The organism is Enterobacter cloacae complex sp. IR5403, assembly GCF_049238705.1.
Taxonomy (GTDB): domain Bacteria; phylum Pseudomonadota; class Gammaproteobacteria; order Enterobacterales; family Enterobacteriaceae; genus Enterobacter; species Enterobacter hormaechei_C.
In genome coordinates this window covers 56,468-114,138 of the sequence record NZ_JBMKHP010000011.1, presented here as the reverse complement: position 1 = coordinate 114,138, position 57,671 = coordinate 56,468, and the positions used below count along the sequence as shown (strand labels likewise).

53 protein-coding genes (2 of these 53 running past the window's edge) are annotated in these 57,671 nt (G+C 58.0%); 21 read left to right on the top strand and 32 right to left on the bottom strand.

The features are described from left to right. The 9 genes from rlmC to nfsA all read right to left on the bottom strand — a co-directional run. On the bottom strand, nt 1-139 hold the beginning of the coding sequence (gene rlmC, locus ACOTW6_RS15770) for a 23S rRNA (uracil(747)-C(5))-methyltransferase RlmC (RefSeq protein ID WP_062932122.1). It extends 992 nt beyond the left edge of the window; 139 of the gene's 1,131 nt are visible here — the first part of the coding sequence; the start codon lies at nt 137-139; its stop codon lies off the left edge, out of view. A gap of 40 nt (nt 140-179) precedes the next feature. Then, nucleotides 180-677, bottom strand: coding sequence for a YbjO family protein (locus ACOTW6_RS15765; RefSeq protein WP_086598616.1), 498 nt, complete (start codon nt 675-677; stop codon nt 180-182). 42 nt (nt 678-719) lie between these two features. After that, on the bottom strand, nt 720-1,565 hold the full coding sequence (gene potI, locus ACOTW6_RS15760) for a putrescine ABC transporter permease PotI (RefSeq protein ID WP_032668746.1): 846 nt from the start codon (nt 1,563-1,565) through the stop codon (nt 720-722). Continuing rightward, entirely contained in the window at nt 1,562-2,515 is a 954-nt protein-coding gene (gene potH, locus ACOTW6_RS15755; protein WP_017384875.1) for a putrescine ABC transporter permease PotH, read from the bottom strand. The genes potI and potH overlap by 4 nt, the downstream gene beginning before the upstream one ends. Nucleotides 2,516-2,524: 9 nt before the next feature. Beyond that, nucleotides 2,525-3,658 carry a putrescine ABC transporter ATP-binding subunit PotG gene (gene potG / locus ACOTW6_RS15750; protein WP_121479149.1) on the bottom strand — a complete coding sequence of 378 codons (1,134 nt, stop codon included), beginning with the start codon at nt 3,656-3,658 and terminating at the stop codon, nt 2,525-2,527. Nucleotides 3,659-3,801: 143 nt separating this feature from the next. Beyond that, on the bottom strand, nt 3,802-4,914 hold the full coding sequence (gene potF, locus ACOTW6_RS15745; protein WP_090279222.1) for a spermidine/putrescine ABC transporter substrate-binding protein PotF: 1,113 nt from the start codon (nt 4,912-4,914) through the stop codon (nt 3,802-3,804). A 350-nt stretch (nt 4,915-5,264) separates the two neighbouring features. Beyond that, nucleotides 5,265-5,741, bottom strand: coding sequence for a YbjN domain-containing protein (locus ACOTW6_RS15740; RefSeq protein WP_003858385.1), 477 nt, complete (start codon nt 5,739-5,741; stop codon nt 5,265-5,267). Nucleotides 5,742-5,804: 63 nt separating this feature from the next. Then, nucleotides 5,805-6,707, bottom strand: a complete 903-nt coding sequence (gene rimK / locus ACOTW6_RS15735) for a 30S ribosomal protein S6--L-glutamate ligase (RefSeq protein ID WP_163324168.1) — start codon at nt 6,705-6,707, stop codon at nt 5,805-5,807. A gap of 64 nt (nt 6,708-6,771) precedes the next feature. After that, nucleotides 6,772-7,494 (bottom strand): nitroreductase NfsA, encoded by a 723-nt coding sequence (gene nfsA, locus ACOTW6_RS15730; RefSeq protein WP_015571015.1) that lies wholly within the window; start codon nt 7,492-7,494, stop codon nt 6,772-6,774. A 185-nt stretch (nt 7,495-7,679) separates the two neighbouring features. Between nfsA and ACOTW6_RS15725 the strand changes: the two genes are divergently transcribed. Further along, the gene (locus ACOTW6_RS15725; RefSeq protein ID WP_006809455.1) at nt 7,680-7,949 is read left to right on the top strand and encodes a GrxA family glutaredoxin; all 270 of its coding nucleotides are present in this window, start codon (nt 7,680-7,682) and stop codon (nt 7,947-7,949) included. Nucleotides 7,950-7,979: 30 nt separating this feature from the next. Here the strand turns inward: ACOTW6_RS15725 and ACOTW6_RS15720 are convergent, their stop codons facing one another. Next, nucleotides 7,980-8,354 (bottom strand): inner membrane protein YbjM, encoded by a 375-nt coding sequence (locus tag ACOTW6_RS15720; protein ID WP_017384878.1) that lies wholly within the window; start codon nt 8,352-8,354, stop codon nt 7,980-7,982. 274 nt (nt 8,355-8,628) lie between these two features. Between ACOTW6_RS15720 and ACOTW6_RS15715 the strand changes: the two genes are divergently transcribed. From ACOTW6_RS15715 to arsC, 4 genes are all read left to right on the top strand, one after another. Next, nucleotides 8,629-10,314, top strand: a complete 1,686-nt coding sequence (locus tag ACOTW6_RS15715) for an aspartate:alanine antiporter (RefSeq protein ID WP_026080732.1) — start codon at nt 8,629-8,631, stop codon at nt 10,312-10,314. Nucleotides 10,315-10,568: 254 nt separating this feature from the next. After that, on the top strand, nt 10,569-10,889 hold the full coding sequence (locus ACOTW6_RS15710) for a metalloregulator ArsR/SmtB family transcription factor (RefSeq protein ID WP_047051776.1): 321 nt from the start codon (nt 10,569-10,571) through the stop codon (nt 10,887-10,889). Between the two features lie 40 nt (nt 10,890-10,929). After that, entirely contained in the window at nt 10,930-12,219 is a 1,290-nt protein-coding gene (locus ACOTW6_RS15705; RefSeq protein WP_062932124.1) for an arsenic transporter, read from the top strand. 12 nt (nt 12,220-12,231) lie between these two features. Further along, entirely contained in the window at nt 12,232-12,663 is a 432-nt protein-coding gene (gene arsC / locus ACOTW6_RS15700) for a glutaredoxin-dependent arsenate reductase (RefSeq protein ID WP_121479152.1), read from the top strand. A 21-nt stretch (nt 12,664-12,684) separates the two neighbouring features. Here arsC and ACOTW6_RS15695 read toward each other — a convergent pair whose 3' ends face one another. Beyond that, a complete protein-coding gene (locus ACOTW6_RS15695; RefSeq protein WP_121479153.1) occupies nt 12,685-13,236 on the bottom strand; it encodes a TetR/AcrR family transcriptional regulator in 552 nt (183 codons plus the stop codon). Between the two features lie 82 nt (nt 13,237-13,318). Between ACOTW6_RS15695 and ACOTW6_RS15690 the strand changes: the two genes are divergently transcribed. Both ACOTW6_RS15690 and ACOTW6_RS15685 read left to right on the top strand, forming a co-directional pair. Beyond that, complete coding sequence (locus ACOTW6_RS15690; RefSeq protein WP_090279301.1) at nt 13,319-14,533, top strand: MFS transporter; 1,215 nt, start codon at nt 13,319-13,321, stop codon at nt 14,531-14,533. Further along, entirely contained in the window at nt 14,523-15,335 is an 813-nt protein-coding gene (locus ACOTW6_RS15685) for a Cof-type HAD-IIB family hydrolase (protein ID WP_121479154.1), read from the top strand. Before ACOTW6_RS15690 ends, ACOTW6_RS15685 begins: the two co-directional genes overlap by 11 nt. 90 nt (nt 15,336-15,425) lie before the next feature. On the opposite strand, the gene ACOTW6_RS15680 is transcribed toward ACOTW6_RS15685, so the two are convergent. Further along, complete coding sequence (locus ACOTW6_RS15680; protein WP_032608925.1) at nt 15,426-16,658, bottom strand: MFS transporter; 1,233 nt, start codon at nt 16,656-16,658, stop codon at nt 15,426-15,428. A gap of 167 nt (nt 16,659-16,825) precedes the next feature. Here ACOTW6_RS15680 and ACOTW6_RS15675 point away from each other — a divergent pair, with 167 nt between their 5' ends. The 3 genes from ACOTW6_RS15675 to deoR all read left to right on the top strand — a co-directional run bounded on the left by ACOTW6_RS15675 (nt 16,826) and on the right by deoR (nt 18,996). After that, nucleotides 16,826-17,554: a phosphatase PAP2 family protein gene (locus ACOTW6_RS15675; protein ID WP_047737783.1), complete on the top strand. Its 729-nt coding sequence runs from the start codon at nt 16,826-16,828 to the stop codon at nt 17,552-17,554. 7 nt (nt 17,555-17,561) lie between these two features. After that, complete coding sequence (ybjG, locus tag ACOTW6_RS15670) at nt 17,562-18,170, top strand: undecaprenyl-diphosphate phosphatase (protein ID WP_023296185.1); 609 nt, start codon at nt 17,562-17,564, stop codon at nt 18,168-18,170. A 67-nt stretch (nt 18,171-18,237) separates the two neighbouring features. Beyond that, nucleotides 18,238-18,996 carry a DNA-binding transcriptional repressor DeoR gene (deoR, locus tag ACOTW6_RS15665; RefSeq protein WP_017384886.1) on the top strand — a complete coding sequence of 253 codons (759 nt, stop codon included), beginning with the start codon at nt 18,238-18,240 and terminating at the stop codon, nt 18,994-18,996. An 86-nt stretch (nt 18,997-19,082) separates the two neighbouring features. Here deoR and dacC read toward each other — a convergent pair whose 3' ends face one another. Next, complete coding sequence (gene dacC / locus ACOTW6_RS15660) at nt 19,083-20,288, bottom strand: serine-type D-Ala-D-Ala carboxypeptidase (RefSeq protein ID WP_213788849.1); 1,206 nt, start codon at nt 20,286-20,288, stop codon at nt 19,083-19,085. Nucleotides 20,289-20,531: 243 nt separating this feature from the next. Here dacC and ACOTW6_RS15655 point away from each other — a divergent pair, with 243 nt between their 5' ends. After that, on the top strand, nt 20,532-21,158 hold the full coding sequence (locus ACOTW6_RS15655) for a glutathione S-transferase family protein (RefSeq protein WP_213788850.1): 627 nt from the start codon (nt 20,532-20,534) through the stop codon (nt 21,156-21,158). On the opposite strand, the gene ACOTW6_RS15650 is transcribed toward ACOTW6_RS15655, so the two are convergent. Both ACOTW6_RS15650 and bssR read right to left on the bottom strand, forming a co-directional pair. Then, a complete protein-coding gene (locus tag ACOTW6_RS15650; RefSeq protein ID WP_213788851.1) occupies nt 21,159-22,277 on the bottom strand; it encodes a PQQ-dependent sugar dehydrogenase in 1,119 nt (372 codons plus the stop codon). It abuts the gene before it with no gap. Nucleotides 22,278-22,383: 106 nt separating this feature from the next. Continuing rightward, entirely contained in the window at nt 22,384-22,767 is a 384-nt protein-coding gene (gene bssR / locus ACOTW6_RS15645; RefSeq protein ID WP_032620009.1) for a biofilm formation regulator BssR, read from the bottom strand. Nucleotides 22,768-22,984: 217 nt separating this feature from the next. On the opposite strand from bssR, the gene rimO reads away from it, so the two are divergent. Continuing rightward, entirely contained in the window at nt 22,985-24,310 is a 1,326-nt protein-coding gene (rimO, locus tag ACOTW6_RS15640; protein WP_213788852.1) for a 30S ribosomal protein S12 methylthiotransferase RimO, read from the top strand. A 63-nt stretch (nt 24,311-24,373) separates the two neighbouring features. Here rimO and gsiD read toward each other — a convergent pair whose 3' ends face one another. From gsiD to iaaA, 5 genes are read right to left on the bottom strand one after another with little or no spacing between them, the layout of a single operon-like run. Then, nucleotides 24,374-25,285, bottom strand: a complete 912-nt coding sequence (gsiD, locus tag ACOTW6_RS15635) for a glutathione ABC transporter permease GsiD (RefSeq protein WP_015571027.1) — start codon at nt 25,283-25,285, stop codon at nt 24,374-24,376. Between the two features lies 1 nt (nt 25,286). Next, the gene (gene gsiC / locus ACOTW6_RS15630) at nt 25,287-26,207 is read right to left on the bottom strand and encodes a glutathione ABC transporter permease GsiC (RefSeq protein WP_006809475.1); all 921 of its coding nucleotides are present in this window, start codon (nt 26,205-26,207) and stop codon (nt 25,287-25,289) included. 5 nt (nt 26,208-26,212) lie between these two features. After that, nucleotides 26,213-27,751, bottom strand: coding sequence for a glutathione ABC transporter substrate-binding protein GsiB (gene gsiB / locus ACOTW6_RS15625; protein ID WP_213788853.1), 1,539 nt, complete (start codon nt 27,749-27,751; stop codon nt 26,213-26,215). A gap of 23 nt (nt 27,752-27,774) precedes the next feature. Continuing rightward, the gene (gene gsiA, locus ACOTW6_RS15620; RefSeq protein WP_213788854.1) at nt 27,775-29,646 is read right to left on the bottom strand and encodes a glutathione ABC transporter ATP-binding protein GsiA; all 1,872 of its coding nucleotides are present in this window, start codon (nt 29,644-29,646) and stop codon (nt 27,775-27,777) included. An 11-nt stretch (nt 29,647-29,657) separates the two neighbouring features. Further along, nucleotides 29,658-30,596, bottom strand: a complete 939-nt coding sequence (iaaA, locus tag ACOTW6_RS15615) for a beta-aspartyl-peptidase (protein WP_090279315.1) — start codon at nt 30,594-30,596, stop codon at nt 29,658-29,660. Between the two features lie 189 nt (nt 30,597-30,785). Between iaaA and moeA the strand changes: the two genes are divergently transcribed. Both moeA and moeB read left to right on the top strand, forming a co-directional pair. Then, nucleotides 30,786-32,018, top strand: coding sequence for a molybdopterin molybdotransferase MoeA (gene moeA / locus ACOTW6_RS15610; RefSeq protein ID WP_032653071.1), 1,233 nt, complete (start codon nt 30,786-30,788; stop codon nt 32,016-32,018). 1 nt (nt 32,019) lies between these two features. Next, the gene (moeB, locus tag ACOTW6_RS15605) at nt 32,020-32,772 is read left to right on the top strand and encodes a molybdopterin-synthase adenylyltransferase MoeB (protein ID WP_017384895.1); all 753 of its coding nucleotides are present in this window, start codon (nt 32,020-32,022) and stop codon (nt 32,770-32,772) included. Between the two features lie 160 nt (nt 32,773-32,932). Here moeB and fsa read toward each other — a convergent pair whose 3' ends face one another. Then, nucleotides 32,933-33,595 (bottom strand): fructose-6-phosphate aldolase, encoded by a 663-nt coding sequence (gene fsa, locus ACOTW6_RS15600; protein WP_213788855.1) that lies wholly within the window; start codon nt 33,593-33,595, stop codon nt 32,933-32,935. A 127-nt stretch (nt 33,596-33,722) separates the two neighbouring features. Here fsa and ACOTW6_RS15595 point away from each other — a divergent pair, with 127 nt between their 5' ends. The 4 genes from ACOTW6_RS15595 to ACOTW6_RS15580 all read left to right on the top strand — a co-directional run bounded on the left by ACOTW6_RS15595 (nt 33,723) and on the right by ACOTW6_RS15580 (nt 39,501). Further along, nucleotides 33,723-34,622, top strand: coding sequence for a glycyl-radical enzyme activating protein (locus ACOTW6_RS15595; protein WP_213788856.1), 900 nt, complete (start codon nt 33,723-33,725; stop codon nt 34,620-34,622). Between the two features lie 4 nt (nt 34,623-34,626). Beyond that, nucleotides 34,627-37,059 carry a formate C-acetyltransferase/glycerol dehydratase family glycyl radical enzyme gene (locus ACOTW6_RS15590; RefSeq protein ID WP_213788857.1) on the top strand — a complete coding sequence of 811 codons (2,433 nt, stop codon included), beginning with the start codon at nt 34,627-34,629 and terminating at the stop codon, nt 37,057-37,059. Between the two features lie 218 nt (nt 37,060-37,277). Further along, a complete protein-coding gene (locus ACOTW6_RS15585) occupies nt 37,278-38,093 on the top strand; it encodes a Cof-type HAD-IIB family hydrolase (protein ID WP_213788858.1) in 816 nt (271 codons plus the stop codon). A gap of 151 nt (nt 38,094-38,244) precedes the next feature. Beyond that, nucleotides 38,245-39,501, top strand: coding sequence for a DUF1479 domain-containing protein (locus ACOTW6_RS15580; protein WP_032102670.1), 1,257 nt, complete (start codon nt 38,245-38,247; stop codon nt 39,499-39,501). Here ACOTW6_RS15580 and ACOTW6_RS15575 read toward each other — a convergent pair. Next, nucleotides 39,498-40,571: a LacI family DNA-binding transcriptional regulator gene (locus tag ACOTW6_RS15575; RefSeq protein WP_213788859.1), complete on the bottom strand. Its 1,074-nt coding sequence runs from the start codon at nt 40,569-40,571 to the stop codon at nt 39,498-39,500. The genes ACOTW6_RS15580 and ACOTW6_RS15575 overlap by 4 nt on opposite strands. Nucleotides 40,572-40,857: 286 nt before the next feature. Between ACOTW6_RS15575 and ACOTW6_RS15570 the strand changes: the two genes are divergently transcribed. Next, complete coding sequence (locus ACOTW6_RS15570) at nt 40,858-42,159, top strand: MFS transporter (protein WP_213788860.1); 1,302 nt, start codon at nt 40,858-40,860, stop codon at nt 42,157-42,159. A 17-nt stretch (nt 42,160-42,176) separates the two neighbouring features. Beyond that, a complete protein-coding gene (locus tag ACOTW6_RS15565) occupies nt 42,177-44,540 on the top strand; it encodes a TIM-barrel domain-containing protein (protein WP_213788861.1) in 2,364 nt (787 codons plus the stop codon). 91 nt (nt 44,541-44,631) lie between these two features. Here ACOTW6_RS15565 and ACOTW6_RS15560 read toward each other — a convergent pair whose 3' ends face one another. Then, the gene (locus tag ACOTW6_RS15560) at nt 44,632-46,227 is read right to left on the bottom strand and encodes an ABC-F family ATPase (RefSeq protein WP_003858434.1); all 1,596 of its coding nucleotides are present in this window, start codon (nt 46,225-46,227) and stop codon (nt 44,632-44,634) included. 222 nt (nt 46,228-46,449) lie between these two features. Between ACOTW6_RS15560 and ldtB the strand changes: the two genes are divergently transcribed. Next, nucleotides 46,450-47,370 carry a L,D-transpeptidase gene (gene ldtB / locus ACOTW6_RS15555; RefSeq protein ID WP_003858435.1) on the top strand — a complete coding sequence of 307 codons (921 nt, stop codon included), beginning with the start codon at nt 46,450-46,452 and terminating at the stop codon, nt 47,368-47,370. A gap of 41 nt (nt 47,371-47,411) precedes the next feature. Here ldtB and ACOTW6_RS15550 read toward each other — a convergent pair whose 3' ends face one another. The 9 genes from ACOTW6_RS15550 to mntR all read right to left on the bottom strand — a co-directional run. Further along, nucleotides 47,412-48,128 carry a GntR family transcriptional regulator gene (locus ACOTW6_RS15550; protein ID WP_213788862.1) on the bottom strand — a complete coding sequence of 239 codons (717 nt, stop codon included), beginning with the start codon at nt 48,126-48,128 and terminating at the stop codon, nt 47,412-47,414. 15 nt (nt 48,129-48,143) lie between these two features. Beyond that, complete coding sequence (locus tag ACOTW6_RS15545; RefSeq protein WP_062932143.1) at nt 48,144-49,466, bottom strand: PTS sugar transporter subunit IIC; 1,323 nt, start codon at nt 49,464-49,466, stop codon at nt 48,144-48,146. 51 nt (nt 49,467-49,517) lie between these two features. Next, nucleotides 49,518-50,894: a glycoside hydrolase family 1 protein gene (locus ACOTW6_RS15540; protein WP_213788863.1), complete on the bottom strand. Its 1,377-nt coding sequence runs from the start codon at nt 50,892-50,894 to the stop codon at nt 49,518-49,520. 161 nt (nt 50,895-51,055) lie between these two features. Beyond that, on the bottom strand, nt 51,056-52,096 hold the full coding sequence (locus ACOTW6_RS15535) for an aldo/keto reductase (protein ID WP_032608906.1): 1,041 nt from the start codon (nt 52,094-52,096) through the stop codon (nt 51,056-51,058). A 102-nt stretch (nt 52,097-52,198) separates the two neighbouring features. Continuing rightward, nucleotides 52,199-53,722: an efflux transporter outer membrane subunit gene (locus ACOTW6_RS15530; RefSeq protein ID WP_213788864.1), complete on the bottom strand. Its 1,524-nt coding sequence runs from the start codon at nt 53,720-53,722 to the stop codon at nt 52,199-52,201. Further along, nucleotides 53,722-55,293, bottom strand: a complete 1,572-nt coding sequence (locus tag ACOTW6_RS15525; protein WP_015571056.1) for a DHA2 family efflux MFS transporter permease subunit — start codon at nt 55,291-55,293, stop codon at nt 53,722-53,724. Before ACOTW6_RS15525 ends, ACOTW6_RS15530 begins: the two co-directional genes overlap by 1 nt. Continuing rightward, a complete protein-coding gene (locus ACOTW6_RS15520; protein ID WP_015571057.1) occupies nt 55,290-56,384 on the bottom strand; it encodes an HlyD family secretion protein in 1,095 nt (364 codons plus the stop codon). The genes ACOTW6_RS15525 and ACOTW6_RS15520 overlap by 4 nt, the downstream gene beginning before the upstream one ends. A 101-nt stretch (nt 56,385-56,485) precedes the next feature. Beyond that, nucleotides 56,486-57,595, bottom strand: a complete 1,110-nt coding sequence (locus tag ACOTW6_RS15515; RefSeq protein WP_213788865.1) for an anion transporter — start codon at nt 57,593-57,595, stop codon at nt 56,486-56,488. Continuing rightward, nucleotides 57,592-57,671: the 3' portion of a manganese-binding transcriptional regulator MntR gene (gene mntR / locus ACOTW6_RS15510; protein WP_022650657.1), read on the bottom strand. Its footprint extends 394 nt past the window's final position; only the last 80 of its 474 coding nucleotides appear in the window; its start codon lies off the right edge, out of view — the gene reads right to left on this strand; its stop codon occupies nt 57,592-57,594. The genes ACOTW6_RS15515 and mntR overlap by 4 nt, the downstream gene beginning before the upstream one ends.

Sequence of the window (57,671 nt, the reverse complement as noted above, 5' to 3'; positions counted from 1 at the left end):
GTGCGCACCACTCGCCCACCGCGTGTGCTGCCAGCAGCTGTTGCAGGTCGACCATTTTGGCGGTGAGTTGTTGAGAGACCGGCTGTTCTATCCACTGACAGGAGCGGCAGCGTCCGGCGTCGTAGAGTGCGCACTGCATATGAAAACCTTAAGAAACACGAGGGCTGCGATTATACACATTATTGCAGGCGGAAGAACCGCCGACTGGAAGCCGGGAGATAAAGCAGGCAGAGCACCAGCATATCCGGCAGTTTTTGCATCACCAGTGAATGGAAAATCTCACGTCGCGACTCACCGGGTATGCTGAACAGCTCCGGATAGCCATAGCCCAGCGAGGCGGCCCACAGGTAGCTGGCGGCGGTGATCTGCGTCAGCAGATACACCCAGCGCGCCCAGTTACGTCCTTTCACCAGCGAGAACGCACAGTAGATCTCAATAAACACCAGCATCAGGCTGCTGAGAAACACCAGCGTCAGATTCCACGTCTGCGCGCTGCGGTGAATAAATTCCCCCATTCCGCGCGGACCCAGCGTGTTCATTATCATCAGCACATCCAGGCAGCGGATCATAATAATGGCGAGCGCCGCCACCTGCACCAGTGCAGGGACGTTCGGACGAGCGTGCGAATGACGTGTTTTTTGTAAGAATCCCAATGTTTTTACTTCCCTGAAAAACAGTGCCGCGTCATACGCGGCACATCACTGGAAATAGTAATTCCTTCAGCCGCGTCTTGCACGCTGGATATCGCGCACACGCTGTTTTTCCGCGCGCGCCATCAAATACCAGGCGATAAATCCGACAATTCCGACCACGCCAAGGATGATGGACGCCAGGGCGTTGATCTCCGGATTCACCCCCATCCGCACGCTGGAGAAGACCAGCATCGGCAGCGTCGTCGCGCCCGGCCCCGACACAAAGCTGGCGATAACCAGATCGTCGAGCGAGAGCGTGAACGCCAGCAGCCAGCCGGAGATCACCGCCGGCATAATCATCGGCAGCGTGATGATGAAAAAGACCTTCAGCGGCGTTGCGCCGAGATCCATCGCCGCCTCTTCAATGGAGCGATCCAGCTCGCGCAGCCGCGAGGAGATCACCACCGCCACATACGCCGTACAGAAGGTGACATGTGCCAGCCAGATGGTGAGCATCCCGCGATCCGCTGGCCAGCCGATGGCGTGCGCCAGCGCGACAAACAGCAGCAGTAGCGACAGGCCGGTGATGACGTCCGGCATAACCAGCGGGGCGGTGATCATAAACGCGAAACCATTCGCCCCGCGGAAACGGCCAAAGCGCACCATCACCAGCGCGGCAATCGTGCCCAGCACGCAGGCCATCGTCGCCGCCAGCGCCGCAATGGTCAGGCTCAGCCCCACCGCGCTCATCATCGCATCATCGTGGAACAGCTCGCTGTACCAGCGCGTGGACCAGCCCGCCCAGACGGTGACCAGCTTAGAGCTGTTGAACGAGTAGATCACCAGCATCAGCATTGGCGCATACAGGAAGGTAAAGCCGATCATCAGGATCGCAATTCGCCACGGGGAGCGTACTACCGGTAAGTTGTTCATCCGTGGTCTCCCATCTGTTTCTGCTGATGTTTGTGGAACCACATGATCGGCACGATCAGCAGCAGTAACATGACGATCGCCACCGCCGAGGCCACCGGCCAGTCGCGGTTATTGAAGAACTCCTGCCACAGCACGCGGCCAATCATGATACTGTCCGGGCCGCCGAGCAGTTCCGGGATCACAAACTCCCCGACCGCCGGGATAAATACCAGCATCGATCCGGCGATGATCCCGCCTTTGGTGAGCGGCACAATGACGCTGAAGAAAGTCTTCAACGGGCGTGCGCCGAGATCCAGCGAGGCTTCCACCAGCGAGTAATCGATTCGCGTCAGCGCCGTATAGATCGGCAGCACCATAAACGGCAGATAGGCATAGACAATCCCGATATAGACCGCAAGGTTGGTGTGCAGGATCGTCAGCGGCTGGTCGATGACCCCAAGCCACAGCAGGAAGTTATTCAGTATGCCGTTATTCTTCAGGATCCCCATCCACGCGTACACGCGGATCAGGAACGACGTCCACGACGGTAAAATGACCAACAGCAGTAAAATATTTCGCGTCGACGGCTTGCTGTGCGCCACTGCCCACGCCAGCGGGTAGCCCATCAACAAGCAGCAGATCGTAGAAATAGCCGCAACCTGTAACGACTGTAAATAGGCTTCGAAATAGAGCGGATCGTCGGTCAGTTGCAGGAAATTACCGAGGTTTACGGTCAGCGTCAGCTGTCCGTCGGCCCACTCCCACAGATCGGTATACGGTGGGATCGCCCGCGCCATCTCCGCCAGGCTGATCTTAAAGACGATCAGGAACGGCAGCAGAAACAGCAGGATCAGCCAGATATAGGGCATGGCGATGACCAGCTTGCGGCCATGCGCCATCTGCATGCGCGCCAGCCAGAGCGCGAAACCGCCCGGTTTTTTGACGCGGGCTGGAGGTTCAAGTGTGCTCATGACCGCTCCTTATACCGTCAGGACTACGCAACTGTCCGCATCCCAGCAGAGGCTCACTTCGTCGCCCCAGGTTGGCTGTCCCTTGCGATACCGGTGTTCGTTCTGTAACTGGGCGCTGAGCATCTGGCCGCTTTTCAGGCGCACATGGTAAATCGACAGATCGCCGAGATAGGCAATGTGCACCACTTCGCCCACGGCAAAGTTATAGCCATCGGCGGGCGGCTCATCGCAAAGCATGATTTTTTCCGGGCGCAGGGCAACGTAAACCGGCACGTTGTCGACCACGGAGTTATCAGAATCAACCTTCAGCGGGTGCACCAGCCCCGGCGATTCAATCACCAGACCGTCTTCCTGGCGTTCCTTCAGCAGCCCTTCGAAGACGTTCACCGAGCCGATGAATTCCGCGCTGTAGCGGGTTGTCGGGTGTTCGTAGATCTCTTCCGGCTCGCCGATCTGTACGAACTTACCGCGATTCATGATCGCAATACGCCCGGCCATGGTCATCGCCTCTTCCTGGTCGTGGGTCACCATCACGCACGTCACCCCCACGCGCTCAAGGATATCCACCACTTCCAGCTGCATCCGGTCGCGCAGCTTTTTGTCCAGCGCACCCATCGGCTCGTCGAGCAGTAATAATTTTGGACGCTTCGCCAGACTTCTTGCCAGCGCCACGCGCTGACGCTGGCCGCCGGAAAGCTGATGCGGCTTACGCTTCGCAAACTCCTGCATATGCACCAAGCTCAGCATCTCCGCCACGCGCGCGGTGATTTCGGCTTTCGGCAGCTTGTCCTGCTTCAGGCCAAAGGCGATATTCTGCTCAACGGTCATGTGCGGGAACAGGGCATAGGACTGGAACATCATGTTTATGGGCCGCTGGTACGGCGGCACGCTGGAGAGGTCTACCCCATCCAGCACGATCTGCCCGGCGGTAGGCTGTTCAAAGCCTGCCAGCATGCGCAGCAGGGTCGATTTGCCGCAGCCCGATGCGCCGAGCAAAGCAAAAATTTCACCTTTGTAGATCGTCAGGCTGACATCGTCCACGGCATGCTGGCCGTCGAAGGATTTGGTGAGGTTACGAATTTCAAGAAGCGGGGTCAGCGCTTTACGGACTTTCGCCTGCGGGCGGGGGATCGTGTCATTCACGGGGTGCTCTCCGGCATAGATCAACACTGGTGCAAACGCACCGTCAGGGTGCGCATCGCCGGGCGGCGCTAACGCTTGCCCGGCCTACGGGATCTGTCGGCCCGGTAAGCGACAGCGCCACCGGGCAACGATATCAAACGCCGTTACTTACCGCTTTTCACCTTCGTCCACGCGCGGGTACGCACACGGTCAATTTTTGGTTCCTGCACTTTCAGGGTGAACAGCTTGGCAAACACATCGGCTGGCGGATAGATCGCCGGATTATTGCGGATTTCTTCGCTCACCAGCGGCACGGAGGCCTTGTTACCGTTGGCGTAGTAGACATGGTCGCTGATGTGGGCAATCACGTCCGGACGCATCAGATAGTTGAGGAACTGATACGCTTCCTCTTTGTTTTTCGCATCAGCCGGCATCGCGAAGACGTCGAAGAACGCCAGCGCCCCCTCCTTCGGAATGAAGTAGGAAACATTCACGCCGTTTTTCGCCTCTTTCGCGCGGTTCGCCGCCTGCCAGACGTCGCCCGCCCAGCCGATGGCCACGCAGATATCCCCGTTAGCCAGGTCGTTGATGTACTGAGAAGAGTGGAAGTAGCGAATATTCGGACGCAGCTTCAGGAGCAGGTCGGTCGCCGGACCGGTGTAGTCGTCGGCCTTGCTGCTGTTTGGATCTTTGCCGAGATAGTTAAGCACGGTGGCAAAAATCTCTTCCGGCGCATCGAGGAAAGAGACGCCGCAGCTTTTCAGCTTCTCGAGGTTTTCCGGCTTCAGCACAACGTCCCAGCTGTCCAGCTTGACGTCCGGGCCCAGCGCCGCTTTGACTTTATCCACGTTATAGCCAATACCGGTGGTCGCCCACAGGTAAGGCATCGCGTATTTATTCTCCGGATCGTGCTTCGCCACCAGCTTCAGCACGTCCGGATCGAGGTTTTTCCAGTTCGGTAATTTGCTCTTGTCCAGCGGCTGGAAGACACCGGCGGTCAGCTGACGCTCCAGGAAGCTTGCCGACGGCACCACCAGGTCAAAGCCGGTGCTGCCCGCCATCAGTTTGCCTTCCAGCACTTCGTTGGAATCGAATACGTCGTAGACAACCTTAATGCCGGTCTCTTTTTCAAAATTCGCGACGGTGTCCGGCGCAATATAGTCAGACCAGTTATAGACGTGCAGCGTTTTTTGTTCCGCAGCGAGCGTGCCGGCAGAGACGGCCATCAGCGCACCCGCAACCAGACCCGATAACCATTTTTTATTCAAGGCGATCATATTGTTATTCCTTCTGAAAGCTCGTTAACAAACGAACCAAAACTGTGCAGCCTGAAGATATGCAATAATCATGCATAGTTTGTCGCTCTGCCCGAAATAAAATACCCCCCTCATTCCGGCAGGTTCCGCTCGCTTTTTTAAGCACCGCAAGAATAACTGTAGCCCGTGTCTCCGGCTATAGCCCAGACGAAAAAACGCCTTTTATCAATTTTTTATGCAGATTATGTCTACGTGATAAGCCGAAACGGCCGGAGAGGAGGTGAAAAACTCTTTAAAGAAAGGTTAAAAGCAGCAGAAAAAACGGTGTTATGCAGCCGCTCTGGCAGCGACTGCGTAAAAGTCAGACAGGCTTAGTGGAGAAAATTGGGAGATGCATCATTATTCTCGGCGTCATCTTCCGCGCTATACAGCAGGTGATGTGCGTTGGCTTCCATCATGACCATGGAAATTTGCTCTTCGCTCAGGCGCATAAACCAGGCGAACTGCTTGAAGGAGAGCCCCGCGCCGGAGAATAAAGACTGGCAAACCACCAGCTTTGGCAGATTATCATCCTGTATGTCGAGAAACGCTTTCACCGTCAAAGAACTGGCGTTGATCGCTGACAGATCAGACGCCAGCGCCAGCAGCGCGGACGGCTTAACTTCGGCCAGCGCCGAGAACAGGATCACGTCGTTAATCAGATCGATTTTGGCATCGAAAATGCCGTCGAAATTTTGCATATGAGGCAGATGCAGCGCCTGGCAGGAGTCGCATTCGAAAAAAGTAATACCGGCATCATCGAGCCATTGACGTAACGTATCCAGTGTAGGTACGACCTGTAAATCCATCGCTGTGCAGCCTCTTAAATAAAAACGTTGTCCAGATTACGCAAAAAGTGCGCGCCGATCCATTTAACCGCCCGTTTTCAGGCAAAATCCCGGCGTCGCATGGCGTTCAATCCATGCGATCATTTTACCTGCAATATCGACGCCTGTGGTTTTTTCCACCCCTTCCAGCCCCGGCGAGGCGTTGACTTCCATCACCAGCGGCCCGCGCCCGGCACGCAGCAGATCGACCCCCGCCACGTCCAGGCCCAGCGTCTGCGCCGCTTTCACCGCAATCTCGCGCTCGCGCTCGCTGATAAGGGCCACCCGCGCGATACCGCCGCGGTGCAGGTTAGAGCGGAAGTCGCCCTCTTTCGCCTGCCGCTCAATGGCGGCCACCACTTCATCGCCCACCACAAAGCAGCGGATGTCGCACCCGTTGGCCTCTTTAATATACTCCTGCACCAGAATATGGGCATTCAGACCGCGAAACGCGTCGATCACGCTTTCCGCCGCCTGACGCGTCTCCGCCAGTACCACCCCAATACCCTGCGTGCCTTCCACCAGCTTAATGACAAGCGGCGCACCGCCCACCATGTCGATTAAATCGCTGGTGTCGTCCGGGGAGTGGGCAATCCCGGTGACGGGCAGATCGATTCCCTGGCGCGCCAGCAGTTGCAGCGAGCGCAGCTTATCGCGGGCGCGGGAGATCGCCACGGACTCGTTGAGCGGATAGCTACCCAGCATTTCAAACTGGCGCAGCGCAGCCGTACCGTAATAGGTAATCTGGGAGCCAATGCGGGGAATTACCGCATCAAAATGCGGGAGTTTGCGGCCTTTGTAATGAATCGACGACGCCGCAGGGTCGATGTTCATATAGCAGGACATCGGATCGAGGATCTCAACCTGATGTCCGCGTTTCACCGCCGCTTCTCGCAGGCGTTTACATGAATAGAGCGTTCCATCCCGGGACAATATGGCAATTTTCACCCTGCACCTCTCTAAAGACATGGTAAAAGCCTGCCTATCATACACGAGGCGCAGAAGGAATGGACTATCGCGTTGCCCAGCCCTGTTTGTGCAGGTAGTCGAGAATGAACGGGCGGTTCTCCTTGATGATGGTGCGACGAATATGGTCGCTCCAGGTGTCGCGGCGGTTGTTGCTGTCGCGCGTCAGATAGTAGTTCGCCAGCTCTTCATCGTATTGATGCAGAACGTCCTGGTCGACCGGCTGGTAGTGGTTTTCATGCACCAGCATCGCAGCAGGAATGCGCGGCTTCAGATCCGGGTTATCCGCCGGCCAGCCGAGGCACAGACCAAACAGCGGCAGCACGTGTTTCGGCAGCTTCAGCAGTTCCGTCACGCTTTCGATGTTGTTACGCAGCCCGCCAATATAGACGCCGCCAAGCCCCAGCGATTCCGCCGCCGTGAACGCGTTTTGCGCCATCAGCGCCGTATCCACCACGCCCAGCAGCAGCTGTTCCGCCAGCCCCAGCTCGGCCTCGGGGCAGATTTGCAGGTGACGGTTAAAATCGGCGCAGAACACCCAGAACTCAGCCGCCTGGGCAACGTGCTTTTGTCCGCCCGTCAGCGTTACCAGCTGCTCACGCATCGCCGGATCGGTAATGCGGATAATGGAGCTGCACTGCAAAAAGCTGGAGCTGGAGGTGCCTCTTGCGCTGTCGATGATCGCCTCCCGCTGCGCCTGGGTAATCGGCTCATCGGTGAAATGGCGAATGGAACGGTGGGAACGAAGCAGGTCAATGGTTGGCGTCATTTTGTCTCTCTTTGTGTTGCGTAAAACGTATGGCAGCCAGTATAGGCAATGATCCACCTGATGTAATTGGCGAAACATAGCCTGACTGTATCAAAGTGACAGGTGAAACCTTCTTTCCATGACGGCAGGTTATCGTGCACTATAGGCGCTATTCGCCGTCAGGCTTGTTTTTTGAGGAGAGAGAAATGTTTGCAGTAATTTTTGGTCGTCCAGGATGCCCTTACTGTGTACGCGCGAAAGAGCTGGCAGAGAAACTGACTGAAGAACGTGATGATTTCAACTTCCGTTACGTGGATATCCACGCGGAAGGCATCACTAAAGCCGATCTGGAAAAAACCGTGGGTAAACCGGTTGAAACCGTGCCGCAGATCTTCCTCGATCAGAAACACATTGGCGGCTGCACCGATTTTGAAGCCTACGCCAAAGAACACCTGGGCCTGTTTGCGGCTCAGTAATGCGAAGACGCCCTCACCCTGAGGGCGTTTTTATTTACGGTGCTTCCGCTGTTGCAGCAGGCTGCGCGTAAATAAGAAACAGAGCGCGCCCAGCGCACACCAGAAAACGCCACTCAGTAGCCACGCCACTTCCTGCCAGACGCTTCTCGACGAGAGAAACAGCACGCGCATCAGAAGCAGACAGAGCGGGGCCGCAAGCATTGCCCCAATAAGCGGCATCACCACCTCGCCTTTACGCGAGAGAAAACCAGCGACTACCCCCGGCAGGATGAAGAACAACAGGCCCAGCTCGGGATGACCGGACGCTCTGAAGGCGCCTTTCACGTTAAAAGCGAGCGACATGCAAACGACCGTAAACAGCAAAAAACAGCTGATTACGCCAGCCCAGTTTCGTTTAAAGTTCAAACTATCCTCCTGACTTATCTCTATCAAATACAAAAATCGTCCGGTGGACGCCCAGTCAGATAAAGCAATGCGGCAATCCTTGCCAAAGCACGCACAAAAGTCGTGCGATAATAGGTGGCTGTCGGTAGCTATTACGATTAAACTAACCGACTGCTAGTGTTTAGGGTATTTATCAGGAAGCAGGGAGATGCAAAGTGATTCCCTGACTCTGAAAACAGTAGCCCAAATAGTCCTTTCATTCAACAACTTACTGGTAAACAAGAAGTTAGCCTCCGTGAATATAAACGTCGCAGACTTGTTAAATGGGAATTACATCCTGTTATTATTTGTGGTACTGGCGCTGGGCCTTTGTCTGGGTAAATTACGCCTGGGTTCAGTTCAACTTGGTAATTCCATTGGCGTTTTAGTCGTCTCCCTGTTATTAGGTCAACAACATTTCAGTATTAACACGGACGCGCTTAACTTAGGTTTCATGCTGTTTATTTTTTGCGTAGGCGTGGAAGCCGGTCCGAACTTTTTTTCCATTTTCTTCCGAGACGGCAAAAATTACCTGATGCTGGCGCTGGTGATGGTCGGCAGCGCCCTGCTGATTGCGTTAGGGCTGGGCAAATTGTTTGGCTGGGACATCGGCTTAACGGCCGGTATGCTGGCAGGCTCGATGACCTCCACGCCGGTGCTTGTCGGCGCGGGGGATACGCTTCGTCATTCTGGCATGGCAGGCACGCAGCTTTCCTCCGCGCTGGACAACCTGAGTCTGGGCTATGCCCTGACCTATCTGATTGGTCTGGTGAGCCTGATTGTTGGCGCGCGCTATCTGCCAAAACTTCAGCATCAGGATCTCCAGACCAGCGCCCAGACTATCGCCCGCGAGCGCGGCCTGGACACGGACTCCAAACGTAAAGTTTACCTGCCGGTGATCCGCGCCTATCGCGTCGGGCCAGAGCTGGTTGCCTGGACCGACGGGAAAAACCTGCGCGAGCTGGGGATCTACCGTCAGACCGGCTGCTACATCGAACGTATCCGTCGTAACGGCATTCTGGCAAACCCGGACGGTGACGCGGTGCTCCAGATGGGCGATGACATCGCCCTTGTTGGCTACCCGGACGCCCACGCGCGTCTCGATCCGAGCTTCCGCAACGGGAAAGAGGTGTTTGACCGCGACCTGCTGGACATGCGTATCGTCACCGAAGAGATTGTGGTGAAAAACCACAACGCCGTGGGCCGCCGTCTGGCACAGCTGAAGCTGACCGACCACGGTTGTTTCCTCAACCGCGTGATCCGCAGCCAGATTGAAATGCCTATCGACGATAACGTGGTGCTCAATAAAGGCGATGTGTTGCAGGTCAGCGGCGATGCCCGACGGGTTAAAACCGTTGCCGACCGTATCGGCTTTATCTCGATCCACAGCCAGGTGACGGACCTGTTAGCCTTCTGCGCCTTCTTCATTGTCGGCCTGATGATCGGGATGATCACCTTCCAGTTCAGCAACTTTAGCTTCGGCATTGGTAACGCAGCCGGTCTGCTGTTCGCCGGGATCATGCTGGGCTTCCTGCGAGCGAACCATCCCACCTTCGGCTATATCCCTCAGGGGGCGCTGAATATGGTGAAAGAGTTCGGTCTGATGGTCTTTATGGCGGGTGTCGGCTTAAGCGCCGGGAGCGGCATTGGCAACGGCCTGGGCGCGGTCGGCTGGCAAATGTTGGTTTCCGGACTTATCGTCAGCCTGGTACCGGTGGTGATCTGTTTCCTCTTCGGCGCCTACGTGCTGCGCATGAACCGCGCCCTGCTCTTCGGCGCGATGATGGGCGCGCGCACCTGCGCACCGGCGATGGAGATCATCAGCGACACCGCGCGCAGCAACATCCCGGCGCTGGGCTATGCAGGCACGTACGCGATCGCCAACGTGCTGCTGACGCTGGCAGGTACGCTGATCATCATTATCTGGCCAGGACTCGGATAAATCTCAAGTTTGCGTGTGACGCAAAAAATTTTCGTTACGCGCAGAACTTTTTACGCAGGGTGCAGTCATAACTAGTGCCACTGCTTTTCTTTGATGTCCCCAATTTGTGGAGCCCATCAACCCCGCCGTTTTGGTTCAAGGTTGATGGGTTTTTTGTTGCCTGAAACTTCCTCATTTTGCCATTTTCGCTTCCCCCTCCCCCTGCAAACATATATGATTAATCACATATGAATGAATGCACGCAGGATCACCCGATGCTACACCCCATCCAGCTCTTCAAAACCCTTTCCGACGAAACGCGGCTCTCCATCGTCATGCTTCTGCGTGAAGCGGGCGAGCTGTGCGTCTGCGATCTCTGCTCCGCTACCAACGAGCCGCAGCCTAAGGTCTCCCGTCACATGGCCTTGCTGCGCGAGGCCGGGCTGGTCATCGACCGTCGCGAGGGTAAGTGGATCTACTACCGTCTCTCTCCCAACATGCCAGCATGGGCGGCAACCGTTATCGACACCAGCTGGAACTGCCTGCGGGAAGAGACGCGTATGAAGCTGAAAAACCGACTTCCGGGCTCGTGCTGACCAAAACACATTCACAATAACAGATATAACGGAGTAAAAGATGTTTCTGGCAGGGGCTATTTTTCTGTTTACGCTGGTACTGGTTATCTGGCAGCCCAAAGGGCTCAGTATCGGCTGGAGCGCCACCATTGGCGCCGTGCTGGCGCTGATGAGCGGCGTGATTAACATTAACGATATCCCTGTGGTATGGAATATCGTCTGGAATGCGACGGCAACGTTCATCGCCGTCATCATTATCAGCCTGCTGCTGGATGAGTCCGGCTTTTTCGAGTGGGCCGCGCTGCACGTTGCCCGCTGGGGAAACGGTCGCGGGCGATTGCTGTTTACCTGGATCGTGCTGCTTGGCGCAGCCGTGGCGGCGCTGTTCGCCAATGACGGCGCGGCGCTGATCCTCACCCCTATCGTCATCGCTATGCTGCTGGCGCTGGGGTTCAGCAAGCAGGCTACGCTGGCGTTCGTGATGGCGGCGGGATTTATCGCCGATACCGCCAGCCTGCCGCTGATTGTCTCCAACCTGGTCAACATTGTGTCGGCGGACTTCTTTAAGCTGGGCTTCAGCGAATACGCCTCGGTGATGATCCCGGTCGATATCGCTGCGATTGCCGCAACGCTGGTAATGCTGCATCTGTTCTTCCGAAAAGAAATCCCCCCCGAATATGACCTGGCAAAACTCCGCGAGCCCGCACGGGCCATTCACGACCTGCCGACGTTCAGAACGGGCTGGATCGTGCTGCTGCTACTGCTCGTCGGTTTCTTTGTGCTTGAACCTCTCGGCATTCCCGTCAGTGCCATCGCGAGTGTGGGCGCGCTGATTTTGTTTGCCGTTGCTAAACGCGGGCACGCCATTAACACCGGGAAAGTGCTGCGCGGCGCGCCGTGGCAAATTGTTATCTTCTCGCTGGGGATGTATCTGGTGGTGTATGGCCTGCGCAACGCCGGGCTGACGGAGTCTCTTTCAGGCGTTCTTGATCACTTAGCCGGATACGGACTCTGGGTTACCACGCTGGGAACCGGATTTATCACCGCCTTCCTGTCATCCATAATGAACAATATGCCAACGGTGCTGATTGGCGCGCTCTCCATTGAGGGTAGTGCTGCAACAGGGTTAATCAAAGAGGCGATGATTTACGCTAACGTGATTGGCTGCGATTTGGGGCCGAAAATTACCCCCATAGGAAGTCTGGCTACCCTGCTCTGGCTCCATGTGCTGGCACAGAAAAACATGACTGTTACCTGGGGCTACTACTTCAGGACGGGCATCATAATGACCCTGCCGGTTCTCTTTGTGACGCTCGCCGCACTCGCGCTACGTCTCTCCTTCACACCATAATGAGTCACTGATATGAGCCACATCACCATTTATCACAACCCGGCCTGCGGCACGTCGCGCAATACGCTGGAGATGATCCGCAACAGCGGTACGGAACCCGAAATTATTCTCTATCTTGAGAACCCACCGTCGCGTGATGAACTGACCAGGCTGATTGCAGACATGGGGATTTCCGTGTGCGATCTGTTGCGCAAAAACGTCGAGCCTTATGAGCAACTGGGCCTTGCCGGGGGACATTTCACCGACGACCAGCTTATCGATTTCATGCTGCAATACCCTATTCTGATTAACCGTCCGATTGTGGTGACGCCGCTGGGCACCCGTCTGTGCCGCCCTTCTGAAGTCGTTCTCGACATCCTTCCGGACGCGCAAAAAGGGGCATTTACGAAGGAAGATGGCGAAGTCGTCGTTGACGCCAGCGGGAAAAAAATCTCCCGACAGTAGGCGTGGCCGGGGCGAGTGCTATCAGACGGTATCCTCGCCTGCAATCCGTCCCACCATCGCCCGGATCTCCTCCCGGGTTAACGGCGACCGATCGGTCACAAAATGCAGCGTCATCCCCTCGATAAACGCATCCAGCGCGCGGGCGGTGGCCGGATCAAACCACTGCTCCAGCGTAGCCTGGCTCATCTTCATCCAGTCCTGCATCACCGTTTTCAGCGCGGCGCTGCGGTGCATAAACGCGTACAGCTGATACATCAGCGCCATATTGTGTGGCGTGGTCACGGCTGAACTGTGGATCAGCGTGGTAATCGCCTCGCACGCCCTCTCCCGCCCGGTAACCCCCGCGAAGAAATCCCGGTACTGCTGAGACATCTGCTGCGTAAACCACGTGAATGCCTCCTCCAGAAGCGACTCCATCCCGTCGAAATAGTAGGTCATCGACCCCAGCGGCACGCCTGCGCAGGTAGCAATTTTGCGGTGCGTGACGGCATGAATACCGTGCTCAGCAATGGTGTCCAGCGTCGCCTGGAGTATCTTCTCGCGGCGGTTAGGGTCGTTCGGTGGTCTGCTCATAAAATCCTCATCCGGTTTGTGTACAAATGTACACAAAGTTGCTAGTGTTGTCGCTATTGTTGTACTTCTGGTGCTGATCCCAATGACGCTAACTTCTCCTCGCAAAGCCCTGCATCTGCGCATGTGGGCGCTGTTTATGTTCTTCTTCATCCCCGGGCTGCTGATGGCTTCCTGGGCAACGCGCACTCCGGCAATCCGCGATACGCTGTCCGTCTCGACGGCGGAGATGGGGATCGTGCTGTTTGGCCTGTCGATTGGCTCGATGAGCGGCATCCTCTGCTCGGCCTGGCTGGTGAAGCGCTTTGGCACGCGGGCGGTGATCCGCACCACCATGTGCTGCGCCGTGGTAGGTATGCTCGGTCTGAGCGTGGCGCTGTGGTTCGCCTCGCCGCTGATGTTTGCCCTTGGGCTGATGGTATTTGGCGGCAGCTTTGGTGCGGCGGAAGTGGCCATTAACGTCGAGGGGGCCGCCGTCGAACAGGCGATGAACAAAACGGTGCTGCCGATGATGCACGGCTTTTACAGCCTCGGCACGCTGGCAGGCGCGGGCGTAGGGATGGCGCTGACGGCGCTGGGCATTGCGGCCAATGTGCACATTTTACTCGCCGCGCTGGTCTGCATTATCCCGATCCTCACCGGCATCAGGGCTATTCCCGCTGGCACAGGACAAAACGCCTCGGACGAACAGAAGTCTGCGGCAAAAGGGTTGCCTTTCTATCGCGATTTCCAGCTGATGCTGATTGGCGTGGTGGTACTGGCGATGGCGTTTGCTGAAGGCTCCGCCAACGACTGGCTACCGTTGCTGATGGTGGACGGGCACGGATTTAGCCCCACCTCCGGCTCGCTGATTTACGCCGGGTTTACGCTCGGCATGACCGTCGGACGCTTTACCGGGGGCTGGTTTATCGACCGTTACAGCCGCGTGGCTGTCGTCCGTGCCAGCGCCCTGCTGGGTGGGCTGGGTATCGCGATGATTATCTTTGTGGATGTGGACTGGATTGCCGGCGTGTCGGTGATCCTGTGGGGACTGGGCGCCTCCCTTGGCTTCCCGCTGACCATTTCCGCTGCCAGCGATACCGGCCCCGACGCGCCGACGCGCGTGAGCGTCGTGGCGACCACGGGCTACCTCGCTTTCCTGGTGGGGCCGCCGCTGCTTGGATTCCTCGGTGAGCACTACGGGTTACGCAGCGCGATGCTGGTGGTATTAGGGTTAGTCATTATTGCCGCCCTGGTGGCGCGAGCGGTGGCAAAACCGGAAGCAGAACCAACGTCAATGGAGAAGGGATATGAGCGTTAAACTGATTGCAGTCGACATGGATGGCTCCTTCCTGAGCGATGCGAAAACCTATAACCGCGCGCGTTTTCTGGCGCAATACGCGCGCATGAAAGCGCAAGGCATCCGTTTTGTGGTCGCCAGCGGAAACCAGTACTACCAGCTGATCTCATTTTTCCCGGAGATCGCCCATGAAATCGCCTTCGTCGCCGAAAACGGCGGCTGGGTGGTGGATGCGGGCGAAGATGTGTTTAACGGCGAACTGTCGAAAGAGCATTTTATGACCGTCGCCACCCTGTTAAACGACGTGCCCGGCATAGAGATAATTGCCTGCGGAAAAAACAGCGCCTACACGCTGAAAACGTATAACGACCTCTTCAAAGAGATTGCTGCGAAATACTATCACCGCCTTGAAAGCGTCAGCAGCTTTGACAACCTCAACGATATTTTCTTCAAATTCGGGCTTAACGTCTCTGACGACGAAATTCCGCGCATTCAGGCGCTGCTGCATGAGAAGCTTGGCGACATCATGGTGCCGGTGACCACGGGACACGGCAGTATCGACCTGATTATCCCCGGCGTGCACAAAGCTAACGGCCTGCGGATCCTGCAAGCGCGCTGGGGCATTGAGGACAGTGAAGTGGTGGCCTTTGGCGACAGCGGTAACGACGTGGAGATGCTGCGACAGGCTGGGTTTGGCTTCGCGATGGCCAATGCCAGACCGCATATTAAAGCGGTGGCCCGCTATGAAGCGCCGAACAATAATGACGAAGGGGTGCTGGACGTAATTGATAGGGTGCTGGATGGGAGGGCGCCGTTTAATTGATTCCGTGCGCTCTGGTGCCCTCACCCTAACCCTCTCCCACAGGGAGAGGGGACTGTCCCGAGCTCGCCCACGGGGGAGAGGGAATAAGGATTACGGTTGCAGGGCGTTTCCGACGCGCTTGTCTTTCAGGAATACCACCATCAGGGCAATCCACAGCACGCCGTTGGCGAGGTTGAACAGGCTGAACAGCCCGTTACCGCCGAAAGCATAGGCATGCTTGCTCACCTCAATTCCGACGGTGAAGATCAGCATTTGCAGCATCCCCATCGCGGCAGACACCGTGCCTTTACTCATTTCACTGGCGAACAGCGTCAGGCGTACCAGACCGGCATTCGCCACGCCAATACCAAACGCATAAATGCTCAGCCCCGCCGTCATCCACAGGTACGCATGAGACGAGGCTACGGTCGCCACCGCCGCGATAATCAGCCCTGCCGCTATGGGCCAGCCGCCCATAATGATCAGCGAACGCACGGTACGGCGCGACGTCAGACGTGCCAGCACCAGGTTACCGATAATCAGCGCGCCAAAAATCGGCACCTGTAACAGGCCATACTCATAGCTGCTAAGCTGTTCGCCACTGATGATAATGACCGGCGACTGGGCAATCCACGCCAGCAGCGGCAGGCTGACAAAGCCCGTCGCCAGCGCGCCCGCGACAAAACGGCCGTTTTTCAGCACCGCCTTATAATCACGCCCCAGCTCCTTAAGCGAGAGCTTTTCGCCCAGGCGGGTGGCGGTCTCCGGCATCGCACGGTGCAGGCCAAAGAAAGAGATGGCCGCAAGCGCGGCAAAGAGGACGAACATCCCTTCCCACGGCGCGACGTGGACCCATGCGGCTCCCACCAGCGGCCCCAGAAGCGGCGCAATCAGCGCCACGTTCGCCATCAGCGCGGTTATTTTGATACATACCGCCTCCTCAAACGACTCCTGAATAGCGGCGTAGCCCACGGCGCCAATAAAGCACAGGCTCACGCCCTGAAGGAAACGCAGCAGCGTGAATTGCTCAATGTTCTGCGCCAGCAGCGTGGCGAGACAGGTGACGATAAACCACACCACGCCCGTCAGCATCACCGGACGGCGGCCAATACGATCCGACAGCGGCCCTAAAAGCCACTGTAAAAACATGCCGCCCGCGAGATAGGCGGTCATGGATGTAGGTACCCACTCAATACCTGCGTTGTACTGCTCAACCACAGCCAGCATGCCTGGCTGGATCATGTCGTTGCCGATGTAGGTAGAGAATTCGTAAAGCACCAGACACAGAGGAAAAAGTAACGCCTGACGACCCAGACGATTACCGGAAGAAGAACGGTTTATCATGCAATCTCTTTAGTATGAAAAAATCGCGATGAGTGTAATGAATTGCCGCTGTCTGAGATAGCACAATCACGTGAAAACTCAGAAATAAGGCACTTATCGTTGTCGTTTAAGGTTTCCTTAAGTTGCCCTCCCTATGATAGTGCTATTTCACGTTATTGACCGAAACTATGACACACGCCGTCAGCCCTTCAGAATTATCCAAGTTACCGACAAATAAGACAAAACGCCTTTACCGTTTGCCTGCCCGCTTTTATGGTTATCAGCTTTTCGTGCTGATCGTCCTTGCGCTGCTTTTTACCTGGCTTTCGCGCGATGAATCGCTTGACCGATGGATCACCGGCTTCTGGTATGACGCGGCGACGCATCATTTCCCGCTACAGCAAAATCCGCTGCTGGATTTGCTCAACCATCGGCTGGCGAAATATGTGGCCATTGCGCTGGCTGCCGCCTCGCTGATTTACGGTGCTTACAAACGCAATGCCCGGCTGGTGACGGCCGCGCTTCTGATGGGGCTGGGTGCGCTGGTAGTTGGAGTGCTGAAAAGCATAAGCCACCACAGCTGTCCGTGGGATCTGGTGGAGTATGGCGGCAAAGCCGTCTCGTATCCCCTGTTCAACGCGGTTCCGGCAGACAGCGGACCGGGACGCTGCTTTCCCGGCGGCCACGCCTCAAGCGGGTTTATGGTAATGGGGCTGTTTTTTGCCTTCTGGCGTGAACGTCCACGCCTGGCCTGGACCTGTGTCGCGTTAGGCGTTGTTATGGGGCTACTGATGGGATTCGGGCAGGTCATGCGCGGCGCGCATTTTTTCTCTCACAACCTGTGGGCCGGGTGGTGGGTCTGGTTTTCCCAGGTGCTGGTTTACGGGCTGGTTTCCGCCTGGTTTGCTAAAGAGTAACGAGATTATGTTAGAAAATCTGAACTACGAACTGTTTTACCTGCTCAACGCCACGCCAGCATCACCGGAATGGATGATCGATCTCGCCACCTTTATTGCGAAAGATGTGATCAGCATTGTACCGGCGCTGGCGGTGATCCTCTGGTTATGGGGACCTCGTACACAGGTCACCGCCCAGCGCCATCTGGTGATCAAAATGGCGATGGCGATCGGCGTCAGCGTGCTGGCAAGCTACGTGCTGGGCCACGCCTTCCCGCACGATCGGCCGTTTGTCGAGCACGTCGGCTATAACTTCCTGCACCATGCGCCGGATGACTCGTTCCCGAGCGATCACGGCACGGTGATCTTCACCTTTGCGCTGGCCTTCCTGTTCTGGCATCGCCTGTGGTCCGGCATGGTGCTGATGGGCGTGGCGGTCGCCATCGCCTGGTCCCGCGTCTACCTGGGCGTACACTGGCCGCTGGATATGGTCGGCGGTTTCCTGGTGGGACTGATGGGCTGCGTCAGCGCAGCCATCCTGTGGAGCCTCTTTGGTCCGGCACTTTATCGTGGATTATCACAGGCCTATCGCGTTCTGTTTGCCCTTCCGATCCGCAAGGGCTGGATACGTGACTAACCCCGGTCCGTCAGGTTACACTTGAGCCCCCGCCCTGCGGGGGCTCACTTTTTTAGCCCGAGGATCTATGGAAACACGTCGCGATGACCGCATTGCTCAGCTGCTTCAGGCGCTGAAGCGCAGCGATAAGCTGCATCTTAAGGAAGCCGCTACCCTGCTTGGCGTGTCTGAAATGACCATTCGTCGCGATCTGAACAGCGACAGCGCCCCCGTTGTGCTGCTTGGCGGGTATATTGTTCTGGAGCCGCGTAGCGCCAGCCATTATCTGCTAAGCGATCAAAAAACACGCCTGGTGGAAGAGAAGCGCAAAGCCGCGCGGCTCGCCGCCTCGCTGGTCCAGCCTCATCAAACGCTGTTTTTTGACTGCGGTACGACAACCCCGTGGATCATCGAGGCCATCGACAGCACCGTTCCGTTTACCGCCGTCTGTTATTCGCTAAACACCTTCCTGGCCTTGCAGGAGAAACCGGCGTGCCGGGTGATTTTGTGTGGCGGCGAGTTTCATGCCAGCAACGCCATCTTCAAACCGCTGAATATTCAGGACACGCTGAGCAATGTATGCCCGGATATCGCCTTTTACTCTGCGGCGGGCGTGAATGTGAAACAGGGGGCAACCTGTTTTAATCTTGAAGAGTTACCGGTGAAACAGTGGGCGCTCAACGCCGCACAGCAGCATGTGCTGGTGGTTGATCACAGTAAATTTGGCAAGGTTCGTCCGGCAAGGATGGGAGAACTGTCGCGCTTTGACGCCATCGTCAGTGATTGCCGCCCGGATGACGAGCTGGTGTCGTATGCAAAGGCGCAGCAGGTGAAGTTGATGTATTGAGGTTGTGCCGGGTGGCGGCTTCGCCTTACCCGGCCTACGACGGCTCGAACGAAGGCCGGGTAAGCGCAGCGCCACCCGGCAAAAACCTAGCTAAACCAGCTGCCAAACCAGCCGTGGAATTTCATTAACACAAAGTCCCATATCCGGCTGAAGAAGCCGCCCTCTTCCACCTCTTCCATCACCACCAGCGGACGCTGCTCAATGGATTTGCCGTTAAGCTGGAAATCTATCGTCCCGACCACCTGGCCTTTTTTCAACGGCGCGGTCAGCTGTGGCTCGGTCAGGGTATAGCTGGCTTTCAGGTTTTTCAGCTGACCGCGTGGAATGGTGACGGACCCCGCTTCACCTGCCCCCAGGTTCACTTCGCTTTTATCACCAAACCAGACGCGCTGGCTCACGAAGGTGGCGTCCGGCTTAATCGGCGTGACGGTTTCAAAGAAGCGGAAACCCCAGGTCAGCAGTTTTTCGGATTCGTTAAAACGAATGCGGTCGGTTTTCGTCCCCAGCACCACCGAAATCAGGCGCATGTCGCCCTGCGTCGCAGAAGCCACCAGGTTGTATCCGGCCCCGGCGGTCGTCCCCGTTTTCATGCCGTCCACGTTAACGTTACTGCTCCAGAGCAGACGGTTACGGTTAGGCTGGCGAATATTGTTGAAGGTGAACTCTTTCTCTTTATGGATGGCGTACTCATCCGGCACGTCATGGATCAGCGCTTTGCCCAGTAGCGCCATATCGCGTGCGGTGCTGAACTGACCCGGCGCATCCAGGCCGTGAACGGTTTTAAAGGTGGTGTTGGTCAGGCCCAGTTTTTTCGCGTAGCCATTCATCAGCCCAATAAATGAATCCTGACTGCCTGCGACGTAATCGGCCAGCGCAATACAGGCATCATTTCCCGACTGAATAATGACCCCTTTATTCAGATCGGAAACGGAGACCTGATCGCCGGGCTTCAGGAACATGACGGACGAGCCGCGCAGCGCCGGGTTACCGGTCGCCCAGGCATCTTTGCCGACGGTGACCATGTCATCCAGCTTGATCTTGCCCGCTTTCAACGCCTGACCGACCACATAGCTGGTCATAATTTTCGTCAGGCTCGCCGGGTCGAGTTTTTCGTCGGCGTTACCTTCCGCCAGCACTTTCCCGCTGGCGTAATCCATCAGGATCCAGGCGCGCGCATCGACAGGCGGCGCTTCGGGCGCCGTCTGTTCCGCCGCATGCAGCGTTGGGGCAAAAAGGAAAAGCAGCGCCGAGCCTGCCGCCAGGCTGCGCAGAGAAGAAGTTTTTTGCGTCATAAATGCCACCCGAGTGTCCATTCTAAAAATCACGTCACAATCACCGTGTCGCAAGAAGCGATGAGTAATAGCGCACTACAGCGTTCAAAGAAACCTGTTCCAGGTAAAGTTTTTAAAGTTTATGCAATAACATTCAGATACGCTTTGATTGCGTCGTTTTTTTTAGCATCTGTTGCGTAATTGTTAGGTTTATCTCACCATGGCGAAAAGCTGACTCGGATTCACATCTCATCGGGAGTAAATATGATTACGCTGTGGGGCAGGAACAATTCGACCAACGTGAAGAAAGTGCTCTGGACGCTGGAGGAGCTGGATTTACCGTTCAACCAAATCATGGCTGGCATGGCGTTCGGGGTGAATAAAGACGCCGACTATCTGGCGATGAACCCAAACGGACTGGTGCCGTTGCTGCGCGATGACGAGACAGACGCCACGCTGTGGGAGTCCAACACCATCGTGCGTTATCTCGCCGCGCAGTACGGCCAGGGTCGCCTGTGGGTTGAAAATCCAGCCCGCCGCGCGCAGGGCGAAAAATGGATGGACTGGGCAAACCAGACGCTTTCCCCCACGCACCGGGTGATCCTGATGGGGCTGATCCGCACGCCGGAAGCCGAACGTGATTATCCCGCCATTCATGCCGCCCAGGACGCCTGCGAATCCCTGTTCGCGATGATGGACGACGAACTGGCGAAGCACGCCTGGTTCTCCGGCGACACCTTCGGCGTGGGTGATATCGCCGTCGCCCCCTTCGTCTGGAACCTCACTAACATGGGTCTCAACTGGACTCCGCGCCCTCACCTGGAGCGCTGGATCCAGCAGCTTAGCGAGCGCCCGGCGTATCGCAACGTGGTGATGATCCCGGTGACCTGATTACGACCCGGACGGGCTGACTTTCAGCAGCTGCCCGTCCGTCTCGTCAGTCAGCACATACAGATAGCCATCCGGCCCGACGCGCACATCGCGAATACGCTGATCTTTATCGCTCAGAATGCGTCCGTCCTCCGTCACGCTATTGCCCTTCACGCTCAGCACGATGACGTCTTTCTCCTTCAACGCGCCGATAAAAAGCTTGTTTTTCCACTGCGGGAAGACGTCGCTGTTGTAGAACGCCATGCCGCTGACGGCGGGCGACACTTTCCAGACAAACAGCGGCTTTTCGGTGCCCTCAACGTGCTCGCCTTTCGCTTCCGGGATTTTCAGGCCGCTGTAATTGATCCCGTGCGTCGCCAGGGGCCAGCCGTAGTTTTTTCCCTTCTCAGGAATGTTGATCTCATCCCCACCGCGTGGTCCGTGTTCGTTGAGCCACAGGGTGTCACTCCACGGGTTCATCGCCATCCCCTGCGGGTTGCGAATGCCATAGGACCAGATTTCCGGGCGCGCGCCAGCGGTGTTCACAAACGGATTATCCGGCGGCACTTTTCCGTCCTCCGTCAGGCGCACCACCTTGCCCTGAAGCTTGTCCAGATCCTGCGCCGTCGGGCGCTGGTTGTTTTCACCCAGGCCAATAAAGAGATGGCCTTTGCCGTCGAACACCAGCCGTCCGCCAAAGTGGTTGCCGGTAGAGAGCTTCGGCATCTGTCGGAACACCACCTGGAAGCCCTCAATGCGCGACAGGTCATCGCTCAACCGCCCGTAGCCCACCGCGGTACCCGCTTTGCCATCATTACCTGCCTCGGCGAAGCTGAGCCAGACCCGCCGTGACTGTGCAAAATCCGGGGCCAGCGCGACGTCCAGCAGTCCGCCCTGGCCGCTCGCCCACACTTTCGGCACGCCGACAATCGGATCGGAGAGCCCTTTCCCTGCCTGCCAGTGCTTAAGCTGCCCGTCTTTGAGCGTGATGAGCAGCCCCTTGTTATCTGGCAGAAACGCCAGCGACCAGGGGTGATCCAGTTTTGTCTGTAACACGTCAACCTTAACCGTCTCAGGCGCTGCAAGCAGTGAAAGCGGGAATAACAAGACTGGAAGGAAAATCAGCGAGGATCGAGGCATAACGCACTCCTTTATCGACATATGGCTTAAAGATTAGCCACTGTTCCCGGGTGCGTTACCACTTTTACAAAAGCTTAATCAGAAAGGGGAGTTGCCTCCCCCGGGTTCAGTGCCGGGCAAGCGTTTCCGGCTTGTTCAGACACATGATGCAAAGCGCGAGCGTGGTCAGGCAGTTTTCAAGCTTCTCCGCGTTAACGGCAATAAAATTCGGGCAGTCGTGACGTCCGTTCATCAAACAGACCCCGGCGATGGAGAGCACCTCGGCGGCGCGGCGCAGCGCCACTAATTCGCTTTCAGCGCAGTGCGCTTTCAGGATGGGTGCTTTTTCACGCATGAAATTGCAAAGTTCAAAGAAGTTATCACGCAGATTTTCGCTTTCGCTGACTGACATATACCCTTTCGCCTTGCGGAGTTGCAGATATGCGGCCAGGTCGATTCGGGCGTTGATCAGCTTGTTAAGCAGATCGCGTTTCAGTCTGTCAACGGACATGCTATTTCCTCCCCTGTCAGCCTTGTTACCTTATTAAGGATAAGGTCATTTTTTGTACAATGTAATGCCTGAGATCAATAAACGATAACTGATTAACATTCTTTACAATGTTACAACGATTACCCGCCTCAACTGCGCCATCAAGAGTGTATAAATCCCCCGCGATACGCTGTAAAATCCCGCCCTGATAACTCCATAATTGATGAATTTTTAACCTATGAGCAATGTTACGCACCCGCCGAAAATCGGCTTTGTCTCCCTGGGCTGCCCGAAGAACCTGGTGGACTCCGAACGCATCCTGACTGAACTTCGCACTGAAGGCTATGACGTGGTGCCAAGCTACGACAACGCCGACATGGTGATCGTCAACACCTGCGGATTCATCGACAGCGCGGTCCAGGAGTCACTGGAAGCCATTGGTGAAGCCCTGACGGAAAACGGCAAAGTGATTGTCACCGGCTGCCTGGGCGCCAAGGTGGATCAGATCCGCGAAGTGCACCCGAAAGTGCTGGAGATCACCGGCCCGCATAGCTACGAGCAGGTGCTGGAACATGTTCATCACTACGTCCCCAAACCAAAGCACAACCCGTTCCTGAGCCTGGTGCCGGAACAGGGCGTGAAGCTGACGCCGCGCCACTACGCGTACCTGAAAATTTCCGAAGGCTGCAACCATCGCTGCACCTTCTGCATCATCCCGTCGATGCGTGGCGATCTGGTGAGCCGTCCGATTGGCGAGGTGCTGGCAGAAGCCAAACGCCTGGCCGACGCGGGCGTGAAGGAGCTGCTGGTTATCTCCCAGGACACCTCCGCCTACGGCGTGGACGTCAAACACCGTTCCGGTTTCCACAACGGCGAGCCGGTGAAAACCAGCATGGTCGGCCTGTGCGAGCAGCTGGCTAAGCTCGGGATCTGGACGCGTCTGCATTACGTCTACCCTTATCCGCACGTTGACGATGTGATTCCGCTGATGGCGGAAGGCAAAATCCTGCCGTATCTGGATATCCCGCTACAGCATGCCAGCCCGCGCATTCTGAAGCTGATGAAACGTCCTGGCTCTGTGGATCGCCAGCTGGCGCGCATCAAGCAGTGGCGTGAGATCTGCCCGGATCTGACCCTGCGCTCCACCTTTATTGTCGGCTTCCCGGGTGAAACCGAAGAAGATTTCCAGATGCTGCTCGACTTCCTGAAAGAGGCGCGTCTGGATCGTGTCGGCTGCTTCAAGTACAGCCCGGTTGAAGGCGCAACGGCCAACGAGCTGGCGGACCAGGTACCGGAAGAGGTAAAAGAGGAGCGCTGGAACCGCTTTATGCAGCTGCAACAGCAGATCTCTGCTGAACGCTTGCAGGGGAAAGTGGGCCGCGAAATTCTGGTGATTATCGACGAAGTGGACGAAGAAGGCGCAATTGGCCGCAGCATGGCGGATGCGCCTGAAATCGACGGCGCGGTGTACCTGAACGGCGAAACACAGGTTAAACCGGGTGATATTATTCGCGTGAAGGTTGAAAACGCCGACGAGTATGATTTGTGGGGTAGCCGGGTTTAATCTCCCCACGCCTCTGTTCCAGGCCGGGTAAGGCGTCGCCGCCACCCGGCACATTCCACAGCACTACCCCTTAATCCGCGGATCCAGCGCGTCGCGCAGCCCATCCCCCAGCAGGTTAAACGCCAGCACGGTCAGGAAAATCGCCAGGCTCGGGAAGATCGCCACGTGTGGCGCAATCACCATATCCGCCCGCGCCTCGTTCAGCATCGCCCCCCACTCCGGCGTCGGTGGCTGTGCCCCTAGCCCCAGAAACGACAGGCTGGCCGCCGAGATAATCGACACGCCTATGCGCATGGTGAAATAGACCACGATAGACGAGACCGTTCCCGGCAGAATATGGCTGAACAGGATGGTGGCATCGCTGGCTCCCATGCTGCGCGCCGACTCGATAAAGGTCTGCTGCTTCAGCACCAGCGTGTTGCCACGTACCAGGCGCGCGAAAGCGGGAATCGAGAATACCGCCACGGCGATAATAACGTTCGCCATGCCGCTGCCCATCACCGCCACCACGGCAATCGCCAGCAGAATACCGGGAAAGGCAAACAGCACGTCGCAGATGCGCATGATGATGCGGTCCCACCAGCCTTCGTAGTACCCGGCCACCAGCCCCAGCACGGTGCCAATTGCTGCGCCCATCAGCACCGCAAAGACCCCGGCCGCCAGCGAGATCTGCGCCCCTACCAGCACGCGGCTGAAAATATCGCGCCCGAGCGAGTCCACGCCAAACCAGTGCATCATCGACGGTCCATCGTTCAGCCGGTCGTAGTCGAAGTAGTTTTCCGCATCAAACGGGGCTATCCAGGGGGCGATAATCGCCACCAGGATCAGCAGTAACACAAACAACCCGGCGACCATAGCGACGGGCTGACGACGGAATCGACGCCAGAACTCAACCCACGGGGTGCGAATATGGTCCGGCCTGATCCCCGGCATAGCGTTTAAAATGGCCTGGCGACGCCAGTTCAGTAATCGCATCTTACTTATACCTGATGGCCGGGTTAATGGCGGCGTAAAGCACATCCACCACTAAGTTGATAAGAATAAACTCCAGCGAGAAAAGCAGGACTTCAGCCTGAATAACCGGATAGTCACGCATATCGACCGAGTCGACCAGCAGGCGCCCCAGCCCCGGCCAGTTAAAGACCTTCTCAACCACGATAGAGCCCCCCAGCAGGAAGCCGAACTGTAGCCCCATCATCGTGACCACCGGGATCATCGCATTACGAAAACCATGCTTCAGAATGACCCATTTCTCACTCACCCCTTTTGCCCGCGCGGTGCGAATGTAATCTTCGCTCAGCACGTCGACAAACGAGGCGCGGGTAAACCGGGCCATAACCGCCGCAACGGCCGCGCCAAGCGTCATAGAGGGCAGAATGTAGTGCTTCCAGGTGTCGGCCCCGACGGTCGGCAACCAGCCCAGCTCGACGGAGAAAATCTGCATCAGCAGCATGCCCAGCGCAAACGCCGGGAAAGAGATGCCGGTGACCGCCAGCGCCATACCGAGCTTATCCGGCCAGCGGTTGCGCCAGACGGCGGCGACAATCCCCGCGCCCAGGCCAAAGACAACCGCCCAGCTCATACTGGCAATCGTTAACCAGAAAGTGGGCATAAAGCGGCTGGCAATCTCCTCCGACACCGGACGACGCGACACCATTGAGATGCCGAAATCGCCCTGAAGGACATTGCCAATGTAACGCAGAAATTGCCTGTACAGCGGCTGGTCAAGACCGAGTTGTTTACGCACCAGTTCAATAACCGTCGCATCTGCTTCCGGCCCGGCAATCAAACGCGCCGGATCGCCGGGCAACATATGGACAAACAAAAACACCAGCACGGCCACAATCAGCAGCGTCGGGATAAGCCCCAGCAGGCGTTTACACACGTAATTCAGCATGAGTTTTATTTCAAATCCGCGTCATCAAAGCTAAATCCCGTATCCGGCATGATGTAAAAACCGGTCAGCGCTTTGTTGTGGGCTGAGACCAGTTTTTCCACCACCAGCGGCACCCACGGCGACTCTTTCCAGATAATGTCCTGCGCCTCTTTGTACAGGCGTGCTTTCTCTTCCGGTTTGGTGGTTTTAAGGGCATCGGCCAGATCCTTATCCACCTGCGGATTACTGTAGAACGCGGTATTGAACAGCGTTGGCGGCCAGTTCTGGGAAGCAAACAGCGGCGACAGGGACCAGTCCGCTTCACCGGTTGAAGCCGTCCAGCCGGTGTAGAACATCCGCACGCCGCTCTCTTTCTGTCCTTTGCCTTCCACTTCCGCCGCTCGCTGTCCGGCATCCATCGCCGTAACCCTTGCTTTAATGCCCACCTGCGCCAGCTGCTGCTGGGTAAATTGCAGCACCTTCTGCGCGGTACTGTGGTTATGCGACGACCACAGCGTGGTGCTAAAGCCGTTCGGATAGCCCGCCTCTTTCAGCAGTTCCCGCGCTTTCGCCGGATCGTACGGCCACGGCTGATAGCTTTGCGCGTACTCAATGGTTGGCGGCATCACGCCCGTCGCCGGGGTGGCGTAGCCGGCAAAGGCCACCTTCACCAGCGCCTGGCGGTTAATGGCGTAGTTGATGGCTTCACGCACCTTCGGGTTATCAAACGGTTTCTGCGTAACGTTCATGCTGATGTAGCGCTGCATGATCGACGGGCTGGCCACCAGTTCCAGCTTGCTGTTTTTCGCCAGCAGCGCAGCCTGTTCGTACGGGATCGGGAAGGCAAACTGCGCTTCGCCGGTTTGCAGCATTGCGGCGCGGGTATTATTGTCCACTACCGGCCGCCAGGTGATGGTATTCAGCTTCGGCAGCCCCTGCTGCCAGTATCCGGCGAATTTTTTTACCTTCACAAAATCGGTCTGGTTCCAGGTGAGCAGTTCGTACGGTCCGGTCCCCACCGGGTGGAAGCCAATCTCTTTGCCGTATTTTTTCAGGGCGGCGGGCGAAATCATCGCCGTCGCGGGGTGCGCCAGGATATTAATAAACGCCGAGAACGGCTCTTTGAGGGTGATCTTCACCGTCGCCGGGTCAACCACCTCGGTACGGGCGATATTTTTATACAGGTTGTAGCGCTTAAGACCGTTTTCCGGATTGCTGGCACGATCCAGGTTGACCTTAACCGCCTCGGCGTTGAAGTCGGTGCCATCCTGGAACTTCACGCCGGTACGGAGCTTAACGGTATAGACCAGCCCGTCGTCCGACACGGTATAGCCTTCCGCCAGCACGTTTTTCAGCTTCATTTCGCGGTCCAGGCCGAACAACCCTTGGTAGAAGGATTTTGCCACCGCCTGAGAAAGGGTGTCGTTAGCGTCATACGGATCCAGCGTCGTGAAGTTAGACCCCACAGCCACCACCACATCTTTCGCCGCGAACGCGGGGGCGGCGGCCAGCGCAGCCGTCACGCTCGCGGCCAGCAGCCATTTACGAGCAACAAAAGGAACCATTGTGTTCTCCTGCCTGTTGTAAGTTATAACCGCGAGAATGCATTGCCCTGACGCGGTGGTGCGACAAAATGACCGGGACCCACCTCACGCAGCGCCACGCGCTCCAGGGTTTCGCCCCGTTTACGAATATTGCTCGGCATTTCGTCCTGCAACAGCACGCGCTGGGCGTGACGATGCTCAGGATCGGCAACCGGTACGGCGGCCATCAGCTTGCGGGTGTACGGGTGCTGTGGGTTTTCAAACACCGCCCGACGGGGGCCGATTTCAACAATTTGCCCCATGTACATCACCGCCACGCGATGGCTGATCCGCTCCACCACCGCCATATCGTGGGAGATAAACAGAAACGCAATGCCCAAATCCCGCTGTAAATCGAGCAGGAGATTGATGATTTGCGCGCGGATAGAAACATCCAGCGCTGACACGGACTCATCCGCAATCACCACTTTCGGATTGAGGGCCAATGCCCGGGCTATGCAGATACGCTGACGCTGACCGCCAGAAAATTCGTGCGGATAGCGCCAGGCATGCTCCGGCTTCAGGCCCACGCGCTCCAGCAGCCACGCGACGCGGCGCTGCGCGGCTTCACCGTCGAGCAGGTTATGCACCCGCAGCGGCTCCATAATTGAGTACCCCACCGTATGGCGCGGATCGAGCGACGCATAAGGATCCTGGAATATAAACTGAATATCCCGGCGCACCGCCTGCAATTTACTGTTAGGGAGCGTGTCGATGCGCTCACCGTTGAAGGTGATGCTCCCCTCCTGCGACGCCACCAGCCTGAGCAGCGCCCGTCCGGTAGTGGATTTACCGCAGCCGGACTCCCCCACCAGCGCCAGCGTTTCGCCCGGCCAGAGATCAAAACTGACGTTTTCAACCGCATGCACTTCGCGCTTCACGCGATTGAGGATCCCGCTACGCAGCGGGAAACGGGTCACCAGGTCACGCACTTCGAGAATTGGCCTGCCGGGAACCACCGTATCCTGCTCGGTTTCGTCTTCCTGCTGGCCCTGTTCGGTCTGTGAGATCAGCGGAAAACGGCGCGGAAAATCACTGCCATTCATGGCCCCCAGACGCGGGACCGCCGCCAGCAGCGCTTTGGTATAAGAATGCACCGGCGCATGAAAGACCTGCTCCACCGTGCCGGTTTCCACGGCATTGCCCTGATGCATAACCAGCACCCGATCGGCAATATCCGCCACCACCCCCATATCGTGGGTGATGAAAATCACCCCCATCTCCATCTCCTGCTGCAACACCTTAATCAGTTGCAGGATCTGGGCCTGAATAGTGACATCCAGCGCCGTGGTGGGTTCGTCCGCAATGAGTACCGCGGGACGGCACGACAGCGCCATCGCAATCATCACCCGCTGGCGCATGCCGCCGGAAAGCTGATGCGGATAGCGGGACAAAATCGCGTGCGCCTCAGGGATACGCACCAGCTCCAGCATCCGTTTTGCTTCGTTGAGCGCCTCATCACCGCTCAGCCCCTGATGCAGGCGGATAGATTCGGCAATCTGCTCGCCCACCGGGAAGACCGGGTTCAGGGAGGTCATCGGCTCCTGAAAAATCATCGCAACATCTGCCCCGCGCACCCCCTGCATCTGGGACGCGCTCAGCTCGTTGAGATCGATAACCTGACGGTTGCGACGGCGCAACAGCATCCGCTCGCTGGTGACCTGCCCGCCCGTCTGCTCAAGCAGACGCATCAGCGCCAGCGCGGTAACGGATTTACCGGAACCGGACTCGCCAACAATCGCCAGCGTCTCGCCGCGCCTGAGCGAAAACGATAAATTCTGTACTGCGGGGATGAACTGCCGCTCTTCCTGAAACGCAATATTCAGTTGGTGGACAGCCAGCACTTCGCAGTTGTCCAGCTCTTCACGGTGCGGCACGCAATGCCCCCTTATTCACGATAAATGCCTGTGCTGGGCGCATCGCCGGCATACCCCCACGCCCGGTACATTCCTTCACTGTTGAACGGCAGAGCCACGTTTCCCTCCCGATCCACCGCAATTAAGCCGCCAACCCCGCCCAGCGCCGGCAGTTTCTCCATCACTACCCGCTCGCAGGCCTCACTCAGGCTTAATCCGCCGTAATCCATTAACGCGGTAATGTCGTAGGCCGCCAGCGCGCGGATAAACACTTCGCCGGTGCCGGTGCATGACACCGCCGCCGTGGCGTTATTGGCGTAACACCCGGCCCCCGGCAGCGGGCTGTCGCCAACGCGACCGGGAAGCTTGTTGGTCATGCCGCCTGTCGACGTCGCGGCGGCGAGATTACCGGCTTTATCCAGCGCCACCGCGCCTACCGTGCCCATTTTGCTGCGTTCATCGAGCGGTGCGGCATGGTCCAGCTGCGTCATCCCCGCAGTACGGGCCTCCAGCAGTTGCCGGTAACGCTCCTCGGTGGAAAAAAGATCGGGCGAGACCGTGTCCATCCCGTGCTCGACGGCAAATTTTTCCGCCCCCGCCCCGGTCAGCAGCACATGCGGGCTTTGTTCCATCACCAGACGCGCGGCCAGCACCGGATTACGCAGACGGCTGACGCCCGCTACCGCGCCCGCTTTCAGGGTGACGCCGTCCATCACGCAGGCATCCAGCTCGTGCGTTTCATCGCGCGTAAAGACCGAGCCAATACCGGCATTAAACAGTGGACACTCCTCCAGCAAACGTACCGCTTCGGTCACCACGTCCAGCGCGCTGTCGCCCGCTTCCAGCATCCGCTGGCCTGTTTCCACAATGGCGTTCAGCGCATCAATATAACGCTTCTCCTGCTCGGGACTGAGCTGTGCACGGGTGATTGCCCCGGCACCGCCATGAATTGCGATAACCGCTTTACTCATTTCGCATCACCCATCAGCCTGGCTGGCTGCTTTTTCTATAAATATCATTATCGTCGACGAATCTTCAGATGATTTTTGAATATAGAAAGACGCAACTGTGATGTAAAGCGTACACCCATCGGGTCATACAGTTAGCCGCACTTTTCTGCCATAATGAGCGCTTTCGTTGTTACTCCGCAGGAGCCCACCATGGATTTTACCGCCGGACTGATGCCGCTTGAGACGGCACTCTCGCAGATGCTTGACCGCATTACTCCACTGCACGACGTTGAGACGCTGCCGCTTGTGCGCTGTTTTGGCCGTATTGCCGCGCGCGATATCGTCTCGCCGCTGAACGTGCCGGGGTTCGACAACGCGGCGATGGACGGCTATGCCGTACGTCTGGCGGATCTGCAAACGGGTCAGCCGCTGCCGGTGGCAGGTAAAGCGTTTGCCGGGCAGCCGTTCAACGGTGAGTGGCCAGCGGGCACCTGCGTGCGCATTATGACCGGCGCACCGGTGCCAAAGGGCTGTGAAGCCGTGGTGATGCAGGAAGAGACCGAACAAACTGACGAAGGCGTGCGTTTTACCGCCAGCGTCAAAGCGGGACAGAATATCCGCCATATCGGGGAAGACATTACCCTGGGCGCAACGGTCTTTGCCGCCGGGCAAAAACTGACGGTCGCCGAACTGCCGGTGCTGGCATCACTTGGCATCGCGGAGATTGACGTGGTCCGCAAAGTGCGCGTGGCGGTGTTCTCCACGGGAGACGAGCTACAGCTTCCGGGTCAGCCGCTGAACGAGGGGCAGATTTACGACACCAACCGTCTGGCGGTACACCTGATGCTTGAGCAGCTGGGCTGCGAGGTGATTAACCTCGGTATCATTCCTGACGATCCGCAAAAACTGCGCGCGGCGTTTATCGACGCTGACGCCTCTGCCGACGTGGTGATCAGTTCCGGCGGCGTTTCGGTTGGCGAAGCGGATTACACCAAAACCCTGCTTGAAGAGCTGGGTGAAATCGCCTTCTGGAAGCTGGCGATTAAACCGGGCAAACCGTTCGCGTTTGGCAAACTTCCGCACAGCTGGTTCTGTGGCCTGCCGGGTAACCCGGTCTCTGCCGCGCTGACCTTCTACCAGCTGGTGATCCCGCTGCTGGCGAAGCTTTCAGGCAACAATGCCAGCCCGCTGCCGGAGCGTGTGCGCGTGCGGGCGGCAACGCGCCTCAAAAAATCACCGGGCCGTCTCGATTTCCAGCGCGGCATTCTGGCGCGCAACGCCGACGGCGAGCTGGAGGTGAGCACCACCGGGCATCAGGGTTCACACATCTTTAGCTCCTTCAGTCAGGGGAACTGCTTTATCGTGCTGGAGCGCGATCGCGGCCACGTTGAGGCGGGTGAATGGGTTGAAGTGGAACGCTTTAACCACCTGTTCGGAGGCTGACATGACGGTGGAACTGAGCGACCCGGAGATGATGCGCTACAACCGCCAGATCGTGCTGCGCGGGTTTGATTTTGAGGGTCAGGAGGCGCTCAAGGCGGCCAGCGTGCTGGTTGTTGGCCTGGGCGGGCTGGGCTGCGCGGCGGCGCAATACCTGGCTGCGGCGGGCGTCGGCAGCATGACGCTGCTGGATTTCGACACCGTGTCGGTGTCCAACCTGCAACGCCAGACGCTGCACAGCGACGCGACGGTCGGTCAGCCTAAAGTGGAATCAGCACGCACGGCGCTGGCGCGCATTAACCCCAACGTTCAGTTCACCCTGATTGACGCAATGCTGGATGACGACGCGCTGTTTGCCCAGATTGCACGGCATGACCTGGTGCTGGACTGCACCGATAACGTCGCCATTCGCAACCAGCTCAATGCGGGCTGCTTTGCCCGTAAAACGCCGCTGATTTCCGGCGCGGCCATACGCATGGAGGGGCAAATCACCGTCTTCACCTACGCTGAAGGAGAGCCCTGCTACCGCTGCCTGAGCCGTCTGTTTGGCGAGAATGCGCTGACCTGCGTCGAGGCGGGCGTAATGGCGCCGCTGGTTGGCGTGATTGGTTCCTTGCAGGCGATGGAGGCGATCAAAGTGCTGGCGCACTACGGCACGCCCGCAGCGGGTAAAATCGTGATGTATGACGCGATGACCTGCCAGTTCCGCGAGATGAAGCTGATGCGTAATCCCGGGTGTGAGGTGTGTAGCCAGTAAAAAAGTCGGGTGGCGGCTTCGCCTTACCCGACCTACAACGGCTCGAACGGCGCCACCCGGCAACAGCAATGCGAATGTAGGCCGGGTAAGCGTCAGCGCCACCCGGCAACAGCGATGCAAACACAGGCCGGGTAAGCGTTAGCGCCACCCGGCAACCGCATCAGACAGACGTCCGCCCAAACGCCCCCTGCCAGTCCTGCTCAAACTTCACAATTGCCGCATCCACCGCCGGAGAGGTAATAAACTGCTGCGCCACGTCCAGCGGCAGCGTGATGGACTCGCACCCTGCCAGCAGGCAGTCCAGCGCCTGGCGCGGAGTTTTAAAGCTCGCCGCCAGCACTTTTGACTGCGGGGCATGCAGGGTCAGCAACTGTTGCAGTTCGACCACCGTCTGGATCCCATCCCCGCCCTGCGCGTCCACGCGGTTCACGTAAGGAGCCACATACTCAGCCCCCGCCAGTGCGGAGAGCATCCCCTGCGCTGCGCCATACACCGCCGTACCCAGCGTCGGGATCCCTTCTGCTTTCAGCATTTTGATCGCCGCCAGCCCTTCAGCGGTCACGGGCACTTTCACCACCAGGTCATTGATTATCGCGCGCAGCTTACGTGCGTCTTCCACCATCCCTTCGGCGGTCTTCGCCATCACCTGGGCGAACAGCTGGCCCTTGCCGCCCAGCGCGTCGTGCAGCGCGGGCAGCAGCTCGTCCAGAGGCGTTTTACCCGCCGCCACAATGCTTGGGTTAGTGGTCACGCCCGCCAGCGGGAAGATACGCGCCAGCCTTTTGACTGCCGCAACGTCAGATGTGTCGAGATAAAGTTCCATGATGTCACCCTCAAAATTAGCCTGCACTTACCCTATCACAGCAAAACCTGCTCAGGAATTGACCCATATCAAGATAACTTTCATTCGAAAGTAATTTAATCTTCATATGTAATTCGAGGGCAAGAAAATGATCTTCAATATACAGCGTTACTCCACCCACGACGGTCCCGGTATTCGAACCGTGGTATTCCTGAAAGGCTGCTCGCTGGGCTGTCGCTGGTGTCAGAACCCGGAAAGCCGCTCCCGCACGCGGGACGTCCTGTTTGATGCCCGCCTGTGCCTGGACGGCTGTGACCTGTGTCAGCAGGCCGCGCCGGGGTGTGTTGAACGCGCGCTGAACGGGCTGGTCATTCATCGTGAGACGCTTAACGACGGGACGCTCACTGCCCTTACCGACTGCTGCCCAACGCAGGCGCTTACCGTCTGCGGTGAAGAGAAGCAGGTGGAGGAGATTATGGCCACCGTGCTGCGCGACAAGCCCTTCTACGACCGCAGCGGCGGCGGGATCACCCTCTCCGGCGGCGAGCCGTTCATGAACCCGGCGCTGGCACATGCCCTGTTTAAAGCCAGCCATGAACAAGGCATTCATACCGCTGTTGAAACCTGCCTTCACGTACCCTGGCATTATATCGAGCCGTCACTGCCGTATGTCGATCTGTTCCTGGCGGACCTGAAGCATGTGGACAGTGACGTATTTAAACAGTGGACCGATGGCTCAGCCAGACGGATCCTGGACAACCTGAAGCGCCTGGCCGCCGCCGGGAAAAAAATCACCATTCGCGTGCCGCTGATCCAGGGCTTTAACGCCGATGAAGCATCGGTTACCGCCATTACCAATTTCGCCGCCGACGAACTCGGCGTTCACGATATTCATTTTCTGCCGTATCACACGCTGGGCATGAACAAATACACCCTGCTCGGCCAACCCTACTTTGCCCCTGACAAACCGCTGGATAACCCTGCCCTGCTGGACTTCGCGCAGCAGTATGCCTGCCAGAAAGGGTTAACCGCGACCTTACGAGGATAAACTTATGACCACCCTGAATCTCAACACCCTCAGCGAGCGCATCAAGGCGCACAAAACGGCGCTGGTGCATATCGTTAAGCCGCCGGTCTGTACCGAGCGCGCGCAGCACTATACCGAAATGTACCAGCAGCACATGGACAAGCCGATCCCGGTCCGTCGCGCGCTGGCGCTGGCGCATCACCTGGCCGAGCGTACCATCTGGATCAAGCATGACGAGCTGATTATCGGTAACCAGGCCAGCGAAGTGCGCGCCGCGCCGATCTTCCCGGAATATACCGTCTCGTGGATTGAGAAAGAGATTGACGATCTGGCGGACCGTCCGGGTGCGGGCTTCGCGGTCAGCGAAGAGAACAAGCGCGTCCTGCATGCGATCTGCCCGTGGTGGCGCGGCCAGACGGTGCAGGATCGCTGCTACGGTATGTTTACCGACGAGCAGAAAGGCCTGCTGGAAACCGGCATCATCAAAGCCGAAGGCAACATGACCTCCGGCGACGCGCACCTGGCGGTGAATTTCCCGCTGGTGCTGGAGAAAGGGCTCGACGGCCTGCGCGCGAAAGTGGCCGAGCGCCGCTCGCGCATCAACCTGACGGTGCTGGACGATCTGCACGGCGATCAGTTCCTGAAAGCCATTGATATCGTGCTGGAAGCCGTAAGCCTGCACATCAAACGCTTTGCCGACCTGGCGCGTGAAATGGCCGCGACAGAAACCCGCGACAGCCGCCGCGACGAGCTGCTGGCCATGGCGGAAAACTGCGACATCATCGCCCACCAACCGCCAAAAACCTTCTGGCAGGCGCTACAGCTGTGCTACTTCATTCAGCTGATCCTGCAAATTGAGTCCAACGGTCACTCCGTCTCCTTTGCCCGTATGGACCAGTACCTTTACCCGTACTACCGCCGCGACGTGGAGCTGGACCAGAGTCTGGATCGCGAGCACGCCATTGAGCTGCTGCACAGCTGCTGGCTGAAGCTGCTGGAGGTGAACAAAATCCGCTCCGGCTCGCACTCCAAAGCCTCTGCGGGCAGCCCGCTGTATCAGAACGTCACCATCGGCGGCCAGAAGCTGGTCAACGGTGAGCCGATGGACGCGGTCAACCCGCTCTCCTACGCGATTCTGGAGTCCTGCGGTCGCCTGCGCTCCACCCAGCCGAACCTGAGCGTGCGCTACCACGCGGGCATGAGCAACGACTTCCTCGACGCCTGCGTGCAGGTGATCCGCTGCGGCTTCGGGATGCCGGCGTTTAACAACGATGAAATCGTCATCCCGGAATTTATCAAGCTCGGCGTAGAACGCGACGATGCCTATGACTATGCGGCGATTGGCTGCATCGAAACCGCCGTCGGCGGCAAGTGGGGCTATCGCTGCACCGGCATGAGCTTTATCAACTTTGCCCGCGTGATGCTGGCGGCGCTGGAAGGCGGTCGCGACGCCACCAGCGGCCAGGTATTCCTGCCGCAGGAAAAAGCGCTTTCTGCCGGTAACTTCGGCAATTTCGACGAGGTCATGGCGGCGTGGGATAACCAGATCCGCTACTACACCCGCAAATCCATTGAGATCGAGTACGTGGTGGACACCATGCTGGAAGAGAACGTCCACGATATTCTCTGCTCGGCGTTGGTGGACGATTGCATTGAACGCGCGAAAAGCATTAAGCAGGGCGGCGCGAAGTATGACTGGGTTTCCGGCCTACAGGTGGGGATCGCCAACCTTGGCAACAGCCTGGCGGCGGTGAAGAAGCTGGTGTTTGACCAGGGCGTTATCGGTCAGCAACAGCTGGCGGCGGCGCTGGCGGATGACTTCGAGGGGCTGACCCACGAGCAGCTGCGCCAGCGCCTCATCAACGGCGCGCCGAAGTACGGTAACGACGACGACAGCGTGGACCTGCTGCTGACCCGTGCTTATCAGACCTACATTGAAGAGCTGAAGCAGTATCACAACCCACGCTACGGCCGCGGCCCGATTGGGGGTAACTACTATGCGGGCACGTCGTCTATCTCCGCAAACGTGCCGTTTGGCGCAGCAACCATGGCGACGCCGGACGGCCGTAAAGCCCACACCCCGCTGGCGGAAGGGGCAAGCCCGGCCTCCGGTACCGACCACCTCGGCCCGACGGCGGTGATTGGCTCCGTGGGCAAACTGCCAACGGAAGCGATCCTCGGCGGCGTGCTGCTGAACCAGAAGCTGAACCCGTCGACGCTGGAAAACGACAGCGATCGCCAGAAGCTGATGGTGCTGCTGCGCACCTTCTTCGAGGTGCATAAAGGCTGGCATATTCAGTACAACATCGTCTCCCGCGAAACGCTGCTGGAAGCGAAGAAACACCCGGATCAGTATCGTGACCTGGTGGTGCGCGTGGCGGGTTACTCGGCGTTCTTCACCGCCCTGTCGCCGGATGCGCAGGACGATATTATTGCCCGTACTGAGCATACGCTGTAACGGTTTATCCCCTCTCCCTTGAGGGAGAGGGTTAGGGTGAGGGGGAAATGCGCACGCTGATGCCCTCACCCCGGCCCTCTCCCACGGGGAGAGGGAGAAAACACTAAAAACGGCAACTTCGGTTGCCGTTTTGCTTTGACTTTCGAATGAAATTAAATTTGTGCTCCCCGTCACCTTGTTATTAGAATGTTTCAAACGCAGTGACCCAGGAGCACAGTATGACCGTAAAAGTTATCGTCACCGATATGGACGGAACTTTCCTTGATGATGCCAAGCAGTACGATCGTGACCGCTTCCAGGCACAGTTTGAGCAGCTTAAAGCCCGCAACATTGAATTTGTTGTCGCCAGCGGCAACCAGTATTACCAGCTCATCTCCTTCTTCCCGGAGCTGAAAGATCAGATCTCCTTCGTCGCGGAAAACGGCGCGCTGGTCTTCGATCACGGCGAACAGATTTTCCACGGCGAGCTGACGCGCCATGAGTCGCAGATCGTCATTGGCGAACTGCTGAAAGACAAAGGGCTGAACTTTGTGGCCTGCGGGCTGGAGAGCGCGTACGTCAGCGATAAGGCGCCAGAAGCGTTCGTGAAGCTGATGTCGAAACATTACCACCGCTTAAAACCCATCAGCGATTACCGCGACATTGACGACGTGCTGTTTAAATTCTCCCTGAACCTGCCGGACAGCGATATCCCGAATCTGGTTGATAAACTGCATGTCTCGCTGGACGGCATCATGAAGCCGGTCACCAGCGGCTTCGGTTTTGTCGATTTGATTATCCCCGGCCTGCACAAAGCCAACGGCATCAGCCGCCTGCTGAAACGCTGGAAAACCTCCCCGCAGGAGTGCGTCGGCATTGGCGACAGCGGCAACGATGCGGAAATGCTGAAACTGGTGAAATACTCCTTTGCCATGGGCAACGCGGCGGACAGCATTAAAGCGGTCAGCCGTTACGCTACCGACGATAACAACCATCAGGGCGCGCTGAACGTGATTCAGGCCGTGCTCGACGCGCACTCCCCGTTCGACGCCTGATCCCCCTACCTGCCGGAGCCTCGCTCCGGCCCCCTCACTCTTTTCCCATCCTGTGGCACCCGTCAAGGTTTTAAACTTGCATTAACTTTTTTTTAACTTAAAGTATCACTTGTAGACACTTTTACTTTCGAATGAAAGATGCGAGGCAGTTATGACCTTTACCAGCGAAACGTTGCCAGCGGACCATAAAGCGGCAATCCGTCAGATGAAACGTGAATTACGCGCGCAGATCGGCGATGTGCAGGCGGTGTTCGACCGGCTCAGCGATAAAATCGCCACCCGCGTGGCGGAAATCAACGCTCTCAAAAACAAAGGCGAAACCGTCTGGCCAGTGATCCCCTTTGCCGACGTGAAAAACGGCACGATCACCGCCGAACAGCGCGAAGCGGTTAAACGTCGCGGCTGCGCGGTGATCAAAGGCCATTTCCCGCGCGAGCAAGCGCTGGCGTGGGATCAGTCGATGCTCGACTACCTCGATCTGAATAAGTTTGACGAGGTGTACAAAGGACCCGGCGATAACTTCTTCGGCACCTTAACGGCCTCTCGTCCGGAGATTTACCCGATCTACTGGTCGCAGGCGCAAATGCAGGCGCGCCAGAGTGAAGAGATGGCGCAGGTACAGTCGTTCCTGAACCGTTTATGGACATTTGAGAGCAACGGCAAGCAGTGGTTCGACCCGGACGTGAGCGTGATTTACCCGGACCGCATCCGCCGTCGTCCACCGGGAACCACCTCGAAGGGACTTGGCGCACACACTGATTCTGGCGCGCTGGAGCGCTGGCTGCTGCCCGCTTATCAGCAGGTCTTTGCCCGCGTGTTTGACGGCAACGTTGAGAAATACGATCCGTGGAACGCTGCGCACCGTACCGAGGTGGAAGAGTACACCGTGGATAACACCACCAAATGCTCGGTGTTCCGCACCTTCCAGGGCTGGACGGCGCTGTCGGACATGATCCCCGGACAGGGCTTGCTGCACGTGGTGCCGATCCCGGAGGCAATGGCCTATATTCTGCTGCGTCCGCTGCTGGACGACGTGCCGGAAGACGAGCTGTGCGGCGTGGCGCCGGGGCGCGTGCTGCCGATTTCTGAGAAGTGGCACCCGCTGCTGATCGAAGCGTTAACCAGCATTCCGGCGCTGGAAGCCGGTGACTCCGTGTGGTGGCATTGCGATGTGATCCACTCCGTCGCGCCGGTAGAAAATCAGCAGGGCTGGGGCAACGTGATGTATATTCCTGCCGCGCCAATGTGCGAGAAGAATCTCGCCTATGCGAAAAAGGTCAAGGAAGCGCTGGAAACCGGCGCGTCACCGGGCGATTTCCCGCGCGAGGATTATGAGAAAAGCTGGCAGGGCCGCTTTACCGTGAACGATCTCAACATCCACGGCAGGCGCGCGCTGGGCATGGCTTAACCGTCATACAGCCCTTCCCGCTCCACGGCGGTGCGTCGTTTCCCCTGACGTATCCGCCGTACCGACTCCCGTACGGTCAGCGTGCCGTTTAGCAGCAACGTTCCCACCGGCGCATCCGGGCGCATCAGCCGCTGCTGGAGCATATGCACCGCTTCCGTTCCCAGCTCATCACGCGGAACATGTACCGCGGTTAAGGGCACATCCTGAATCGCCGCGAGATTAAAGCCGTCGATGCTCATCACCGAGACATCCTGCGGCACGCGCAGACCGTGTTTTTGCAGCGCGCTGATGGTCCCCGCCGCCATAAAATCGCCACCAACCAGGAACGCCGTTGGCAGGTCTTTCCCTTTCTGCTGGTAAAGCCACTCGCTTACCAGCTGCTCCGTCTCTCTGGCGCTGAAGCTGGACACCATAAGCAGGTCGCGCCTGTCGCTGAACCTGAGGTTATGGCCGTGCCACGCGTCGCGGATCCCGGACAGGCGCAGCTCCATGGTGTAGCGACGCAGGCACAGCACGTTCATCACCTCCCGGTGCCCCATCTCGAACAGGTACTCCGCCGCCCGCTCGCCAATCGCGCGATGATCCGGCGCGACGGCGGGCAGGCGCATGTGGCGGTCCCGGCAGTTAATCAGCATGCAGGGTTTGCCCACGTCTACCGCCAGATCGTGGATATGCGGATCGTCGATACCGAGGAGGATCGCCGCCTGGGTGTCCGCTTCGTTCATGCGGGCCAGAAACAGCTGGGCATCGCTATCGTTCTCCTCCAGCGCACAGTAGCGCAGACGCACCTCGTGCGAGGCCAGCCCTTTGCTCACGCTCTGGATGACGCGGTAGTAAAAGATGTCGGACCGCTCGTCAAACGCCCGCTGCGGGGCAAACACCACCAGGCTGTTAAGCAGCAGACGCCCCGCCGCCATGCCGTCCATTACCCCCAGCTCCCGCGCGCACGCCAGCACCTTTGACCGTGCTTTTTCGCTGGTGTTTGCCTTCCCCGCCAGCACGCGAGAAACGGTGCTGATAGAGAGCTGGGTCCGGGCGGCAATTTCGGTGATTTTAAGCCTTTTGTCCATTTTGTGATCTGGCTCCGGATGTGAAATGAAAAAATTTTCACAACATGTTTATCAGGTAATAACTTGCGAGAAGGCCATAATGCCGAAAATTAAACCTCGGTTATGAGAAAGTTTGCACAAAATCCACTATTCCCTGCTCAATTTCTCTCTTAAGGTGAACCTGTCACACAACTTCCATACTAGTTGTATAGCAGCTTAGCACTCTAAAACAGATAACTTTCAAACGCCTGACGCTGTGTGACACCTGAACCTTTGTCCCCTTACCGTCCGTCTTGTGGAGAAGAAAATGAGTCAGGACATCAATAACACCGTTGCGACAAGCAAAACACGTCGCGTCATCAGGAACCTGCGCTGGTACGTACTGGTGCTGTTTCTTCTCGGCGTGACCGTTAATTACATCACCCGTAACTCGTTAGGTATTCTCGCCCCTGAACTGAAAGAGAGCCTCGGGATCACCACCGAGCAGTACTCCTGGATCGTCGGCGCGTTCCAGATCGCCTACACCATTTTCCAGCCTCTGTGCGGCTGGCTGATTGACGTTATCGGCCTGAAGATTGGCTTTATGGTCTGCGCCGGGATCTGGGCGCTGATGTGTATCTTCCACGCGGGTGCCGGAAGCTGGCTGCACCTGGCGATTCTGCGCTTCTTTATGGGGGCGTCCGAAGCGGCCGCCACGCCAGCGAACGCCAAAACCATCGGTGAATGGTTCCCGAAATCAGAGCGCCCTGTTGCCGCAGGCTGGGCGGGGGTAGGCTTCTCCATTGGCGCGATGCTGGCCCCGCCTATCATCTACTTTGCCCACGCCTCGTTTGGCTGGCAGGGTGCGTTTATGTTTACCGGCGTGCTGGCGCTGCTGTGGGTGATCCTGTGGTGGGCGTTTTATCACAATCCGGAACAGCACCCGAACCTGAGCCGCGATGAGCTGGCGTTTATTAAGCAGGATAACGAACCCGCACCGGTCAAACTGCCCTTCCTGACCGCGCTGAAAACCGTCTCGAAGAACAAACGCTTCTACGGTATCGCCATCCCGGCCTTTATGGCGGAACCGGCCTGGGCCGTACTGAGCTTCTGGGTGCCGCTGTACCTCGCCAAAGAGCACGGCATGGACCTGAAGCAGATTGCGATGTTCGCCTGGCTGCCGTTCCTGGCCGCCGACCTCGGCAGCGTGGCGAGCGGCTACCTGACGCGTCTGTACACCCGTCTGTTCGGCTGCTCCCGCGTCAACTCGGTGGTAGCCAGCTCCGTCACCGGCGCGTTTCTGATGATTTCTCTGGCTGTCGTCGCCGTGAACCGCGACCCGTATATCACCATCGTGCTGATCTCCATCGGCGGCTTCGGGCACCAGATCATCTCCTGCATGCTGAGCGCCCTGGTCGTGGAGTCGTTCGACAAAGGCCAGATGGCGACGGTCAACGGCATGCGCGGCTCGGCGGCGTGGATCGCCAGCTTCCTGTTCTCCCTTTTGATTGGGGTGACCGCCGACAAAATCGGCTTCAACCCGCTCTTTATCGCCATGGGCTTCTTTGACCTGCTTGGCGCTGTTTTCCTGGTGGCATTTATTGCTGAACGTCGCGCCAAGCGCGCCTGATTGTGGATGTATTGCATATGAAAACCCTGAAAAACTGGACCGTCGATACGCAGTCGGCGAATCATCTGGAACTGCTGATCGATAACCAGCACCGCCTGTGTCTGTATGTGCTTGAAGAGAATCTGTTCCGCGTGCTGATCAAACGTAAAGGCGAGCTGGCGCTGAACCGCACCTGGAGCATCGCGCCGGAACAAGATGTGCCGTGGGAAGGCCGCCGTCGTGACGATGTCAGCGGCTTCACCTGCCCTGCCTGGACGCTGACGCAGCAGGACGACACGTTAACCGTAGCGACTGAACAGCTGCGCGTCACCGTCCACCAGCCGCTGTGGCTGGAGTGGCACTACCGCAATGAGGCGGGCGAGTGGCAGCCGCTGGTCAATGACCGCCCGACCAGCGCCTACCTGCTGAACGCCCACGGCGACGGCGTGGCGCACTATCTCAGCCGTCGTAAGGATGAACGTTTTTACGGTCTGGGTGAGAAAGCGGGTGATTTACAGCGCAACGGCAAACGCTATGAGATGCGTAACCTGGACGCAATGGGCTATAACGCGGCCAGCACCGATCCGCTTTACAAGCACATCCCGTTCACCCTCACCCGTCGCGATGACGTGAGCTACGGTCTGTTCTACGATAACCTGAGCAGTTGCTGGCTGGATCTGGGTAACGAGATCGACAACTATCACACCGCCTACCGCCGCTGGCAGGCGGAAGCGGGCGATATTGACTACTACCTCTTCACCGGCAAGCGCGTGCTGGACGTGACGAAAGCCTTCGTGCGCCTGACGGGGAAAACGCTGTTCGGACCGAAGTGGAGCCTGGGCTACAGCGGCTCGACCATGCACTACACCGACGCGCCGGACGCGCAAAACCAGCTGATGAACTTCATCCGCCTGTGCGATGAGCATGCCATTCCGTGCGACTCGTTCCAGCTCTCCTCCGGCTATACCTCGATTAACGGCAAGCGCTACGTCTTTAACTGGAACTACGACAAAGTGCCGCAGCCGAAGGTGATGAGCCAGGCGTTCCACGACGCGGGGCTGCGGCTTGCGGCCAACATCAAGCCGTGTCTGTTGCAGGATCATCCCCGCTACAGCGAAGTGGCGGAACGCGGCCTGTTCATTCGTGATTCAGAAACCGATGCGCCTGAACGTTCCAGCTTCTGGGATGACGAAGGATCGCATCTCGACTTCACTAACCCGCAGACGGTGCAGTGGTGGCAGAACGGCGTGACCACGCAGCTGCTGGAGATGGGCATCGACTCCACCTGGAACGACAACAACGAGTATGAAGTGTGGGACGGGGAAGCGCGCTGCTATGGCTTCGGTCAGGAGATCGCCATCAAGCACATTCGCCCGGTGATGCCGCTGCTGATGATGCGCGCCTCGCTGGAAGCGCAGCAGCGCTTTGCGCCGGAGAAACGTCCGTATCTGATCTCCCGCTCCGGCTGCGCCGGGATGCAGCGCTACGTTCAGACCTGGAGCGGCGACAACCGCACCAACTGGGACACCCTGCGCTACAACATCCGCATGGGGCTGGGCATGAGCCTGTCCGGACTGTTCAACGTCGGTCACGACGTCGGCGGTTTCTCCGGCGACAAGCCGGATGCCGAGCTGTTCGTGCGCTGGGTACAGAACGGCGTGATGCACCCGCGCTTTACCATCCACTCGTGGAACGATGACCACACCGTGAACGAGCCGTGGATGTACCCGGGCGTCACGCCTGCGATTCGCAGCGCCATTGAACTGCGCTACCGCCTGCTGCCGTACCTCTACACCCTGCTCTGGCAGGCGCACGCCGACGACGAGCCGATGCTGCGCCCGACCTTCCTCGATCATGAGCACGATGCGCAGACCTTTGAAGAGTGCGACGACTTCCTGCTGGGCCGTGACTTGCTGGTGGCCAGCGTCGTCGAAGCCGGGCAGCGCGAGCGCCGCGTCTGGCTGCCGGATAACGAAACCGGCTGGTACGATTTTTACACTCACGCGTGGTATGCGGGCGGGCAAGCGATCGTCCTTGATGCGCCACTGGAAAAGCTGCCGCTGCTGGTACGCGCCGGGGCCGGTTTGCCGCTCAGCGAACGCATCCGTCACGTGAGCGCCGATAAAGATGATACCCGTGAGCTGAAACTGTTCCCGGTGAAAGGCGTGGGCACTACCTCCGGGCTGCTGTTTGAGGATGACGGCGAAAGCTGGGGCTACCAGAACGGCAATGCGCTGTGGGTGGAATGGGAGATGGTGTGCGACGGCGCAAGTATCAACCTGAAGGTGAATGCGCGCGGCGACTATCGTCCGGCATGGAAGGCGCTGAAGGTGTCCTTACCGGCGGGGGAAAAACGTACGCTGCGGGTGAACGGGGCTGAAGGGGGCGAGTGGGTGGTGTAGTGCGGCCTGATGCCCTCACCCTAACCCTCTCCCACAGGGAGAGGGAATAGAACGTAGGCCGGGTAAGGCGAAGCCGCCACCCGGCTTTTTTTTAACTCTCGATACCTTTACTGCGCAGGTAATCTTCGTAGTTGCCGGTGAAGTCCACCACGCGCTCTGGCGTAATTTCGATCACGCGGGTCGCCAGCGAGCTGACGAACTCACGGTCGTGAGAGACGAAGATCAGGGTGCCCTGATACATCTCCAGCGCCATGTTCAGCGACTCAATAGATTCCATATCCAGGTGGTTAGTCGGTTCGTCCATCACCAGAATATTCGGTTTTTCCATCATCAGCTTGCCGAACAGCATACGACCCTTTTCACCACCGGAGAGCACTTTGGCGGGCTTTTTGATGTCGTCCTGGCTGAACAGCAGACGCCCCAGAATGCTGCGTACCGCCTGCTCGTCGTCGCCTTCCTGCTTCCACTGGCTCATCCAGTCGAAGACGGTCAGATCGTTTTCGAACTCATATTCATGGTCCTGCGCGTAGTAACCAATCTGCGCGTTTTCAGACCATTTCACGGTACCGTTGTCCGGTTGCAGTTCACCCACCAGGGTTTTCAGCATAGTGGATTTACCCACGCCGTTGGCGCCGAGGATGGCAATCTTCTCGCCCACTTCCAGCAGCAGGTTGAAGTTTTTGAACAGCGGGCCTTCATCGAAGCCTTTGGTGAGGGCTTCCACTTCCAGCGCGTTACGGAACAGCTTCTTGTCCTGCTCGAAGCGGATGAACGGGTTCTGACGGCTGGAGGCTTTAACCTCTTCCAGCTTGATTTTATCGATCTGACGGGCACGCGACGTTGCCTGGCGCGATTTAGAGGCGTTGGCGCTGAAGCGGCTGACGAAGGATTGCAGGTCCGCAATCTGCGCTTTCTTCTTGGCGTTATCCGCCAGCAGACGTTCACGCGCCTGGGTTGCCGCCGTCATGTACTCATCGTAGTTGCCCGGATAAACGCGCAGCTCGCCGTAGTCCAGATCCGCCATGTGGGTACACACCATGTTCAGGAAGTGACGGTCGTGCGAGATGATGATCATGGTGCTGTCGCGATCGTTCAGCGTCTGCTCCAGCCAGCGGATGGTGTCGATGTCCAGGTTGTTCGTCGGTTCGTCGAGCAGCAGGATGTCCGGGTTAGAGAACAGCGCCTGCGCCAGCAGCACACGCAGCTTCCAGCCTGGCGCGACTTCGCTCATCGGGCCGTAGTGCTGTTCAACCGGAATACCGACGCCCAGCAGCAGTTCGCCCGCACGCGCTTCCGCAGAGTAGCCGTCCATTTCGCCGTATTGCGTTTCCAGGTCGGCCACTTTGTAACCGTCTTCTTCGCTCATCTCAGCGAGACCGTAGATACGATCGCGCTCCTGCTTCACTTCCCACAGCTCCGCGTGCCCCATGATCACGGTGTCGAGCACGGTGAACTCTTCAAAGGCGAACTGATCCTGACGCAGCTTACCGATGCGCTCGTTAGGGTCGAGCGACACGTTACCGAGCGTTGGCTCCAGGTCACCGCCGAGGATCTTCATAAAGGTGGATTTTCCGCTACCGTTGGCACCAATCAGGCCGTAACGGTTGCCGCCGCCAAATTTGACGGAAATGTTTTCGAACAGCGGCTTACTGCCAAACTGCATAGTGACGTTGCTGGTAACTAACACGGAGAGATTCCTGCGAAAAGTGTGATAAACGCGGCATTATGCCACAATTCCGAATTGAGATCCCGTGTTGCGGTAATCCACTAAACTTTAACAAAATCGAAAAAAATGTGATTTCGTACACATCTGAATTCCCAGTTAATGGGAATGCACATATAATGCGCTCCCATTACCGATTCAGACTTATCAACTCATCGCCAGAATGGCTTAGATACCTCGCATAACATGAACATGAAATTAACAACGCTTTTTGCGGCGGCGTTAGCCGTAGTAGGTTTTTGTAAGACCGCGTCTGCGGTGACGTATCCCCTGCCGACAGACGGAAGCCGTCTGGTGGGTGAAAACCAGGTGGTGACGGTGCCGGAAGGTAACACGCAGCCGCTGGAATACTTCGCGGCGCAGTATCAGCTCGGCCTGTCTAACATGCTGGAAGCGAACCCGGGCGTTGACCCGTATCTGCCGAAAGCGGGTACCGTACTCAACATTCCACAGCAGCTGATCCTGCCGGATACCGTGCACGAAGGTATCGTGATTAACAGCGCCGAAATGCGTTTGTATTACTACCCTAAAGGCACCAACACCGTGATCGTGCTGCCTATCGGTATCGGTCAGCTGGGTAAAGACACCCCGCTGAACTGGACCACCAAAGTGGAGCGTAAGAAAGCGGGCCCAACCTGGACGCCGACCGCCAAAATGCACGCTGAGTACATTGCTGCCGGCGAACCGCTGCCGGCCGTTGTGCCTGCTGGCCCGGATAACCCGATGGGTCTGTACGCGCTGTACATTGGTCGTCTGTATGCCATCCACGGTACAAACGCCAACTTCGGTATCGGCCTGCGCGTAAGCCACGGCTGCGTGCGTCTGCGTAATGAAGACATCAAATTCCTGTTCGATAACGTGCCGGTCGGTACGCGCGTGCAGTTCATTAACGAACCGGTGAAAGCGACGTCAGAGCCGGACGGCAGCCGTTACATTGAAGTGCATAACCCGCTGTCCACCAGCGAAGATCAGATCAACAACAACGAAATCGTACCGATTAAGCTGACCAGCGCGGTGCAGTCCGTTACCTCTCAGGCGGATGTTGACACGACCATCGTTGACCAGGCGATTCAGAACCGTTCCGGTATGCCGGTGCGTCTGAACTAATCGTGAGTATTAAAAAAGCGGGCCGCGAGGCCCGCTTTTTTTTATCCGTTATTCACGATAACGATGCCGCCATGGTCATAGCGATAGTGACAATGGGCGTACTCCAGCGGCGTACCATCTTCCAGATAGATCACCTGCTCTACCTCCAGCACCGGGTCGGTTGGCTCGCAGACAAGGTGCTGCATATCCAGCGCACTGGGCTTCAGCGCCCGCACCACCCGATACGATCCCATGATCTTCAGCCCCAGCGTCTCCTGCACATAGCGAAATACCGAACTTTCAAGATGGGTTTTGTTCAGGCCGGGGACCAGATTGAGCGGCATTACCGTGGCGTCCAGAGACATCGGCTCACCGTTCAGTAAACGCAGACGGATAAAGTCATAGATCGGCGTATCCGGATTTATCATCAGCGATGCCTGCTCTTTCTCGTTCGGGAAGCGCAGTTCGAAGTGCACCACCTGGCTCGTCACCGTGCCTAAATGTTCCCAGGTTTTGGTCGCCCCGAAGTAGTCGCTGCCGGAGAGATCCCACTGGGAAAGCTGGAGGAAATTTTTGCGGATGAACGTGCCCTGCCCCTGTCGGGTGTAGACCAGCCCTTCTACGATCAGCTGACGTATTGCCTGCTGGATGGTCATCCGGCTGGTGCTAAACTCCGCCGCCAGCGCGAACTGGTCCGGCAGAGGTTCATTGGCGGCGTACTGCTGGGTAATAATACGTTTCTTGATTTCCCGCGCTATGGTGATGTACTTCGCCGCCATCGTCCTTCCTTACCGTTAGTTTTCTATCCCGCTGTTTTTCAACGCCACTCGCTCGGCAATCTTGAGGAAAGGCAGGTAGAAGAATACACCAAATACGATGATTGCCAACTGCACCACCACCGCCCGCCAGTCCCCCGCCGTCGCCAGCCAGGCGCTGAGGATCGGCGGGGTCGTCCACGGGATCATCACCACGCAGCGCGACATTAACCCCAGCGTGGTACAGAGCCACGCAAAGTAAATCCCGATAGCGGGCAGCAGCACGAACGGGATCATCAGCGGCAGGTTAAAGACTATCGGCAGGCCGAAAATCACCGGCTCGTTGATGTTAAACAGACCCGGCGCCAGCGACAGACGCGCCACCTGCTTCGCTGATTTCTGTCTTGAGAAGATGAAGATAGCGATCAGCAATGAGATAGTGCTGCCCGTCCCGCCCACCATGCCAAAGGTCGGCACAAAGATGTTGTTGATGATGTGCGGGATCGGCTGGCCGTTGGCGAAGGCCAGCATATTCTCATTGGTATTGATCAGCAGGAACGGCTCCAGCACCACGCTGTTGACCACCGACTGATGAATACCGAGCGTGAACAGGAAGTTACCGAAGCTGTAGATGAAGATCGTCCCGGGCAGGCTGGTGTTGATCAGCCGCAGCGGCTGCTGAATAAAGGTGGTAATAAGATGGATCAGATCCGTGTGCAGCACGTTCGCCAGTATAGCCGCCAGTACCGCAAACAGGGAGAGCGTGAGGATCGTCGGGATCAGCGCGGTAAAGGATTTGCTCACCGCTGGCGGTACGTTCTCCCCCAGCGAAATGTGCAGCGCCTTCAGCCGTGAAATGGCGATAAACAGCTCGGTTGAGAGCAGCCCAATCAGCACCCCGGCGAAAATCCCTGTGGAGCCAATATTGGCGAACGTCAGCACCTGGGTAACGTTTACCGTGGCGTCGCTGCCGACGGGGGTAATCTGTAAGCGCATCGGCATCATGATGATGAAACTGCTGACGGCGATAACCACTGCCGAGACCGGATTGTCGAAATCTTTGTTGCGCGCCAGCGACCAGGCAATCATCGGTGCCAGCAGCAGCGCGGCGATGTTCAGCGTGCCGTTGATGATCGCCTCGCCCCATACCTTAAACTGCGTGAGCGTGTCGCCCGCAAAAATCCACGGAAACACCACGTTATTCACCAGCACCGCCAGACCGGCAAGGATGAAAATCGGCATTACCGTGGCGAAGGCATCGCGCAGGGATCGCAGGTGCACCTGGTTTGCCAGGCGCGCCGAGAACTCTACAAATTTATCGACAAAAGACTGCATGTGCGGTGTTATTTTTGTTTCAGACATAGCGGAGTGTTCCCATCAATCAGTCACAAAAACGGCCCGGCAGCGTACGGCTTACATCTCGCGTCCGTTGGTATGGATAACCTGTTTTAACCACGCGTAGCTCTTCTTCGGCACGCGCTTCAGGTCTTTCAGGTCGTGATTTTCACGGTTGACGTAGACCACGCCGTAGCGCTTACGCATGTCGCCCTGGGAGCTGAGAATGTCAATCAACCCCCAGCCGAGGTAGCCAATGACCTCAGCCCCGTCCTCGAACATCGCCTCTTTCATGGCCTCGATATGCGCCCGGTGGTAGTCGATGCGGTAGGTGTCCTCAATCGGATTCACGCCATCCCAGGACTCAATCACCCCAATACCGTTTTCAATCGGGAATACCGGCATCCGCCAGTCGTTGGCGTAGCGGGTGATGATGGTGCGAAAGCCCAGCGGGTCGATCTGCCAGTTCCACTCGGTGGCCTTCAGGTACGGATTGTTTTTCTCGCCGTGCAGCAGGTAATAGTTCACCGGCGTGCCTTCCGGGATGGCATCGCTGTCCAGCGTTTTGCTGGCGTAGTAGCTGAAGGCCATAAAGTCGTTCTTCGTGCGCGCAAACAGCGCGAGATCGTCTGCGCGGTAGATATCACCGAAGCCTTCCTGCTCCACCACCGCCATCACCGCCGGGCTATAGCCCTGGCCCGCGAAGACGCGCAGCAGGTTCTGGTTGAGGAATTCGTCGTACTGCTGGGCGCAGAAGATATCGCGCGGTTTGCAGGTGGCCGGATAAATCAGCTGGTGCGCCAGCATGCCGCCCATCAGCTTGCCCGGCTTAGTCTGGTGCAGGTATTCGGTCAGTGTCATGTGCGCCACCATCGCATGGTGCTGAAGCTCATACAGCTCGCGCAGGGTTTGTTCACCTTTCATGTAACCGGAAATGCGGAACGCTTCCGGCATATGGAAAATGTTCTGCTCGTTGAAGGTCAGCCAGTACTTCACCCGGTCACCGAAGCAGTCGATCATCTTTTTGCCGTAGCGGATAAAGGCCTCCACCACGCGACGATCGTTAAATCCGTTGTACTCCTGCGCCAGCGCCAGCGGCATATCGAAGTGGTAGAGACAGACCATCGGCTCGATACCGCGGGCGAGCAGATCGTCAATAAAGCGGTCGTAAAACGCGATGCCTTCGTCGTTGAACTCGCCGTCACCCTGCGGGCAGACGCGGCTCCAGGAGATCTGGAAGCGGTAGCAGTTCATGCCCAGATCCTGCATCAGATCGAAATCTTCCCGGTAGCGGTGGTAGGAGTCGGTCGCCACTTTCCAGTCAGAGATGTTCTCCCCGGCTTCCCGAATGTCGTACACCGACATCCCCTTCCCGCCCTCATTCCATGCCCCTTCCGTCTGCATGCTGGATACCGAGTTGCCCCATAAAAAGTTGGCTGGCAGTGATTTGTTCATGGTCGCTCCCTATATGACTAGTCATTTAAATTTCATGACTAGTCATATAGGCGAAGATAAAATTTCGATCAAAGGTGTGGATCGTTTTTTGTGAGGTGGGTTGAAATAAAGACCAGAGTTAGTAGCCCCGGTAAGCGAAGCGCCACCGGGGAAAAGGAAGGTTACTGCTGCGCGAGCTGGCTACGACGGTATTCTCCCTGCCGCTCAAGCATCCAGCCCGGATATTCACGCGGCAGCGCGCTGACGGTATCCAGCTGTTTAAGCTCGTCTTCGCTTAAGCGGATCCCGGTGGCGGCAATATTATCGTCCAGCTGATCGACGCGTTTCGCACCAATAATGACACTGGTCACCGCTTTCTGGTGCAGCAGCCACGCCAGCGCGATTTGCGCCACGGAAACGCCTTTACTTTCGGCGATGATACGCATCACGTCCACGCAGTCGAAGGCGCGATCTTTATTCACCGGCGGGAAGTCGAACGCCAGGCGACGACTACCGGCCGCGCTCTGCCCGTCGCGATCGTATTTTCCGCTCAGCAGACCACCCGCCAGCGGGCTCCATACCATCAATCCAACGCCTTCGCTCTGCATCATCGGCACCAGTTCGCGCTCAAGATCGCGCCCGGCGATGGTGTAGTACGCCTGCAATGAGGCAAAACGCGCCAGCCCCAGACGCTCAGAGATGCCGAGCGCTTTGGCAATCTGCCATGCCGCCCAGTTCGAGACGCCGATATAGCGCACGTGACCGTGCTGCACAAGATTATCCAGCGCGTAAAGCGTCTCCTCGATGGGGGTAGCGGGGTCGAAACCGTGCAGCTGATAGAGATCGATATGATCCAGCTGCAAGCGACGCAGGCTCTCCTTCACGCCGCTGATGATGTGATAGCGCGAGCTACCGCGCGAGTTCACCCCCGCAGTGCCGGTTTCACCGAACACCTTGGTGGCAACGACCACATTTTCGCGCGGAATTTTCAGGTTCTTCAGCGCCTGCCCGGTGATCTCCTCCGAACGCCCTTCCGAGTAAACGTCGGCGGTGTCGATAAAGTTGATCCCGGCATCCAGCGCGCGGCCCACCAGCTGCTCGGCCTCGTTTTGCTGAAGCTGACCAATTTTGCCCCACATGCCGCCTTCACCGCCGAAGGTCATGGTGCCGAGGCAGAGTTCAGAAACAAACAGTCCGGTATTGCCCAGTTTTTGATAACGCATAACGCTTTCCTCGCATGTCGATTGGGTGTCTGTTAGTTATACCCGCCCCCCAGCCATCGCGAATGTGGCGTTCCTGTCCGTTTCTTGCCCAATCCTCTGAATCTATCCGCGCGGGGCGTCGCCAAAGACGCTGTAGTCTGGCAGCCGCACCTGCTGATACGGCTCCCAACCGCCGCCGAGGGCTTTGTAGAGCGCCACCAGGTCAAGCGCGCTCTGCACCTGCGCCTGCGCCCGCTGCTGTTCGGCCTGAGCGAGCTGGCGCTGGGCGTCCAGCACGTCAATAAAGCTGGCGATCCCCTGCCGATAGCTGTCGCTGGCGAGATCAAAAGCGTTTTGCAGCGCGTCGATAGTTTTCGCCAGGCCCGCTTCACGCTGCTGGTCGGTGCGATAGCTCACCAGCGCGTTTTCAACGTCGCCGAGCGCCGTCAGCACCGTCTGACGATAGTCCAGCACTGCCGCCCCCTGCTGCGCACGCGCCACCTTGACGCTGGAGACCAGCCGACCGCCCTGGAAAATCGGTATGGAAACCTGCGGGCCAAAGCTGTAGAAGTGGCTGCTCCAGTCGGTCAGCCAGTTAGATTCGCTGTTGCGCAGGCCAAACTGTCCGGAGAGGGTAAAGCTCGGGAACAGCTCTGCCACCGAGACGCCAATCTGCGCCGTGGCGGCGTGGAGATTCGCCTCCGCTTCGCGCACGTCCGGGCGACGGCGTGCGAGGGTGGACGGAATACCGGTCTGCACAATATCCGGCAGGGCAGGCATCGGCTGCACGGATTGCAGTTCGGCATCCAGCGCGCCCGGCGGCTTACCAAGGAGGATCGCCAGTCCGTTCATCGCCTGGCGTTCCTGCGCCTGATACTGCGGCAGCTGGGCTTCAAGATTGCCCAGCTGCGCCCGGGCATTTTCCACGTCTATCTGCGGCGACAGCCCGCCCCGCTGGCGGCTTTCGGTCAGATCCAGCGTCTGCTGCGCGCTTTCAATTTGCGTATTAAGCGTGGCAATGATGCTCTGCGCCCCACGCAGCTGTAGCCACGCCCGCGCCACTTCGGCTTCCAGCGAGACCAGCGCATCGTTACGCTGCTCGATCGCCGCCCGCTGCTGCGCCTCGGCCGCTTCTACCTGACGGCGCACCTTGCCCCACAGGTCGATTTCCCACTGGGCGTCGAAGCTGCCCTGATACAGGTTAATCGGCTGCGTCAGCGGGCCTAACGCGCCCCGCAGTTCAGGATCGACATTATTCAACTGGTCGTACACGCCGTGGGATTTCAGCTCCCCTTCCAGCCCAAGCTGCTGGCGCGTCGCCTGCACATTGCCATTCACCGACGGGAAAAACGCCCCGCCGGCCTGGTTAATCTGTTCGCGCGCGCCGGCGATGCGTAATACCGTTTGCTGTAGCGTCAGATTCCCGGCGATGGCGCGTTCAATCAGGCTGTCGAGCTGCGGCGAGCCGAAGGTTTTCCACCAGCGCGGGTTAGTGGCCGCGGAGGAAGTTTGCGATTTCACCGCGCTGTCGCCCTTATCGTTCCAGTGCGTGGTAGCGGGCGGTGCTGGCTGTTGGTAGTCCGGCCCGACGGCGCAGCCCACCAGCAGCATCATTATCATCAGAGGGTGTAAACGTCTGTGTATCATCAGTGTGCTCCTGCACTCCCCTCGCTCTTAACCGGCGAGAGCAACAAACAAAACGGAATCAGTAATAGGGCCACCGCGCTCAGAATGGTGAAGACGTCGATGTAGGCCAGAAAGCGCGACTGCTCGATCATCGTCTGGTACATCCGTCCGGTGGCAATGCCGGTCGGATCGCCCACCTGAGTGGTGAAGTTCTGGATCGCCTGGGCGCTTTCGCGAATCGCCAGCTGGAACTGCTCGTTAAACGGCGAAGCGTGGTAAGCCAGATGCGCGCTGTGCGCCTGCGAGCGCTCGGTGATCGCCGCCGTCGAGAGCGAAATCCCAATCGAGCCGGCCACGTTGCGGAACATGGTAAACAGCGCCGCCGCGTCGGCGTTAAGCCGCCTCGGGATCGAGATAAAGGCGATGGTGGTCAGCGGCACAAACAGGAACCCCAGCCCTATAGACTGGGCGCTGCGGAACAGCACCAGCGTTTCGAAATCGATATCCGGCGTCAGCGTGCGGGACCAGAAGAACGACACCGCCAGGCAGGTAAAGCCGAAGGCGATGATCCAGCGCGTCTGCACCACCGGCATCAGCTTCAGCACCAGCGGAATGGTCAGCACAATCAGCACCGCGCCGGGCGAGAGCACCAGCCCGGACCAGGTGGCGGTATAGCCCAAATCCTGCTGCGCCAGCTGCGGAATAACCACCGAACTGCCGTACAGGATCATCGCCATCCCCGCCATCAGCAGGCTGGAGATAGCAAAGTTGCGGTCCTTCATACAGTGCAGATCCACCACCGGCTTTCTGGCATACATCAGCCAGTAGATCGCGCCGATAATGCCGACCAGCGTCAGTACTGCGAAGGTGCGGATAAAGTTCGAATAGAACCAGTCATCATCTTCGCCCCGGTCGAGCATCACCTGCAAACAGCCAAGGCCGAGGGCGATCAGGCCGATCCCCGTCCAGTCGACGGTGAGCTTCTCTTCCGACTTTTTCTCCCACGGCGGATCTTCCAGCAGCTGATAGATAGCCAGCACCGTCACAATCCCTACCGGGATATTGATAAAGAACACCCAGCGCCAGGAGTAGTTATCGGTGATCCAGCCCCCCAGCGTAGGGCCGAGTACTGGCGCGACGATAATGGCAATGGATGAAAGGCCAAAGGCTTTACCCCTGTCCTCCGGCTTGAAGTAGTCAAGTAGCACCGACTGCTGGGTGGGCTGCAACCCGCCGCCAAAGAAGCCCTGCATCACGCGGAACAGGATGATTTGCCATAGCTCGGTGGCGATGCCGCACAGGAACGAGCAGATGGTGAACATCACAATGCAGATCAGGAAGAACTGCTTGCGGCCAAACAGACGGCTCAGAAAGGCCGAGATCGGCAGCACGATGCCGTTCGCCACCAGGTAGCTGGTGAGCACCCAGGTGGATTCGTCATAGCTGGCCGAGAGCGACCCCGCGACGTGGGGCAGCGCCACGTTGACGATAGTGGTGTCCAGAATTTCCATAAACACCGCCAGGGTGACCACAATCGCCACCGCCCACGGGTTACTGGCGGGCTTCCAGTTATCGTGGCTGTGATCCGTCATTCCACGGTGACCTTCGGTTCAACCGACAGCCCCAGCGGCAGCGGCTTGTTCGGATCCAGCCCTTTATCAATGACGATTTTCACCGGCACGCGCTGAACGATTTTCACAAAGTTACCGGTGGCGTTTTCCGACGGGAAGGCGGAGAAGCGCGAGCCGCTGCCCTGCTGGATGCTGTCGATATGGCCTTCCAGCTCCATATCCGGCCAGGCATCGACGGACACGGTCACTTTGTCGCCCGGCTTCATGCGCTCAAGCTGCGACTCCTTGAAGTTCGCCACCACCCACACGTTCGGGGAGACCAGCGAGAACAGCGCCGTGCCTGCCTGCACCAGCGTACCGGGCTGGACGTTGCGTTTGGTGACAAAACCGTCGAACGGGGCGCGGACTTCGGTATAAGAGAGGTTCAGGTTGGCGGTTTCCAGCTGCGCTCTGGCCTGATCGACCTGGCGTTCGCGCGCTTCGACGTTGGTCTCCTGCTGGCGAATTTGCAGCTGTACCTGCTCCGCCACTTCCAGCTGCGCCTGGGCGCTGGCAAGGCCAGCCTGGGCACTGCGCAGTTGGGCGTTCGCGGCATCGATACTTTGTTGCGTGGTCGCGCGCGGGTCAACGCCGCGCTGACGGCGGTACTCCGCCTGCGCGTTGGCCATATCCGCCTGGGCTTTAAGCACCTGCGCTTTGGCTTCATCGCGCTGGGCGGGATATTGCACCTTCGAGAGCGCCAGCTGCGCCTGCGCCTGATGCAGCTGCGCAACCGCCAGCCCAAGCTGGGCCTGAGCCTGATCGCGCTGGGCGGTGGTATCACGCGGATCGATCACCACCAGCACATCCCCTTTCTTCACGCGCTGGTTATCCCGCACGCGAAGTTCGGTAACGTAGCCTGCCGTTTTTGGGGCAATGGTTACTACGTCGCCGTCGGTGAAGGCGTCGTCGGTGGTCTCTTCGTTACGGGTTAAAAACCACCAGACCAGCGCCACGATCACCATCACGATGACCACAATGCCAAGGATAATTAACGGTTTTTTGCCCGGGCGCTTGCGCTCGTTATTGTTTTGATCCTGCTCGTCAGCAGGTGGGTTTTGATCTTCTGCCATAGTTCAGCAACGGTCCTGTCAGTGAGCGGCATCACACTATGCCGTTCACTAAAGCTAGGACGTTGCTATACATTTGCCAGGAAAAACTGACAAATTGCGCACTATATGAGAAGGAATAGTCCGAAACCGACCGCCGCTGACCAAAGCAGCATCGGGATTGACCATACATGGAAGCGCCACCAGATGCGGCGATCGTTGGCCATCCGCAGGGCGATGAGGTTAGCCAGCGAGCCGGGCAGCAGCCCAAAGCCGCCGACGTTGACCGCCCACGCCAGCAGTACCGTAGGGGGAACATAGTTAAGCAGCAAAATGGTGGACGGCACGTTACTGATCACCTGCGAGAGACCAATCGCCGTCAGCCATAATCCCGGCTGCGACAGACCGCTGACGCTATGGAGAACGTTCTGCAATACCGGGAGCTGGATCAGCAGATGGACGTCAATAAACATCGCCATAAACACCAGCAGCAGCGTCCAGTCAACGCTCACCAGCACCCGCTGGGCGAGGAACAGGAAGCCACACGCCACCAGCAGCGCGCCCGCCAGCGCCTGGTTTAACTCCAGCGCGATAAGAAAAACGATATACAGCCCCAGACAGCTCCAGACGAGACGCGGCTGCCACTGGGGGCCGGTGGTACCGCTGTGGTACTGCAACGTTTTATTCGGGAAAGCAAACCAGCCCACCGCCAGCAGCGTCGCCACGATCGCCAGCGCCAGCGGCGCCATCTGCCCGGTAAACGCGGTAAACGACAGGCCGGAGCGTCCCCACAGCAGAATGTTCTGCGGGTTACCGATCGGCGTGAGCAGCGAGCCCGCATTGACGGCCAGCGCTTCAAAGATAATCAGACGGGTAACCGGTATTTCGCACAGCTTACGCAGCGTGAGCGTAAGCGGCACCACGATAAAAAGCGCCACGTCATTAGTGAGAAACGTCGACAACAGCGCCGCCGAAAAGACCATGAACAGGGCCAGCTTGCGCTCGGTGGCGAAGCGGCGCACCATTTTGCGCCCCAGCACGTCAAAATAGCCGCTCAGCTCCACGCCTTTGGTGAGCATCATCAAACCGCTCAGGGTAATAATGGTGCGCCAGTCTATGGCCGCCGGCCAGGTGTGCGGCGTGAAGGGCACAAAGACGCTGAGCCCAACGCCAGTAATAAGTAAAAGATGGAAAAAGCGATCGCGTTTCAGGGCCTGCAAGCCGGGGATGTTCATTCAGCGGAGGGACCGTATTTGAGCGTAAATTCGCGGAACTTCACCAGCGTCTCTTCGCTGACGTGGTGTTCCATAC

Bases quoted from the DNA above. Each gene is read 5' to 3' on its own strand.
- potI (WP_032668746.1), bottom strand. From the start codon at position 1,565: ATGAACAACTTACCGGTAGTACGCTCCCCGTGGCGAATTGCGATCCTG.
- potH (WP_017384875.1), bottom strand. From the start codon at position 2,515: ATGAGCACACTTGAACCTCCAGCCCGCGTCAAAAAACCGGGCGGTTTC.
- potF (WP_090279222.1), bottom strand. From the start codon at position 4,914: ATGATCGCCTTGAATAAAAAATGGTTATCGGGTCTGGTTGCGGGTGCG.
- ACOTW6_RS15740 (WP_003858385.1), bottom strand. From the start codon at position 5,741: ATGGATTTACAGGTCGTACCTACACTGGATACGTTACGTCAATGGCTC.
- nfsA (WP_015571015.1), bottom strand. From the start codon at position 7,494: ATGACGCCAACCATTGACCTGCTTCGTTCCCACCGTTCCATTCGCCAT.
- ACOTW6_RS15725 (WP_006809455.1), top strand. From the start codon at position 7,680: ATGTTTGCAGTAATTTTTGGTCGTCCAGGATGCCCTTACTGTGTACGC.
- ACOTW6_RS15710 (WP_047051776.1), top strand. From the start codon at position 10,569: ATGCTACACCCCATCCAGCTCTTCAAAACCCTTTCCGACGAAACGCGG.
- ACOTW6_RS15705 (WP_062932124.1), top strand. From the start codon at position 10,930: ATGTTTCTGGCAGGGGCTATTTTTCTGTTTACGCTGGTACTGGTTATC.
- arsC (WP_121479152.1), top strand. From the start codon at position 12,232: ATGAGCCACATCACCATTTATCACAACCCGGCCTGCGGCACGTCGCGC.
- ACOTW6_RS15695 (WP_121479153.1), bottom strand. From the start codon at position 13,236: ATGAGCAGACCACCGAACGACCCTAACCGCCGCGAGAAGATACTCCAG.
- ACOTW6_RS15690 (WP_090279301.1), top strand. From the start codon at position 13,319: ATGACGCTAACTTCTCCTCGCAAAGCCCTGCATCTGCGCATGTGGGCG.
- ACOTW6_RS15685 (WP_121479154.1), top strand. From the start codon at position 14,523: ATGAGCGTTAAACTGATTGCAGTCGACATGGATGGCTCCTTCCTGAGC.
- ACOTW6_RS15680 (WP_032608925.1), bottom strand. From the start codon at position 16,658: ATGATAAACCGTTCTTCTTCCGGTAATCGTCTGGGTCGTCAGGCGTTA.
- ACOTW6_RS15675 (WP_047737783.1), top strand. From the start codon at position 16,826: ATGACACACGCCGTCAGCCCTTCAGAATTATCCAAGTTACCGACAAAT.
- ybjG (WP_023296185.1), top strand. From the start codon at position 17,562: ATGTTAGAAAATCTGAACTACGAACTGTTTTACCTGCTCAACGCCACG.
- deoR (WP_017384886.1), top strand. From the start codon at position 18,238: ATGGAAACACGTCGCGATGACCGCATTGCTCAGCTGCTTCAGGCGCTG.
- dacC (WP_213788849.1), bottom strand. From the start codon at position 20,288: ATGACGCAAAAAACTTCTTCTCTGCGCAGCCTGGCGGCAGGCTCGGCG.
- ACOTW6_RS15655 (WP_213788850.1), top strand. From the start codon at position 20,532: ATGATTACGCTGTGGGGCAGGAACAATTCGACCAACGTGAAGAAAGTG.
- ACOTW6_RS15650 (WP_213788851.1), bottom strand. From the start codon at position 22,277: ATGCCTCGATCCTCGCTGATTTTCCTTCCAGTCTTGTTATTCCCGCTT.
- bssR (WP_032620009.1), bottom strand. From the start codon at position 22,767: ATGTCCGTTGACAGACTGAAACGCGATCTGCTTAACAAGCTGATCAAC.
- rimO (WP_213788852.1), top strand. From the start codon at position 22,985: ATGAGCAATGTTACGCACCCGCCGAAAATCGGCTTTGTCTCCCTGGGC.
- gsiD (WP_015571027.1), bottom strand. From the start codon at position 25,285: ATGCGATTACTGAACTGGCGTCGCCAGGCCATTTTAAACGCTATGCCG.
- gsiC (WP_006809475.1), bottom strand. From the start codon at position 26,207: ATGCTGAATTACGTGTGTAAACGCCTGCTGGGGCTTATCCCGACGCTG.
- gsiB (WP_213788853.1), bottom strand. From the start codon at position 27,751: ATGGTTCCTTTTGTTGCTCGTAAATGGCTGCTGGCCGCGAGCGTGACG.
- iaaA (WP_090279315.1), bottom strand. From the start codon at position 30,596: ATGAGTAAAGCGGTTATCGCAATTCATGGCGGTGCCGGGGCAATCACC.
- moeA (WP_032653071.1), top strand. From the start codon at position 30,786: ATGGATTTTACCGCCGGACTGATGCCGCTTGAGACGGCACTCTCGCAG.
- moeB (WP_017384895.1), top strand. From the start codon at position 32,020: ATGACGGTGGAACTGAGCGACCCGGAGATGATGCGCTACAACCGCCAG.
- fsa (WP_213788855.1), bottom strand. From the start codon at position 33,595: ATGGAACTTTATCTCGACACATCTGACGTTGCGGCAGTCAAAAGGCTG.
- ACOTW6_RS15595 (WP_213788856.1), top strand. From the start codon at position 33,723: ATGATCTTCAATATACAGCGTTACTCCACCCACGACGGTCCCGGTATT.
- ACOTW6_RS15590 (WP_213788857.1), top strand. From the start codon at position 34,627: ATGACCACCCTGAATCTCAACACCCTCAGCGAGCGCATCAAGGCGCAC.
- ACOTW6_RS15585 (WP_213788858.1), top strand. From the start codon at position 37,278: ATGACCGTAAAAGTTATCGTCACCGATATGGACGGAACTTTCCTTGAT.
- ACOTW6_RS15580 (WP_032102670.1), top strand. From the start codon at position 38,245: ATGACCTTTACCAGCGAAACGTTGCCAGCGGACCATAAAGCGGCAATC.
- ACOTW6_RS15575 (WP_213788859.1), bottom strand. From the start codon at position 40,571: ATGGACAAAAGGCTTAAAATCACCGAAATTGCCGCCCGGACCCAGCTC.
- ACOTW6_RS15570 (WP_213788860.1), top strand. From the start codon at position 40,858: ATGAGTCAGGACATCAATAACACCGTTGCGACAAGCAAAACACGTCGC.
- ACOTW6_RS15565 (WP_213788861.1), top strand. From the start codon at position 42,177: ATGAAAACCCTGAAAAACTGGACCGTCGATACGCAGTCGGCGAATCAT.
- ldtB (WP_003858435.1), top strand. From the start codon at position 46,450: ATGAACATGAAATTAACAACGCTTTTTGCGGCGGCGTTAGCCGTAGTA.
- ACOTW6_RS15550 (WP_213788862.1), bottom strand. From the start codon at position 48,128: ATGGCGGCGAAGTACATCACCATAGCGCGGGAAATCAAGAAACGTATT.
- ACOTW6_RS15545 (WP_062932143.1), bottom strand. From the start codon at position 49,466: ATGTCTGAAACAAAAATAACACCGCACATGCAGTCTTTTGTCGATAAA.
- ACOTW6_RS15540 (WP_213788863.1), bottom strand. From the start codon at position 50,894: ATGAACAAATCACTGCCAGCCAACTTTTTATGGGGCAACTCGGTATCC.
- ACOTW6_RS15535 (WP_032608906.1), bottom strand. From the start codon at position 52,096: ATGCGTTATCAAAAACTGGGCAATACCGGACTGTTTGTTTCTGAACTC.
- ACOTW6_RS15530 (WP_213788864.1), bottom strand. From the start codon at position 53,722: ATGATACACAGACGTTTACACCCTCTGATGATAATGATGCTGCTGGTG.
- ACOTW6_RS15525 (WP_015571056.1), bottom strand. From the start codon at position 55,293: ATGACGGATCACAGCCACGATAACTGGAAGCCCGCCAGTAACCCGTGG.
- ACOTW6_RS15520 (WP_015571057.1), bottom strand. From the start codon at position 56,384: ATGGCAGAAGATCAAAACCCACCTGCTGACGAGCAGGATCAAAACAAT.
- ACOTW6_RS15515 (WP_213788865.1), bottom strand. From the start codon at position 57,595: ATGAACATCCCCGGCTTGCAGGCCCTGAAACGCGATCGCTTTTTCCAT.